This window comes from Balnearium lithotrophicum (assembly GCF_900182585.1).
In the GTDB taxonomy this organism is placed as follows: Bacteria; Aquificota; Aquificia; order Desulfurobacteriales; family Desulfurobacteriaceae; genus Balnearium; species Balnearium lithotrophicum.
This window is the reverse complement of record NZ_FXTM01000012.1, coordinates 1-56,680: the sequence shown is the minus strand read 5'-3', so window position 1 is coordinate 56,680 and position 56,680 is coordinate 1. Positions and strand designations below refer to the sequence as shown.

Below are 56,680 nucleotides of genomic sequence, written 5' to 3'. Positions count from 1 at the left end.
AGGATTTCGTCGGTAAGCCTGTCTTCAATGAGGTTCTGGAGAGCTCTCCTAATCGTCCTTGCCCCGTACTCCTTCCTGAACTCCTTATCAACAACGTACTCAACAAACCTGTTTGTAACGTGAACCTTTAGGTTCCTCTCTGAGAGCTCCCTGTTCAACCTTTCAACCTGTCTCCTGACAATCTCCTTAACGTCCTCTCTTGTAAGAGGATGGAAGACAACTATTCCGTCAAGCCTGTTTATAAACTCAGGCTTAAAGAACCTCTTAACCTCGTCAAGGACGTGGGACTTCATCCTCTCAAATGAACGCTCCTCCTCTTTACCGTCGCTTACCTCAAATCCCATTCCCCTCTGAGCTGAGATGAGGTGTTTAGCTCCTAAGTTACTCGTCATGATGATAATCGTATTTGTAAATGAGACTGTTCTTCCGAGTCCGTCCGTTAACCTTCCATCCTCCATAATTTGGAGGAGAATGTTTAGAACGTCTGGGTGAGCCTTCTCTATCTCATCTAAGAGAATTACGCTGTAGGGTCTTCTCCTGACTGCCTCCGTTAACTGTCCACCTTCCTCGTATCCTACGTATCCAGGAGGAGCTCCGATTAACCTCGATACTGTGTGTTTCTCCATGTACTCGGACATGTCAATTCTTACCATTGACTTCTCGTCTCCAAAGAGGTACTCTGCAAGGGCTTTTGCAAGCTCCGTCTTACCTACACCGGTTGGTCCTAAGAAGAGGAAGCTTCCAATGGGTCTGTTAACGTTAGACCTGATTCCAAGTCTTGAGCGTTTTATGGCCCTTGCTACTGCACTAACTGCCTCCTCCTGGCCGACAACCCTCTTGTGGAGCTCCGACTCCAACTTAAGTAGCTTCTCCGCCTCCTTCTCCTGCAGCTGCTGAACGGGAATTCCTGTCCAACTTGCAACTATCTCCTCTACCTTTGATTCATCAATAATCGTTTTCTGTGAGGCCCTTTCGTTTCTGCTCTTTCTCCTAACCTCCTCAAGTTCCGCCATGAGACGGAGCTCCATCTGCTTGTACTCGTGAGCTCTCTCGTACTCTGCCATTGTAAGGGCCTCTTCCTTCATAGCCCTTACCTTTTCAATTTCCTCCTCTATCTCCTTTTCTTTTGTGTTTTTTGCACTAATTTCAAGCTGGGCTTTTGCCCCTGCCTCATCAATTATGTCTATCGCCTTATCGGGAAGTTTCCTGTCGTTTATGTACCTGACAGAAAGTTTTACAGCCCTCTCTATTGCACCGTCAGTTATTATGACGTTGTGGAACTCCTCAAACTTTTTCCTCAAACCTTTGAGTATTTCTATCGTATCCTCTATGGATGGTTCCTCAACCATCACAGGCTGGAATCTCCTTTCAAGAGCTCCGTCCTTTTCGATGTGCTTTCTGTACTCATCTATAGTTGTAGCCCCAATTACCTGAATCTCTCCCCTTGAAAGTGAGGGTTTCAGGATGTTTGATGCATCCATTGAGCCCTCTGCAGCTCCGGCTCCAACCAACGTGTGAATTTCGTCGATAAAGAGGATAACGTTTCTGTTGTTCTCAAGCTCTTTAACAATTGCCTTTAACCTCTCCTCAAACTGACCACGGTACTTTGTCCCTGCAACCAATGAGGCCATATCAAGAGAAACAATCCTCTTATCCTTTAGCTTCTCCGGAACGTCTCCCTTTGCAATTTTGATTGCCAGGCCTTCAACAATTGCAGTTTTACCCACTCCGGGCTCTCCAATGAGAACGGGGTTGTTCTTCCTCCTTCTTGCAAGGATATGGGTGACTCTCTCTATCTCCCTCTCCCTTCCTATAACGGGGTCTAACTTCCCTTCCCTTGCAAGTTTCGTTAAATCCCTTCCGAACTTATCAAGGTTTGGTGTGTCAGACTTCCTTGAGGATTTCTTCTCGTTTGTAATTCCCCTTAAGAGGTTAGAAACCTCACGTCTCAGTGTGTAGTGGTCCAAACCGTAACTTCTAAGTATCCTGCCTGCAAGACCTAACTTTTCCTTTGCAAGAGCTATAAATAGGTGTTCGGGGCCAACGTAGGCATGGCCTAAAATCTTTGACTCCTCAAGGGCGTGTTCCAATACCCTTCTTGCCTCTGTTGAAAATGTTATTGTGTTTATATCAACGTCGTAGGTGGCAGGTTGAACCTGAGAAATTATGATTTCCTGAATTCTTGGCTTTGAGATGTTGTACTTTGATAGAATTTGATTTGTAATTTCATCATCCCTTAAAAGGGCAAGAAGAATATGTTCAGTTCCAAGTTTTTCACACCTTAGAGCAACGGCCTGTTCTTTAGCGTTGATTATAATTTTCCTTGCCTTTTGCGTAAATCTTTCAAACATAAACTCTCCTTAAATTTGGTTTAAGAAACTATTACTCCATCCTTTATAAAGTATATTCTATCTGCGTAAGTTTCCAGCTCCCTGTTGTGTGTAGCTATGAGGAACGTGGTGCCAAGTTCCCTGTTGAGCTCCTTCATGAGGGAGAGCACAGAGTGGGAGGCCTGAGAATCAAGGTTTCCGGTTGGCTCATCTGCAAGAACAACTTCAGGGTTGGTGACGAGAGCCCTTGCTACTGCTGCTCTCTGCTTCTCTCCTCCAGAAACCTCAAACGGTTTGTGAGATAATCTATGTCCAAGTCCTACAGATTTCAATACCTCCTCCGCTCTAATCCTTGCCTCCCTTTCAGAAACTCCTCCTATCAGTAGAGGAACCATCACGTTTTCGAGGAGGGAGAGCTCCCCTATCAAGTAGTGAAACTGGAATACAAAGCCTACTTTTCTGTTCCTAAATGTTGCAATCTCCCTTTCAGGGAGTGTAAAAATTTCCCTCTCCCTGTAGTAAACCTTTCCTTCCGTCGGTCTGTCAAGGGTTCCTAAGATGTGTAGGAGGGTGGACTTTCCCGAACCTGATGCCCCCATCAAAAGGGAAAACTCCCCCTCTTTTAGTGATATATTTACCCCTTTGAGGGCTACTACTTCATCGCTCTCCGTTTTGTAAACTTTTACTAAGTTTTCTGCCCTTAGAATTTCCAAAACGACCTCCAAGGAGAATTTATGGAGAAGAGAGTTCATAAGTTAACCTTCTACCATCCTAAGTTAGAAAGGATATCGGAGTGTTTCAATTCCTGCTACATAGTTGGAGGATTTGTTAGGGATAGGCTCCTAGGGATTAGGAAGGAATTTACGGACATTGACCTTGTAACCTCAGATGATTTAGAAAGAATTGTTAAGTGTATAGGCGAAAGGTTAAAGAGAAAGCCCTTCTCATTTGAAAGGGAAAAGAGGGTATTTTCGTTCGTTGGCGATTACTTCAGGATTGACGTCTCTAACCTCTGGGGGGGGAGCATTGAGGAGGATTTAAGGAAGAGGGACTTTACAATAAACGCAATAGGGGTTGACTTCAGGGAGCTCTTCCTTCCGTTTAACGATGATGTCCTCTTGATTGACCCGACCGGCGGATTTGAGGATTTACAGAAGGGGTTAATAAGGCCTGCCTACGAAACCTCAATTTCTGACGACCCTGTAAGAATTGTTAGAGGAGTAAGGTTTAGAGTTCAGCTCGATTTTAGTTACCACAGTTCCTTTATCGAGCAGTCAAAGGGAAAGGAGAGGGAGCTCTCAGAGTCCCCCGTTGAAAGGGTGAGGGAGGAGCTTTTAAAAATCCTAAGAAGCGAAAAGTTCTCAATGGCTTTAAGGGACTTTGACAGCTTGGAGGTTTTTTACGGAATATTTGGGGAACTTTCAGGAATTGAGAAAATTCCGCCCTCTGGGCTCCACCAGTACAATCTAAAGGAGCATACACTGAAAACTGTTGAGCTCTTGGAGGAATACGTTTTCAAAAAAGCAGGTGAAATTTTGGGTGAGCTTTCAAGCTCTTTAGGTTCAATCGAACTTATTCCAAACTTCTCTGATAGGGAGTGCCTAAAGTTAACTGCCCTCTACCACGATGTTGGTAAACCCTTAACTGTTAAGGAGATAAACGGAAGATTGACCTTTTACAACCACGATAAGGTAGGAGCCGAAATTACAAAGGGAGCTCTACTAAGGCTTGGATTTGGCAAGAAGGCAGGGAGGATGGGGTTTATCGTCGTGAGAAACCATCTTAGGCCTTTTTTCCTGTACGACCTTTACAGAAAGGGGAATCTGACGGAGAGGGCAATTTACAGGCTCTTCAGGGATACAAGGGAGTACTTCCTCCATACTCTTCTCCTTTCAGTTGCAGACTTTGGAGCTACATCTGAGGAAATGTTCAAGAAACTCCTCGAATACGAGAAGTTTGTAAAGTACTTAGTTCAATTCTACAGGGAGAGACTGATGAATTTAAAACCTCTCCTTTCAGGAAGGGAAATAATGGAGATAAAGGGATACGATAGACCCAACAGGTGCGTTGGAGTTATTAAGGAGAAACTTTTAGAGCTCCAGGCAGTTGGAAAGGTGAAAACGAAGGAGGAAGCGATTTCTGTAGTTTTAGGGATGAACTGTGAGGATAAAGTTTAAACCAGAAGATTTTAAAGTCGAGGAAATTTTGTCCGAAAAACCCTCTAATGAAGGTAGTTACAGGGCATACCTCCTTAAAAAGAGGGGACTTGAAACAGAGGAGGCACTCAGGAGAATTTCAAAATTAAGCAGAGTTCCATTAAGGGAAATTTCCTACGGTGGAAAAAAGGACAAGAATGCAGAAACACTCCAGTATATTTCAGTTCCTAAGAAATTTAGGCTTAGAGAAATCAAAGAGAAAAATCTCTCACTTTCTGAGGTCGGCTTCCTTAAAAAAAGCGTGAGAGAGGTTGTCTTAGGAAACAGGTTTGAAATCTTGGTAAGGGATACCTTTAAAATTGACGGAGAAAGGTTAAGAATCTTAAAGGATATCGGCATTCCCAACTACTACGGAGAGCAGAGGTTTACATCCTCAAGAAAAGGGAAGCTCTTCGTCCAGCTTTTAGACGAACTGGAGGAGGCACTGAAGTTTCTGTTTCAACCTGCGGGATTTGAAAACTCAAGGGAGAGGAGGGGAAAGAGGCTATTTTTGGAAAGGAACTATGAGGGAGCTCTGACCTACTTAAGAGGCTGGAGGAAAAGAGTAGCAGAGTTCTTGCTAAAGGGAGGAGATTTAAAGAAGGCCTTCCGTTTAATTCCAAAGAGCGAAATTGAGTTCCAAATCAACGTCCTTCAGAGTTTTATGTTCAACGAAAAACTAAGGGAAATCATTGAAGGGAGTAACGTTGAAACGTTCAAGTTAAAGTACAGAATGGGAGAGCTCCTTTATCCAAAGGAGAAGATAGAGGTTCCTGGAGAAATTCCATCCTACATTCCATTTTCAAAAGAGTACAGTGAAATTGTAGAGAGAATTCAACTAAACGAAAAATCTCTGAAAAATTACATTTCACTCTTTCACAGATTCAAGAGAAGAACAATGGTAAAGCCTAAAAACTTCCACTTTGAATTAAAGGGTGAAGGCCTCCTTCTAAAATTTGAACTTCCTAAAGGGAGTTATGCAACAAACATTCTAAGGTTTCTCTTCAATGCAGTATAATCTTTTGCCCTAACGAAAGATAGGAGGAAAAAATGGAAAAGTTCAAAATTCTCATAACTGAACATATAGCAGAGCCCGGGATAGAGCTCCTAAGAAAGCAGCCGGACGTTGAACTGACATACGACCCTGAGCTCTTTAGAAACTTTGAAAGGATTTTGGAGATAATCCCAGAGTACGATGCGCTTATTACAAGGAGCGGTACTCCTGTGACGGAGGAGCTCCTTGAGAGGAGGAAAAAGTTAAAGGTCGTAGGAAGGGCAGGCGTTGGTGTTGACAACATAGACCTTGAAGCAGCCTCAAGGAGAGGAATCTTAGTAGTAAACGCTCCTACGGGAAACACACTTGCAGCGACGGAACACACAATGGGAATGATGATTTCGGCTGCAAGGCTCATTCCCTACGCCCACAAATCCCTCAAAGAGGAGAGGAAGTGGGACAGAAAGAAGTTTATGGGTGTTGAGCTTGCAGGGAAAACGTTAGGAATAATCGGATTCGGAAGGATAGGCTCAAGGGTCGGTATAAGGGCAAAGGCCTTTGACATGAAGGTTATTGCATACGACCCCTACATAAAGAGGGAAAAGGCAGAGAGGTTGGGGGTTGAGCTTGTTGACGATTTAGAGGAGCTCCTCCGCCGCTCAGACATCATAACTGTTCACACTCCGCTGACAGATGAGACGAGAAACATGATTACGAAGAGGGAAATTGAGAAGATGAAGGATGGTGTAATCCTCCTCAACATTGCAAGGGGAGGAATAATTAATGAAAGGGACCTCTACGAAGCCCTTGTAAGCGGAAAGGTTAGGGCTGCAGCTGTCGATGTATTTACAAAGGAACCTGCAACGGACAACATCCTCTTAGATGCTCCAAACATTATTGTTACACCCCACATAGGTGCAAACACATTTGAATCACAGACAAACGTTGCCGTGATAATCGCTAATCAGGTTCTATCTGCTTTAAGGGGAGAGGAGGTTGAGTTTGCAGTTAATGCTCCATTTGAGGACACTGCTGCAGCAAAGGTTTTAAAGCCGTTTATGGAGCTTGCAGAAAAACTTGGAACGTTTGCCGTTCAGGTAGCCTGCTCAAGGGCAAAGGAGATTGTTCTTGAATTTAGGGGGGATTTAGGAGAGGACCTTAAACCCCTAACAACTGCATTTTTAAAGGGATTTCTACAAAAGGTTGTGGACATTCCGGTTAACTTGATAAATGCTCCATTTTTGGCAAAGGAGAAGGGGATTTCAGTTGTTGAGGTGAAGAGGGAGGAGGGAATAAACTTTAAAAAGCTCATAAAGGTTATCTGCAGAGGAAAAAGTGGAGAGGAGTTTACGGTTTCCGGAACCGTTATGGACGATACGTTCCCTAAGATAGTTGAAATAAACGGATTTCTCTTTGACCTCACTCCTGAAGGGAAACTTCTACTGATTAAGAACTTTGACGTTCCCGGAGTTATAGGAAAGTTGGGTTCAATTTTAGGAAAGTACAGCGTAAACATTGCAGGATTTCAGTTGGGTAGAACGGAGAAGGGGAAGGAGGCTAAGGGAGTAATTTTGGTTGACGATGACGTTCCTGAGGAAGCTCTAAATGAAATAAGGGAAATTCCGGAGATATTAGAGGTTAAACAGATTAATCTCTAAAGAGTGAGGGCTGGTAGGTTTTTCCTATGACCTCCAGCCCCTTTTCCGTTATTTTCCTTCCCCTTGGGGTCCTCACGATAAGTCCCATCTCAATTAGGTAGGGTTCGTGGACGTTTTCTATCGTATCTGTATCCTCGTTCAAAACGGAGGAGAGGGTACCTATTCCGACTGGGCCTCCATTGAACTTTTCAGCTATCGTTTCAAGGATTTTTCTGTCAAGTCTGTCAAGCCCCAATTCGTCTATGCCTAATTCCTCTAAAACCTTCCTAACTCCATCCTCATCTACAATCCTCCAGCCGTGAACCACAGAGTAGTCCCTGATTCTCTTTAGAATCTGGAGGAGAATCCTCGGTGTTCCCCTTCCACAACCTGAAACTAATTTGAGAGCTCCTCCAGTGAACGATATCCCCAACTTCTTAGAAGCAGAGCGGGCAATTTCCTCCATCTCCTCCTTAGAGTAGAGCTCCAGTCTGCAGATTATCCCAAACCTTGAACGGAGGGGAGGGGTTAGTAAGTTTAACCTCGTTGTTGCCCCAACAAGTGTAAACTTAGGGAGCTCTATAGTTACTGCTGTTGCTCTGCTCCCTGTAACGATGTCAACTTTAAAGTCCTCCATTGCAGAGTAGAGGGTCTCCTCTACTGCCCTGTTTAGCCTGTGAATCTCATCTATGAAGAGAACGTCCCCCTCGTTCAGCGTAGTGAGTAAACCTAAAAGGTCTCCCTTCCTCTCAATCGTTGGAGCAGAGACAACCTTGATTTCGGCGTTAAGCTCGTTTGCAATTATGTGAGAGAGGGTGGTTTTACCCGTTCCCGGAGGACCGTAGAAGAGAACGTGGTCTAAGGGCTCTCCTCTTATCTTTGCAGACTCAACTGCAACCTTTAAAACCCTCTTTGCACTCTCCTGTCCTAAAAACTCTTCAAAGCTCTTAGGTCTCTCTATCAACCTCTATTCCCTGAAAGGTGTTTAAGTGCCTCCTTAACTGCATCCTCAGTTCTCATTCCCCTTAAATTTATGCCCTTAAGTGAACTCAAGATTTCTCCCTTCTTATAACCTAAGGAGAGAAGAACCTCGTAGACCTCAACAGGTATTGAAACCTCTCCTTCAAACTTTCCAGAGAGCTCATTGATAATCCTCGCAGAAAGTTTCTTTCCAAGGCCCGGAACTGATGAGAGGAGCTCTACATCCCTTGTTTTGAAAATCTCATAGAGCTCCTCAGGAGAGAACGTGGACAGAACTGATAGTGCTATTTTGCTTCCAACCTTCGGTATTTTGAGGAGCTCCCTGAATATCTCCCTCTCCTCTAAGGTTTTAAATCCGTAGAGAATCGGGGTTCCTTCGGGTGGAAAAACCGGTTCAACAAAGAGGCCAACTTCCTCCCCTTCCTCCACCTCGTTTAAAGTATGAGTTGGAACGTGAACCTTAAAACCTATTCCACCGGTAAGTAGGGATATTGAGTCTAAGTACTTTTTAAAGACAACTCCCCTTAGAAAGTCAAACATCAGAAGAACCTTAACGAATTGGGATTTCCCTGAACTCTGAAGTTAAACCTCTTTCCCTTCAAGTTTCCCGTCTTTAACTTAACTGAAACTCTAAAGCTCAGATAGCTTTTATTCAAATTTCTTAGATTAACAGATATACCTCCATTAACGCTAACGTCTGCATCCTTCCCAGAGAGCTCTCCAAATACCTTAAGGTAGTTCTTTCCCGACACTCTGTAGTTTATATCCCCACTACCCAAGCTGAGAAATTTGTAGGAGATTAACCCCAAGTTGAGATTCTCCAAGTTAAGACCACTCAAATTGAAAGTTCCCCTTCCTCCTCTTAGAAATCCTTTTTCAAAGAGTAAGTTTCCACTACCGTTTAGAGCTCCTTTTACCTTAACGTCAGATTTTAAAGGGCACCTATCTAACTTTAGACCTTCTAAGTGGAAATTAACGTTTGTGAGCTTTCTGTTAAAACCAACCTCCAACTTACCTGAGCATAGGTTTCCAAGAACTTTAAAGTCTTTAAAACTCAAGCTCGGTTTAAAAACTATGTTTTCTATTTTAATTCCATTTAACCTAACCTCTTTGGCTGTAAATTCAGGAGGGAAGTGGTGGAATGTTAACTCCTTTGGATATATCCCCTCTTCCTGTAAAACTCCTAAAGCAATTCTCTCAAAGGGAAAGGTTAGGTAGAGTGAAATGAGGAAAAACAGGACAAAGAGGAGAGCTCCACCCAATTTCCTCATTTGACTCTCCTAAAGAAGAGAAAGGTAACCTTTCCTGAAACCAAGCCGTCCCCATCAAAGTCGGAAACGGAGATGCTATCGGACTTAAAGTAGTAGGAGCTCCTTTCAAGGGAGTTTATGAACCTCGTAACCTTATTAAGCTCAACCTGACTGAACTTAACCAAAACCTTGTCCCTTTCGTAGTCTTCGTACGTTTCCCCCGGTTGAATTTGAACCTTATCAATCCTTAAACCAACCATCCTGCTGACCGTTTTTAGGAATGATGGAACGTCAAGGTTTGCTCCCCTTCTCAACTTCTCCTCAATCGGCTTTAGCTCCCTCTTTAAACAGTAGAGCTCCTCAACCTGGGACTTAAGGTTCGAAGTCTTTTTAATCAGAAGTTCCTTTCTCCTCTCGTACGTTTCCTTTTGGCTAAGAATCGGAACTAAGACGATAAGAACGTAGAGAAAGACGATTAAAAGGGGAACTCCTACTGCAATAACTCCCTTTTCCCTGTCCGAAAGTGATGAGAAGTACTCAAAAAAAAGCTCCTTTAGTCTATCAAGTTCCACCTTTTACCTCTAAGAGAATGGTGAATGAAATTCCAGATTTTCCCTGCTTTTCCGTCGAAAGTGAAACCTTTGAAAAGCTCCTCTTTAGATTTTCAACGAACTTGCCCAACGAGGAATCGCTGTCGGCTTTTCCCTTAAGTTTAAAGGACATTGAGGATACTCCCCCCTCAAGGGAAAAAACGTTAATTCCGGAAACGACAGACTTTGAAATTCTGTCGATGTAAAAGAGAATGGAGGGAGTATCGATTCCTAAAAATTCTGAGATTTTCTCCAAGCTCTCAAGTTTCTGAGGAACCTGTATCTCCGGAGCGAGAACTCTCTCCCCTAAAATTTTTGATAACTCTCTGTTAAGACTCCTCTTTAGGTTTAAGTAATCCCTCTTGGCCGTTAAGAGGTTCAAAACCTCGGAGGCAGTTATCAGGGATAGTGAGAGGATAACGGAGACCGATGCAAACAACAGAGACCTCTTATTCTTCTGTAGAAACTCCGATGACAGGAGGGAAGCACTCTTAAAGTAGGCCTTACAGGGAAATTTCCTGAATTTGTAGAGTCCGTAGGCGTTTAAGTAGAGGGGAGTTTTATCTCCAAAGGGCTCCAATTCAGGAACTGTAAAGTTCGTTATCTCCTTTAGAGCTCCCCTGAACTCCTCAGAGAGAGCTCCACCTCCAGACAGGAAAACCTCTCCCTTTAAGAGTTCTCTTAAAAATGAAAGGTCGGATTTATAGTAGTCAAATCCTCCCCTTAAAATTTCACATCCCTTTATTACTCCATCTAAAACATTCACAACAGCAATCTTTCCCTTTCCTGCATCTATGAGAGTAAAGGTATCTGTAAAGTTTAGGAGAATGGCGTTAACCCCTCCCAAAATATCAACGGTAACCTGGGAGTGAGAGAGGAGCTCCTCGGGAATTCTGTTAAAGGCCTCCTTCTTTTCAACGAATATTAAAAATCTGCAGCCGTTTTCTACCCTTTCCGTTGAGCAGAATGCAACCGAAACTTTATCGGTATCCACAGAGAGCTCCAACGAGATGTCGTTCAGAATAATTTTCTTGAGCTTACTTCCCCTGCAAATTGGATATTCCGAAAACTTAACAAAAACCTCTGAGGATGAGAGGCCAAGGTTAAAAACGTTCCCCTTGGGAATTCCCTCCCCGAAATTTTCACCGTCAAACCACTTTATTAGAGAGCTCCCAAAGTCAACTCCTATCATTCAACAACCTTCCATTCAAGGATTTTTCCTCTACTTGTAAAAGCCCTTACAACCGAAGTAGAATCTCCGTACGATGAAGTTACATCAATCTCAAAGAAGTCGCACCTGTTTGTTATGAGAGGTAGAATTTCGTAGTAGAGCTCCTTGTCCATTCCTGCAATTTCCCTTAGGTCCTCCAACTTCTTTATCGGACGGGCTTCAATTATACTATCGGCAATATCCTCTGTCATTCTATCTGAAAGTGACATTAGGAGCTCCTTTGGAGCTGAGTTAACGTTTATCTTCCCACTACCGTAAACTGTTAGGTATTTTTTTAGTTTTTTAACAACGCTCTCAGAAAAACCCTTAACGTAGTAAATTTCCCCCAAACTCTTTAACGGGGCATTTGAGGGTTTGTATCCTAAGGATTCGTAGTAGTAACTCTCTGCACCATAGAGAGAGGGTGTACTATCCCTGTCTATCCAGTCCTTGAGGCAGTCTAAGAACTCTCCATTAACTCCTAAATTTTGGAACAACCTCTTAGCGACGTTGTAGTACCTCTTATCGGTTATCCTGTTTACGTTTAGCTTACCACATTCGTCGGAGATGTTAATCGAAACAAAGATTCCCCTGTAGTTGTAGGAGATTGGTTTAGCCCAGTCATCACCTACGCCGTCGTATCCGTTATTGTCCTCTCTTAAAAACTTGAGGGCAATCTTCACAGCCGAAACGGCAGCATGGTAGGAAACCGTGTAGTCCCTTAAGCTTTCCGTTTTTTTGAAGTTTGAACTTGAAAGGTAAAAGATTGAAATGAGAAAGGCCGAAACGGCCGCAACCATTGAGAGGACTATAAGGAGAACAATTCCTCTTCTACTCCTTCTCAAAGAACTCAACTATCGTTTCCTCGTTAGGAGAGACTATGACTCCCTTTTCCGTAATAATCCCAGTTATGTTTTCATGGGGGGTTACATCAAATGCAGGATTCTTTACCTTTGCTCCATAGGGAGCAATTCTACAGTCCCTGCAGTGACAGTAGAGAACCTCATCTGGATTTCTCTCCTCTATAGGAATCTCAACTCCACTGTCTATTGAGAGGTCAAATGTTGACGTTGGAGCTGCTACATAGAAAGGTATTCCGTGCTCCTTTGCAAGAACCGAAAGCGTGTAGGTACCAATCTTGTTTGCCGTATCGCCGTTTCTTGCAACTCTATCAGCTCCAACTATAACGCAGGTTATTTCACCTAAGGACATGAACCAACCTGCCATACTGTCTGTAATTAAGTAGTAGGGAATTCCCTCCTGCTGGAGCTCCCAAGCAGTTAACCTTGCCCCTTGGAGGTAAGGCCTCGTTTCATCAACAAAAACTGTAATTTCCTTGCCCAGTTCAACTGCTGCTCTTACAACTCCCAAAGCCGTTCCGTATCCTGCAGTTGCCAGAGCTCCAGTATTACAGTGAGTTAAAATTACCTCTCTTGAGGAAAGAAGCTCAGCTCCAAAGTAACCAATCTTTCTGTTCGTTTCAACGTCCTGCCTTTCAATACTTATAGCTTCCGTTTCAAGGGCTTGAACTATATCAGAAATATCCGAACCAGCGTTAATAATTTTCTTCATTCTCCTTAAAGCCCAAAAGAGATTGACGGCAGTAGGTCTCGTCGCAGCAAGCCTGTTTACTATTACTTCAAGTTTTGCCTTAAACTCAACGTAATTTTTTGCCTCTCCTGTTAGTTCCTTGGCTCCCAGAACTACACCGTAGGCGGCTACAACACCAATTGCAGGAGCTCCCCTCACTACCATATCCTCAATGGCCTTGGCCACACATTCGTAAGTCGTACACTCTATCCACTCCTCCTTTAATGGAAGCTTTCTCTGGTCTAAAAGGAGGAGAGATTTACCGGTCCACTTTAAAGGCCTTATGTCCTTTATCCTTTTCATCTAATCCTCCACCTTCTTAACAACTAAAACCGGACACTTAGCATCCCTTATAACTGCCTTTGCTGTGCTTCCCATCTCCAGGATTCTCTCTATAATTCCCTTTCCATGGTATCCGATTACAATAACGTTAACCTTTTCCTCCTCAGCAACCCTAACAATTTCACTCTTTGGGTCTCCAACTGTCATAATCGTCTTTACAGAAAATCCACATCCCTTAAGTTCCTTTTCAGTTTCTTTAAGCATCTCCTCGTGTTTCTTAAGAATGGCCTTCTCTATTTCGGGTATGTGAGCATAAATAGTGGCAACGTCCAGAGCAAAAGGGTCGTCAAACTGAGGAAGTGAAAACTCAAGGGGATGAATAACATGAAGGACAACAACCTCTTTTGCATTTGCCTCCTTTAGCTTCTTAACGTACTCCTTTGAAACCTCTGCAAGCTCTGAAAAATCGGTCGGGTATAAAATTTTTCTAAAGAGCATTACTCCTCCTCTTGTATTTTTGAAATCTTATCAACTGTTTCCCTTCTCTTTGCCTCCTGCCAGAGCTCCTCCATCTCATCAATGTTCATTTCTTTTAAGTTCTTTCCCAACTCCTTTGCCATTCTTTCCATAAATCTGAATCTCTCCTCAAACTTCCTGTTTGCCTTCCTTAGAGCTATCTCAGGATGAATTCCTAAGAACCTTGAAAGGTTAACAGCCATAAAGAGGAAGTCCCCTACTTCTTCCTCTAACTTTTCTCTGTTTCCTTTTTCCAACTCCCTTTCAATTTCGGAGAGCTCCTCTAATAACTTCTCCTTTATACCTTTAAAGCTCTTCCAGTCAAAGCCAACCTTTTCAGCCCTCTTCTGGAGTTTGTAAGCTTTCTCCAGTGCAGGAAGTGAATTAGGAATTCCATCCAAGATGCTTTCCCTTTTCTTTCCTTCCTTCTCCTTTAACTTCTCCCACTCCCTGTTAACGTCCTCTTCACTTCTTATATCGGTTCTGTCTCCAAAAACATGGGGATGTCTTCTTACGAGCTTTTTAGCAATCGAATCAATGACATCGTCTATACTAAAACTTCCCCTTTCCTTAGCAATCTGTGAGTGAAAAACAACCTGAAGAAGGAGGTCTCCCAACTCCTCCTTTAGTTCCTCATCGTTTCCCTTTTCAACTGCATCAACAACTTCGTAAGTTTCCTCAATGAGATAGGGAAGAAGGGATTTATGAGTCTGCTTCCTATCCCAAGGACACCCCTCTGGAGAGCGGAGTTTCTCCATTATGGAGATTAAGTCTTTAAACGAGTACTTCTCCTTCATCTAATTTAACCTCAGAACAAAGAATTACTTACAGATAACCCTGTCCCTTCCGCTTCTTTTTGCTTCGTACAGGTTCTCGTCAGCCCTCTTTATAAATTCCTCTATCGACATAGAGTCCCTATACTCGGTTACACCAACACTTACGGTAACCTTCAAACTCCTATTTTCCGACTTACAGAATACATGCTCCTTTATCTGCTCTCTAACCTTCTCTAACTTTTTACATGCATCATGAAGAGTACTAAAGGGCATAACAACAACAAACTCCTCTCCACCGTACCTTGCAACACAGTCATTTGCCCTAAAACTGTGGGATAAAATACTTGAGAGCTCCTTTAAAACACAGTCACCAATTAAATGGCCGTAGGTATCGTTAATTCGTTTGAAGAAATCAATATCAATGACAGCAAGGGAAATAGGAAATCCGTGCTCCTTAGATTTAGGTATCATTTCTTCTAGGTAACTAAACAGGTAATTTCTGTTGTACAGTTTTGTTAATGGGTCAGTTATGGCCTTTTTCAAAAGGAGCTCCTTCTCCTCCTCTAAAAGCTCAAAAGTTATTTTTCTCTCAAAACTTGCTGCTAAAGGATACTTAACGTGTTTTATTAAAAGCCTAAGGAACTCCCTTTCAAACTGACTTAGTTCCTTGTTTTTAAAAATGAAGATTAAACGTCCTATCTTCTTATCGGTTTCGAGAGCCTCCTCCCAGGAAAATCCTTCTCCCTTTTCTAATTCACTAAGGTTCAGTTCTTTCAAGGTCTTTTCATTTATAGAATCCTCAGTTATCTCTATCTTTAGGAATTTTCCATTTTTTAGTCTTTCGCTAACTACTACAATCCTTTCAACGGGAATTTCCTCCTTCAACGTTAGGAATAGGAACCTCAAGATATCGGCAAACTCCGATGATGAGAGAATCTTCTTAAACAGAGTTTTAAGCTTTTCGTCTAACTTCTGTAAAAGTCCTATATCTGAAACCTTTTCATCTAAAAGATACAGTCCACAGTCTAAATCTCTCAACCGTTTGACTACTCTATCAATCATATCCTTCTTTATGATACTTCCATGCTGAGGGGCTATTACTTCAGGGTTCTTCTCGGTAATTCTGTCTAAGGCGTAGTTCAGAATGTGTCTACTTGGCATGTAGTGTTTGTGAAAGAGCTCCACTCCCTTGTAGTACTCCTCATCATCAACAGCAAACAGGAAAAACTTGTCCGAAATGGCTCCAAATATATCGCTGGAAAACAAAACTTTTGTTTTTTTATCAAAAGTACAAAAAGCCCCTGGAAAGTGAGCATAGGGAGTGAAAATAAATTCAAGTTCTCTATCACCGGCTTTGAGTTTCCAATCTTGTTTGTCTATTAGGTAGAAAGGCGTTTTCCACATGTAGTGTTTCAAAAGAACCTTTGTACGCCAGTGAGTAACGATAAATCTCTGTTGGTTTTTAGGAAAAAGGGACTCAAGGGTATGATAACATCCTGTGATGTCTGGGTCCTGATGGTGCATTATTATGTACTTTATATTTCTGAGAGTTGTTAATTTAAAAATCTTTTCAAGAACCACAGGGAAAGTTATCATACTTCCGGGGTCAATTAGGATACTCTCCTCTCCGTTCCTTATTAAATAGACGTGGCACTGGAATGGGTCGTTTGGAACGTAATAACCAACCCAAAAAACATCCTCGGCAAGTTCAAAAGGCTGAGAAAGGTCAATATCCATGGAATACTCCAAACTTTGTTAATTCAGGAGCGAATTTTATAATACTTTGGATTAAAGAAACCAAAGAGGGAAAATTTCCCCTTCTCTTTTCTTACCTCAGCAATGGCACCCTTTTTAAGTGAGATTCTTGAAGGACTTAAACAGGTAAGATAGTTTAAAAAGAGCGACAGGTCAGGTTCGTGGCCTACAAGGATTAAATTTCCCCTGTACTTTCTTAGAACCCTTTCGTAGTCCTCAGGTTCGGCATCTGGAGAGAGAAGTTCTTCAACTTTTACTGGAGCTCCAACCTCCTTAGAAATAATCTCTGCCGTCTGGAGGGCTCTCCTACAAGGAGAGGAAATAACTTTAACCCTCCTTGGGAATATGAACGAAACGGCTCTTATGAAACTTTCAAACTCCTCAATGCCCTCTTCCGTTAAAGGCCTTCCACAGTCATCTCCTTTCCACTCCTCCCTCTTTACCGCCTTTGCGTGTCTTACAAGGAAAACTCTCTTACCCATCTCTCCAAGTACTCCTGTGAGTTGAAGTCTCTCTTTTCGTATCTAACGTAAGTTCCATCGCTCTGTAGGATTCTCGCCTTCGCCGTGTCCTTTAGCTGAATCTCCAGAATTTTCTTCAGCTTTTCCTTGCACTTCTTATCCTCTATCTGAACGAGGGCTTCAACCCTCCTGTGGAAGTTTCTCGGCATCCAGTCTGCACTGCTTATAAATACCCTATCTCCCCTCCTAAAGTAAAATATTCTCGCGTGCTCCAAGTACTTTCCTACAATACTTATGACCCTTATGTTTTCACTCACCCCCTTAATTCCAGGCCTCAAACAGCAGATTCCCCTGACTATCAGGTCAATCTTCACTCCTTTCCTTGATGCCCTGTAGAGCTCCGATATCACCTCAGGGTCAACCAACGAGTTCATCTTTGCAACAATCCTCCCCTCCTCACCCAACTCTGCCTCTTCCCTTATCAGTGAAACTATTTTTTCCTTTAGGTTTATAGGGGACATGTAGAGTTTTTTTAGTGATGGAGGGTGGAAGTACCCCGTTATGACGTTGAAGATTCTTGATACGTCCTCACCGACCGTATCATCTGCAGTGAGGAAGCTTACGTCCGAATAAATTTTCGCCGTTTCAACGTTGTAGTTTCCCGTTCCAAGGTGAACGTACCTCTTAATTCCATTTTCCTCCTTCCTGACAATCATGAGGAGCTTAGCGTGGGTTTTTAAACCTGGAACTCCGTAAACAACGTGAACTCCATCCTCCTCAAGCTTTTTAGCCCAGACTATGTTGCTCTCCTCGTCAAACCTTGCCTTGAGCTCAACGACTGCCGTAACCTCCTTTCCGTTCTGGGCAGCCCTGCTCAGAGCCTCAACTATCGGGGAGTTCCTCCCAACCCTGTAGAGTGTCTGCTTTATTGCAAGGACGTTCGGGTCCTCAGCGGCCTCTTCAACCAACTCCACCACCGGGTCAAAGGACTCGTAAGGGTGAAAGAGAACAGAATCTCTACTCTTTACTGCCGAAAACACTTCAACCTCAAACTGGGGAGGATAGTAGGGAACGTGTGGAGGAAACTTAAGGTCAGGCCTGTCAATCTCCCTGTAGAGTTTCCACAGGTCTGAAAGGTTCAGAGGAATTTTCATCGGGTATATATCTTCATCCAAGAGCTCCAACTCGTCCTTAAGGTAGGAAAGTGTTAGCTCCGTTCCTCCGCTTATTTCAAGTCTTACAGGTTTTCCAAATCTCCTCTTCCTGAGTCCCTTCTCAACCTCCTCTAAGAGGTCGTCTGCCTCGTCCTCCTGAATGACTATATCTGCGTCCCTTGTGACTCTGAACGTTGTTGCTTCCCTTATTCTCTGCTGTGGGAAGAGCTCCTGAACGTTGTTTATTATCAGGTCCTCCAAATAGACGTAGCTCCCCTCCTCCAACTTCACAAACCTCGGAAGGACTTTAGGAACGGGAATGATTCCAAACCTCAGCTCCCTTGAGAGCATTTCGACAATGATGTTGAATGAGAGCGATGGAAGGTGGGGAAAGGGGTGGGTAAGGTCTACGGCAAGAGGAGTAAGTATCGGAAATACAAATTCCTCAAAGTAACTGTCTGCCTTCCTCTTAAGCCTTTTGGGGAGCTCTCTGTACTTATAGATTCTGATTCCCTCACTCTTGAGCAGTCCTAAAAGGGTGTTGTAGTCCTTTTCTGTCTGTCTCAGGAGCTCCCTCGTCTTTCTTGAAATTTTCTTAAGCTGCTCCCTTGGGGTTAGGCCGTCAAAGGAAGGTTTGTTTATTCCGGCCTCAACCTGCTTTTTCAATCCGGCAACCCTTATCATGAAGAACTCATCAAGGTTTGTGAAGAAAATTGCGATGAACTTTAACCTCTCAAGGAGGGGGTTAGACTCATCCTCGGACTCCTCTAAAACTCTCTTGTTAAACTCAAGCCAGGAGAGCTCCCTGTTTATAAAGAGCTTTGGTTCAAACTTAACACTCTCCATCCAAGACCACCCTCTTGTAGACAAGACCTTCCCTGATTCCGTACTTTGAGATTATGAGCTCCTTACACTTAAATATATCCATGAGCTCTAAGGCAACTAACCCTGCAACTGTAACGGTTTGAGCTCTGCTAAGATTTATTCCGTACTCCTTGGAGATTTCCTCAGGTTTCATCTTCAGGAGCTTTTCGACAATACCTTTGAGAGCCTTCCTCTTTATTCTCCTCCTCTTTGAGATTTTCTTTAGAGCTCTGATGCTTCCACCTACCCCCACGAGAAACGGACTCTCACTAAATTCAAAGTCGTAAGGGTTAACGTAGTGTCTAACGAGCCACCTAATTCTCCTTTCGTCCCTAACGACTCCGTTAACAACTGAATCTCCAAAGGAGAGAGTTCCAAGGGGATAACTTTTACACCCTTTAGGCTCCCTATCAAGAATCTCGCAGACCTCTAAGCTTCCTCCCCCTATGTCAAAGAGAAGCCCCTCTTTTAACTTAACGTCAAGGAGAGCTCCAAGGGCAGAGTAGTAGGCCTCCTCCTCCCCTGATAGGACTTCAACTTTAAAAATTTTCCCCACTCTTCTCAGAACATCACTACAGTTCTCAACAGACCTCAGAACAAACGTTCCTACTGCAAATGTACAGTCGGGTTTGAACTCCTCAATTCTCCTCTTAAAGCTTTTCAGGGTTAGGATGAGCTCCTCTATTCCTTCCTCTGATAGCCTCCCGTTTTTAACGTGTTTCAGGAGTCTCAGATAGACAGATTCTGAAAAGACCTTTCTTATCTTCCTCTTTTTAACCTCGTAGATAAAGAGCTTAACCGTATTCGAACCGATATCAACAACAGCAACCTTTTTCAAAGAGCACCTCAAGAAGTCAGGAATTTTAGAGCTCCCTCCTGTAGTGGCTGAAGCAGAGGAGGAGGCGTTACAGGTGGAAATGCAACTGAGTTCATAGATGCGATTCTCTCGGCACTTTCACCCCCTTCAATTAGCTTTGAAATTAAATCAACGAGGGAGGAAACGATTTTGGAGCTCCCTACAACCTCCCCACCGATTAGCCTTCCGTTTTTGAGGAAGTAGAGGTTTAACCTTAGGCTTTTTGCTCCGATTGCAGAAGGGTAGCCGTCTGAGGATTCAACTGAAACTTTCTTGAAGATAAAGCCCTTTCTATTGAGGAGCTCCTCTGTATAACCTGAGAAGCCGTAGAATATTCCTCCAACCTCAGTAATTCCGGCAAGGACAATTCCCCTATCCTCAACTCTCGGCCCGGTAACGTTTAAACCTGCAATTCTTCCGTCCCTTGCAGAGACGGATGCAACCATTCCAGGGGTAAACTCACCGTCAATTGCACTTCTGTGGAAGGTGCAGTTTCCTGCAGAGAGAATGTTGTCAACAGAGGTTCTTAAGTAGGAGTCGGTTTTTATAAATCCCCTCTCCGTCTCTATACCGCAGTCAACGGCAAGTTTTGTATTTGGAAGAAATCCAACAAATACTAAAACTAAGTCTGCATCGACCTTTCCATCGGAAATAACAACCCTTTTAACCCTTCCGTTTCCCTCAAAGGATGAAACCTTCTCATTTTTTAAAATTTCAACACCTTGAGATTTGAGTTTTTCCTCCATTTCAGAGGTAATTTCTGAGGAGAATGCCCCGGAGGCTATCCTACTTGATGCCTCAATTACGGTGATTTTCTTCCCCAACTTCCTGCTTATCAGGTCTGCAAATCCTATGGAAATGAAACCTCCTCCGATGATGACTATCCTTTCGGCCTTTTCAACCTCCTCCTTTATTCTTGAAACCCCTTCTGTTGATGTGTCTATGTAGAAGACTCCCTCCAAATTTTCCTCTCCAAGGTTCAACCTCCTTGGAACCCAACCCGTTGATAGGATTAGCCTCTCGTACGATACGATTTTCCCCGATTCAAGGAAGAGCTGAGAACTGTTTGGGTTAATTGAAACAACCCTGTCTATCTTCAGTTCAGCTCCCAAGTCCCTGACCTTTTCAAGGGGATACCTGTTCTTTTCAACGGGAATTCTCCCTGAAACGACGTAGGGAATAGAACAGGGAATTTGAAGGTCTTCTCTGTCGTTTACCAGTAAGACCCTTTTTTCAGGATAAACACTCCTTATCGTTTTAACTGCATTGAAACCTGCAGGTCCTCCTCCAACTACCACAACATCGTAAAGCTCCATCTCTCCCTCCTCTAAATCAGTTTTCCTTCATGAACTCTAAACACTTCTCAACTTCCCACCTACTTCCTAAGATTACCGGAACCCTCTGGTGGAGCTCCTTCGGAACGACGTCCAAGATGTCCTCGCTTCCCGTTGATGAGAGACCTCCGGCCTGTTCAACCAAAAATGCCATTGGCTTTGCCTCATAGAGGAGCCTCAACTTTCCGTTGGTGTTTTTTCTATCAGCAGGATATATGAAGATTCCCCCCTTTAGGAGAGTCCTGTGGACATCGGCAACCATCGAACCAACGTACCTCTGTGTGTACTTGTTCTCCTTTAAAAAGTCTATGAACTTCCTCAGTCTCCCGCTCGTCCACTTGTCCCTGTTTGCCTCGTTTATCGAATATATCTTCCCCTTTTCAGGCATCCTTATTTCAGGGTGAGAAAGGAGAAAGTTTCCGGACTCCGGGTCGAGTGTAAATCCAACAACTCCATTTCCTAAGCTCATTACGAGCATAGTTGAAGGCCCGTAGATTACGTAGCCTGCAGCTACCTGCTCCCTTCCCCTCCTCATTACGCTGTCTCTGTGGATTGAGAAGATTGTTCCGATGCTGACGTTAACGTCTATGTTTGACGAGCCATCAAGGGGGTCAAATGCAACGGAGTATCCAGACTCTGAAACGATAAGGCAGTCCTCAACCTCCTCGGACGTCAGCTGGCATACCTTACCGCAGTTTTTGAGGTTTTCAAGGAGAATCTCATTTGCAAGTTCGTCCAACTTTTGAACTTCCTCTCCCTGAACGTTCGTCTTTCCTGCACTTCCCAAAACCCCCAAAAGGCCGGCCTTTCTCACCTTGCCGGCAATCTCCTTCGTTGCAGAGGCAATCTCGTTGAGAAGAAGAATGAGTTCATCATCAATTCCCTGCTGAAACAGATAGGCAGTAAAAGGAACGGCCATCTTTCCCTCCTTATTTATTTTCTACTTGACAACCGCATCTGTGATAACAGTGACACGGCTTACAGCAAGGACAGCAGGAAGTAAAAACTAAAGCACTTCCTAAAATCAGTAAAACTATTCTCAGCACAACTCCCTCCCTAAACGGTTGTTTTCTCCTTAGTTCTGAGCATTCCGCAGGCTGCAGATATGTCCTGTCCCTTAGAGTCCCTAATGAACGTTGCTATGTTGTAGTCCCAAAGTATCTTCTGGAATTTCTCTATCTCCTCCCTCGGAGTAGGTTCGAAGGGAGCTCCCGGATAGGGATTGAAGGGAATAAGGTTAACCTTAACGGGAAGCCCCCTAACCAACCTTGCGAGCCTGTGGGCATCCTCCTTAGTGTCGTTTACATTTTTCAGCATAACATACTCAACCATTATCCTTCTTGTGTTGTCTGCAGGATAGTCTCTGAGGGCCCTCAAAATGTCTTTTATTCCCCACTTCCTATTTATGGGAACGATTCTCTCCCTTACCTCGTCCGTTGTTGCATGGAGGGAGACTGCCAACTTTACTCTGTTTAACTCCCTTGCCATTCTCTCAATTCCTGGAACTACGCCAACCGTTGAAACCGTTATTTTCCTCTTTGAAAGGTCAAGCATATCCTTGTGAGTCATGATTTCAACTGCCTTTTTCACGTTGTCAAAATTTAAAAGGGGTTCCCCCATTCCCATAAAGACAACGTTCGATATTCTCCTATCCTCCCCGACGTCCCTTTGAACCTGAATGTACTGGTCAACAATCTCCCCGGCTGTTAGGTTTCTCGTAAATCCATCCTTTGCAGTTAGGCAGAACTTACACCCTGCAGGGCAACCTACCTGAGTTGAAACGCAAATGGTGTTCCAGTCCTTCTCAGGAATAAAGACAGACTCAATTCTATTTCCATCTTGAAGCTCAAAGAGGTACTTCCTCGTTCCGTCCTTTGACTCCTCAACCTTAACGAGTTTTAAAATATCTATGTTTGCCCTCTTGGAGAGCTCCTCCCTTGTCCTTTTACTGATGTTTGTCATTTCATTGAATGACGAAACCCTCTTTTTGTAAACCCACTGTGAAATTTGCTTTGCCCTGTAAGGTTCTAATCCCAATTCCTTTACAAATTCCTTAAGCTCTTCAAAGTTTAAGTCCTTTATGTTTACCATTAGAGCTCCCTACCTCTTTTTTTTAAATGTTCTCCATATTCCGTAAACTGTTGAACCGACAAAAACAACAGTTATAAAAAGGGAAAGGAGAAAACTCACTTTATTCATCAATTTTTTCAGCCTCATCAATCAACATTACTGGAATATCATCAACTATAGGATATGCAAGCTTGCACTTGTGACATACGAGTTTTTGCTCCTTTTCCCTGTATTCAAGGTCACCCTTACACTTAGGGCAAACTAAAATATTAAGAAGTTCCTCGGATATCACAGTATCCTCCATAAATTAGTATTCCAAGAATATATATTAAGCAGAATCAACAACTTGACAAAGAAAAAGTTAAATCTATATTAATCACCGTTAAGAGTGGGCCGCTAGCTCAGTTGGTAGAGCAACGGACTTTTAATCCGTAGGTCCCAGGTTCGAGTCCTGGGCGGCTCACCACTCAAAGCGTCCCCATCGTCTAGCCCGGCCTAGGACACCGGCCTTTCACGCCGGCGACGGGGGTTCGAATCCCCCTGGGGACGCCAACTATGGGGCCGTAGCTCAGCTGGGAGAGCGTCAGGCTGGCAGTCTGAAGGTCGTGGGTTCGAATCCCACCGGCTCCACCAAATACGGGCCCGTAGCTCAGTTGGTTAGAGCATCCGGCTCATAACCGGACGGTCGGAGGTTCGAGTCCTCCCGGGCCCACCACTTCTAAAACGGAGTAGAGATGCCCGTAGAGCTCCTCAAAAAACTCCTTTCAATCCCATCTGTCTACGGAAACGAAGGGCAAATCTGCGATTTCTGTGAAAACTTTTTAAAAGAAAGGAATTTAAACGTAATAAGGAAAAACAATACCCTTTTAGCCTTTAAGGATTTTGATAAAAATAAGAAAACTGTAGCTTTCGTTGGACACCTTGATACAGTTCCAGGGGAGAACGAATTCACTGGAAAGCTGATAGATGGAAAGCTCTACGGCCTCGGTTCAAGTGATATGAAGTCTGGAGATGCCGTAATACTGAAGCTTGCCGATGACTTTTCAAGGGAGAAAAGCAGGTTTAATCCTGTTTTTGTTTTGTACGAGAGGGAAGAGGGACCCTACGAAAACAACGGACTCAAACTCCTACTTAACGATGGGGAATCGAGGGAAATTTTGGAAAACGTTAACTTCGCTTTTGTCTTAGAGCCAACGGATAACGTTGTGCAGGTTGGTTGCTTAGGGGTGATACACAGCTGGTTCATATTTAGGGGAAAGAGAGCCCACTCTGCAAGACCGTGGGAAGGGAAAAACGCGATTCACAGGTCCTGGAAACTACTTAAATTCCTGAGTGAACTCGAGCCAAAACCCTACAAAGTTGAAAGTCTCACTTACTACGAGGTTTTGAATGCAACAATGACGGAGTACAAGGGAGGAAGAAACATCATTCCTGAGGAATTTAAAGTCAACATCAACTACAGGTTTTCGCCAACAAAGACGGTGAACGAGGCAAAGGAGGAGCTCCTCTCAATTTCAAAAAAGGTGGAGGCTGATAAGGTTGAATTCACAGACGTCTCCCCTGCAGCCCGCCCATGTTTAGACAACCCCATTTTAAGGGAATTCATAGATAGGTTTAAATTAAAAGTTGAACCGAAACAGGCCTGGACTGACGTCGCTCAGCTTTCAGAGTTTGGAATAGATGCCGTAAACTTTGGCCCCGGTCAGCCTCACCAAGCCCACCAGAAAAACGAATACGTTGAGGTAGAAAAGGTTAAGGAAAACTATAGAATCTTAAAAGAATTTCTAAGTTAAAGCAGGTTTACCAAGTCTCTAAAACTGAACGTGCTGTGCTTTCTAAACTCCTCCCTTTCGTAGGGAAAGTCCGTCCTGTAGTGACCTCCCCTACTCTCCTCCCTTCTCATGGCACTTACAGAGATTGCAAGTCCTAAGAGAGCTCCGTTTCTAACAATCCAATCTGAATTTGACATTGCTATTTTTGATAGTTTTTCTATTGCCTCCATCAGGGAGTTTGCACTTCTAAAAATCCCAACCTTCTCCCACATTGTTCTCTTAACATCATCCAAGGAGAACGACTCTTCCACTTTGTAGGGAACTCTCTCTATTTTAATTCTTACCTCTGAGAAATCCCTACTGAAATACCTCCAGTCCCTGTACATTCCATATGCAGCTCTATTTCCAAACACCAAACACTCAAGGAGGGAGTTGCTTGCTAGCCTATTTGCACCGTGAATTCCTGTACAGGAAGCCTCTCCAACAGCAAAAAGCCCATCTATACTTGTTCTTCCAAAGGTATCTACCTTTATACCTCCTATGTAGTAGTGTGCAACGGGAGTTATTGGAATGAGCTCCTTTTTCGGGTCCAATCCCCTTTCCCTTAGTCTCTTCACAATTGTGGGGAACCTCTCCTCAATGTCTATTCCCCTTTCCTCTATAGGCCTAAAGTCCAAAAATACCTCTCCTCCCGTTATCCTCTTTTGGCTCTCTATCGCCCTCGTTACGACGTCCCTTGGGGCAAGCTCCCATAGGTGGTGGTAGTCTCCCATAAATCTCCTTCCAAATTTATCAACTAAGATTGCCCCTTCTCCACGAACGGCCTCAGATATGAGGAAACACCCATTTCCATCGCAGAAGGCCGTTGGGTGGAACTGGACAAACTCCAAGTCCTGGAGCTCTGCTCCATACCTCAGAGCAGTCGAAATGCCGTCACCAGTGGATGTTGGAGGATTTGTATTTTTCAGGTAAAGGCCTGCAGCACCTCCAGTCGCAACTGCTACTACAGGAGCGTAGAGTGCACACAATTCCCCATCAATGGACGCCAGTACACCGTAACACCTGCCGTTCTTTACAAGGAGCTCCCTTAAAAGAGCTCCCTCTATCAAATCTCCATTGTAAGTGTTTAGGAGTACTCTCTCGACCTCCTCTCCAGTCTTATCCTTGTAGTAAACAATCCTTGAGACGGAGTGGGCAGCTTCCTTTGTAAACTTTAAAAATCCATCTTTATCCCTTTCAAAACGGGCTCCAAACCTTAGCAAATCGATAACCCTCTTAACTCCCTCCTCAACTAAAACCCTAACCATCTTCGGAACGACAAGGCCAGCCCCTGCCCTCATCGTATCGTTAAAGTGGAGGTCTGGAGAGTCCTCCTTAGAGAGGGCAACGGCTATACCACCCTGTGCAAGGTTTGTGGAACTCTCGTTAGCCCTTGACTTGGTAATTACACAGACCTTTAAACCCAACTCCCTTAAAACAATCCCACAGGTTAATCCGGCAGCTCCGCTTCCAACAATGACAGCATCGTACGTCTTTGAAGGTATATCTAAAACGTCAAACGTGGTTAATGACTTCAATTAAACCTCCGAATTAAAAGGAATAGCTGACGGTTATTCCGTAGCCCCAGACGTGGCCATCGGCCGACATAGAAACATTTCCGGGGTTTCCGTTAACGCCTGGATAGCTGTTATTTAAATTCTCACTCTCTCCACCTATTTCCCTCTTGTACTCGGCCACCACGTACTGGAGAACTGTATCAATCTTTAATCTTCCAAGGTTCAGCCCAGCTCCTAAGGAGTAAGTCTTTTTATCGGCATCCGGCCATAAAAGGTCGAACGTATGGTCTGGAATAGGGGAAGGGTCGTAGAAGTAACCTCCCCTTAAGGTAAGAATTTCGTTCCACTTGTACTCGATACCCAATCTAATCTGCCTCGTATCCTTCCAGTCCCTCGGAAAGTACTCCTCCCTTTTTCCAAGCAAAGGTCGGTCAAACTTTACCGTATAGTCCTTTACAGTGCTCCATCTTGTCCAGACAAAGTCTGTAGTTAGGGTTAACCTCTTGTTTGGACTGTACTTCAGCCCCAACTGGAGCTGTTCAGGGTGGTCAATCTTTGTTGAGGCCCCAACCTTATCAACTCCCTTTACCTCTACAGTTCCCTCAAAGTCCGTATCAGTTCTTGAACGGTAGGTTAAACCGACGGAAAAGTTATCGTAGGGTTTGTATAGGAGACCGAAGTTAAATGAAACGTTAAGGTCGTCGTGTAGGTTTCCTTTTATAACTCTTCCGTGGAGGGAGGGAATTGAAGGAGCGTAGATTCTCCTCTGTGTTCCTGCATCAGACCGCCCAAAGGAGACGCCAAAACCGGCAGACAGTCTATCGGTTAACTTTATAGCCATAGTCGGAGTTACAACACCCCTTACATAGTAAGACTCAAATCCGTTGTAGGAAGCAGAATTTCTTGAAGGTGAACTATCCCACTTGATGTGAAGACCGTAGGGAACGTAAGCAGCAATTCCAAAGTAAACGTTGTTCCAGAGGTGAGTTGCAAAACCAAAGTGGGGAACTAAAAGGTTATCTGAGGAGTCGGAAAAGGAAATTCCGTAAGGTTCAACTCTATTCCCATCGCCATCCACGGCCTCAAAGTTGTGAACTTTAAGTTTTGGATTTAAAACTTCAAAACCCAAGGATAAAGTAGGTCTTTCAATTTGGGTAAGCCCTGCAGGGTTGTAGTAGACTGCAAAAGGGTCGTCTGCATAAGCGGAAAAAGCACCTCCAAGGGCTGTTGCTTTTGCTCCTATTCCAAAGGTATCAACATTTCCGGCCTTTGAGGAAAGAGGAATTAGAGAAAGGAGTAAAAAGGGAAAAATTTTCCTCATACCGTCCTCCCCTTCCTTTGTGCTTCTTAATATTAGCAAATAGGGGAGGAGCTACTTAACAACCTTTATTTTGGGTTTTTCCTCCTTCTCCTCTTTCTCCTTAAGACCCTTCTTAAACTCGTGCTTTGCCTGGAAGAAGGCCTTTATGAGGTTTGTTATTTTATCCCAGCCAAAGATAACCCCTACAACAATTAGGAGAATAAGAATTTTTAAAAGCAAAATCACCTCTTAATTTCTGTTTCCTATAGAATACCAAATGGGGCAGACCGCCCCTCTATTAACCTCAGCCGAAGGGTGAGCAGTAGTTTGCAATATCTATCACTTCAACGTCCTCAGAACCACAGTAGGGACACTTAATCTCCATAAGCTGGAGTGGAGAGTATATGGCCTCTTCAAACTCTGCACCACACTTGTTACATTCAAAAATATAAATTTGCATCTAAACCCTCCTTTCTAAATTAATAAATCTTAATTTAGGAGCTTTTAAGAAAAATGGAAACCATTAAGGTATTAGAATCCTCTAAATTTAATGGTAAAAGTGGTCTTGTTGAATTTTTAATAAATGGGGATTTCCAAAGGTCAGAACTGGTCAATGTGAAGGAGGTGGGCTTACCATTTGAATATCCACTTCTCAACCCCATCCAGACCGTTTTCTACAGGTTTTACAAAGGGGGAAACGTCCTCGTTTCATCTCCTACAAGTTCTGGTAAAACCCTAATATCCTTACTGTTTCAGCTTAAAAACAGTTCCGGAAAGTTTATCTACACTGCACCAACCCGCTCACTAATATGGGAAAAGTTTAAGGAGTTTAAGCCATACTTTGAGAAAGTGGGAATCAGAACGGGAGATTTGGTCGAGGAACTCTCTGAGATAAACCAACCCTGTATTGTCTGTACGTACGAGAGCTTAATATCTGCAGCAAGGAACAGAGCTCACTGGTTTGAAGAGGCCGGAGCTTTGGTAATAGACGAAGTCCACATAATTAGAGACTCCTCAAGGGGAGCCGTTGTTGAGGAGATTGTAAGCTACGCCTTAGAGGAGGAAATTCCGACTCTTGCCCTCTCTGCAACAATTCCTGGAGCTCCAGAGCTTTCAGAATGGATAGAGGCAGAGCTCCTGATAGAGTCTGAATGGCGCCCCGTACCTTTAGAGAGGAGGATAATAAACTTTAGCAAGTTCATGAGGAGGGTTAAGCTTCCTAAAAGTACTCCTGAGGGGAAGGTCGTCTCCTTTTTAGAAACCCTGAAACCAAAAGGGAAAACTTTAATCTTCCTTCCAAGTAAGAATTTGGGTTGGGGAGCTCTACAGGTTGAAAATACAACCTACAGAAGAGAGATTCTAAACGAAACCCTTCCGTTTATCCCAAAAGAGCCAAAATCTGAGGAGAAGGTTGCTTTTCACAATGCAGACGTTCCACAGGAGGAGAGGGAGAAGATTGAAAGGTCCTTCAAGGACGGAGATTTAAACAGGCTCTATGCTACGCAGACTCTGGCCTACGGAGTAAACCTTCCTGCGGACAGCGTTGTGATACTTGTAAGGGGAAGGTTTGACATGTTTACAAGGGAGTACAGGTTCTTCCCCGACCCGTTAACCGTTCTCCAGATGGAGGGAAGGGCAGGAAGGTTTGGCCTTTCAGATAAAGGATACTCCTACATTGTCGTAACAGGAGCAAAGGAGAAATCCTTAGAGGAAGCCTTAAAGAGGGAAATGGAGATGCCATTTTCAACGGGGCTCTCCTCTGGAATTGGGGAAAGGGAAGGAGCAGCCTGTCCCAACAGGAGACGTTCCCTTTTGAGTTTAATGGTTTTGGGTCCTCTAATTAGGTATGGGAAGGAGTGGAAAAAATCGCTTTCAAAGATGTTCAGCATAAAGAGAAACCCGTTTCTCATTAAGGAGATTGAGGAGATTTTGGAGGAGCTCTCTGAAAGGGGATTTTTAGAAGGTGAAAGGCCGACAAAACTTACAGGTATCCTCGTTTCATCCTTTGTATCACCATTCTGCTATGAGGAGTTCATAAAGAGGCTGAGCTTATCATCGGAGTTAATTGAGGAAAACCCAACCTTGGGATACACGTTCTCCGTAAGGCCCTTAATCAGAAGGGAGTTCAATCCTAAAACCCTTGAGCTTTTTGTTGGAGAGGCATTTAGAGGGGAATCCCTTAGACTCTCAGAGAAGGTTAGTGAGAGTACGGGAATCGATGCTGAAGACAACTGGGAGGTTCTTTCCTTTTATTCCCTTGGAGAGCTCTTTCCCTTTAAGAACATTGCAAGGCCTCCGGGCGAACTCTCAACGCTTCCTACAGAGAGCTCCCTATTAGGACAGCTCCTGTGCCGGCTCAACATAGTTGATTTTGAAAGGGTTCACAGAGTAGTAATGACGATTAGGGCTGGAATTCCTTACGAGTTTTCACTCCTTGGAAGCATAAAGGGGCTTGGATACATGAGGGGAAACGCCCTTGCAAGGGCTGGAAAACTTCTAAACTACCACTCTGAAGTTCCACTCATAAATGGAATAAAGGAGAGAATAGGCGAAATCTTTGATGCCCTGAGGGAAGCACTTTCAGAAAGGTACGAAAGCAAAAATCAGATAGAGAGGGAAATTAAAACAATTGTAAACCTAATAGATGAGACTAAATTTCCCCTTGGCGATGAAAAGCTCCTTAAGTTTCTCTCCTCCATATTTATAGGTAGAAGGGAAGCTATAAAAATTTCCAAGGAGAGAGCTCTGGAGGTGCTGTTTGAAAATGTCAGGGGAAAAGAGAAGGCTGAAGGTTAAGATTGACGGAAAACCGATTGAGTTTGAGGTTGGAAAGGAGTTTGATAAAACACCAACAACGGGGCTGTTAAGGCTCATTGAGTACAGGTACCTCTTTCCTTCACGCTCAATAAAGTACGTTGAAAAGGATGGAGAGAAGCTCCACCCATCAAAGGTTGACCTCATTAAAAACCTTGAGGAGCTAAACATAGTTACAGAGCCCTCTCAAAATATGGTAAGGAAGCAGATTGAACTTGCCCTTTTGGCCCTTGATGGAATGGCTGTAGCAATAGACCAGATAGTTAAGGACTGGCACACAAAACCGGACCTCTCAAAACTGATGCTCCACAACCTTTTAGACTCTTTGGACTGGACGGTTAAGGTTGTTGATACAGGTTCAAAACTCCTTCCCATATACAACGGAATAGATGAGGAGATAGCAAAGTTGGAGGATGCGGTCTTCAAGTTGGACGACCTCATGTACGAGGGAAAAGAGGAGGAGGCGTTAGAGGTTTTAAAAACAGAAGTTAAAAGCGCCGTTGAGAAGTGGAAGGAGTTTTTGAAGGGAATGGTAAGATTCATTAAATCGGCACCCCAGGAGACTCATTAATGCTCTACTGTCTATTGGCATTTATCCTTGGACTTATGGTCGGAAGTTTTTTGAACGTTTGTATATACAGAATTCCTAAGGGAGAATCCATTGTTTGGCCTCCGTCACATTGCCCGGAGTGTGGAGGGAGAATTGAACCTTACGACAATATTCCTGTTTTAAGTTATTTAATCCTGAGGGGAAAGTGTAGAAACTGCGGAGAAAGGATAAGTTTAAGATACCCTTTGGTGGAACTCCTTACGGGCATTCTAACTTTAGGAGTTGTGTGTAAGTTCGGTCTCTCCTTTGACTCCCTCTACTTCCTCATCCTCGTTTACTACCTTATTATCGTTTCCTTCATAGACCTTGAAACTATGGAAGTACCGGTAAAGCTCAGCTACTTTGCACTCAATTTTGGACTTTTTCTCTCTTTCCTTTCAAAATCTCAGACGTTTAAAGAGGCCGTTTTTGGAGCCTCCTTTGGAGCCGGAGTTATCCTATTTATAATTGAGACCTACTACGTTTTAACCGGAAAGGAGGGAATGGGCTACGGGGATGCAAACATAATGGCAGTTGTGGGTGCTTTTTTAGGCTGGAAAAAGGTTTTATTAACGCTCTTTTCTGCATCGTTCATTGGAGCTCTTGTTGGAATCTTTCTGATTATTTTAAATAAAAGGAGCAAGGAACTCCCTGTACCGTTTGGTCCTTTTTTGGCAATTGGAGCTCTGATTTCACTCTTCTTCGGCGACGAAATAATCAACTTCTACCTGAGGGGGACGGGGCTATGAATTTAAAGTTAAAGAGAGTTGAACAAATACTTTCTACAGTTTCAGAGGTCTTTCTCATTTCAATAACGATAGCCCTCCTCCTAATATCAATAGTTCTATTTATTGAGTTTTTAGTAGCCTCTCCTCACCTACTCCGTTTTGAAGAGATAATACTGACGGGGCACTTCAAGGAGTCAACGGAGAGCCTCAAGGAGCTCATTTCTCCCCTTCTAATGTTTGTCATTGTTATTGAACTTACAATAATGCTCATAAAACACCAGCCGAGAATTGTCTTTGACGTTCTCTTGATTGCAATAGCGAGGGAAATCATCATTGCCGGTCACGACTTTAAAAATGTTCTTTTGGGAACAATCTCGCTGTTGATTTTGTTCTTTATAAGAAAATTCCTCACATTAAAGACAATTCCTCCAGGAACTTCGGTGATAATTGACCCTTACATAACGATTGAATCATTAAACGAGATGTTGGACGTTCACATTCCGTTTGAGGAGAACAAGTACCTCGTTGACCTTATAGAGAGGATATCAAAGGAGAGAGGAATTGTTATAAAGAGGAAGAAAACTATTGATATAGCCAATGTAAAGATAGAGATACTGGACGTCGATGAAAACGGAAAGCCAATCTTGGTAAGGGTGATGAAGACGGCATGATTAGACTGGGAATAGACCTATCTCTGCCTGAAGGAAGTATTGCAGTCTCTCAGGGAAATGAAATCCTTTCATCTGTCAGCTGGAACAGGCCGAAAATTCACGCTGAAGTTGTATTTAAACAGATTGATAACCTCCTGAACCTTATTGGCATTTCAAAGGATGAAGTTGAGGAAGTTGTTGTCTCGTCAGGTCCAGGTTCCTTCACTGGAGTGAGGCTCTCGGTTTCTGTAGGAAAGGCCTTTAAAGAGTGCGGAAAGAGGGTTTTCTCTGGGACAACTCTGAGGGCTCTCTCCTCGGGCTATGAAAAATTAGGGTTTACTCCCGTTCCACTAATTCCTGCGAGGAGGGGAAAGTACTATACAGAGATAAAGGGAGTTTCCCTCGATATAGATTTGGCGGAAATTCAGGAAAAACTTAGAGAGATAGAAAAGCCATTAATTGTCTTTAAGGGGGAAATTCCAAAAGAGCTTTCACTCTTTCCAAACGTTGAAGAGAGAACTCCCTTGGCCGTTAAGCTCCTTAGACTGGAAAGGGAGTTTCTATCACCTCTAAAGTTTCACTACGTCAGAGAACACGATGCAAAGCCTCAAACTTGAGGAACTTTCAGAAAAGCACATTCCCGATGTAGTAAAATTAGAGAAGGAGCTCTTTAACAGGCCTTACTCTGAAAGGACTTTAAGAAAGGAGTTGGAACTGCCGTTTTCCTTTGGGTTCGTTGCGGAGAAAAATGGTGAATTTGCAGGGTACTGCCTCTTCTGGATAGTTGGTGACTCTTGTGAAATTCACAGAATAGGAGTAAAAAGGGTACTTCAGGGAAAGGGAATAGGAAAACTCCTTCTAAAAAAAACACTCGAATTCTGCAGAGAGAAGGGGGTAAGTGAGATTTTCCTTGAGGTTTCAGAAAAAAACGAAAGGGCAATTTCACTCTACAGAACGTTTGGATTTAAGGATTTTAACAGGAGAGAAAAGTACTACGGGAACGAGGGAGCTCTACTTATGAAACTCAATATAGGAGGAAAGAATGCTTAGGGATGAGAACCTAAAGGCACTTGCAAGGGAGAAATTTCACCACTTTAAGACCCTTGAGAAGAAACACCAGGAACTTGACGACATCATCGATAAGATGGAGAAAAAGAGAGCTCTAACTCCACAGGAGGAAATAGAGTTAGAAAAACTCAAAAAAGAAAGGTTAAAGCTAAGGGATGAAATGCTTCTCCTTATGAAAAAGGCAAAGGAGGAAGCCGAAAATGAGAAGTGATGTTTTAAGGGAGTTTGAAAAGCTCCCTGCAAGGGCTCTCATGATGGCAACAGGACTTCAGAGGAAGGACATTGAGAAACCCCTTATTGGAATAATCTCAAGCTGGACCGACTTAGTTCCCGGCCATTCGGATATGTTTTCACTAGAAAGGTTCATCGAAAGGGGAGTTGCTGCTGCAGGAGGAACTCCCTTCATCGTTAGGGTTCCGGCTATATGTGACGGTATAGCAATGGGACACGAGGGGATGAGATTCTCCCTTCCTCTTAGGGAGCTCATTGCAGATGCCGTTGAGGATGTAGTTAATGCTCATCAGCTTGACGGAATTGTTCTCCTTACAGCATGCGACAAGATAACCCCAGGAATGCTCATGGGAGCTGCGAGGGTCAACATCCCTGCAATCGTTGTTACAGCCGGTCCTATGTTGGCAGGGAGAAGAGGAAGGGAGAGATTGGACCTCGTTACCCATACATTTGAGGCAATTGGAAGGTACAAGGCAGGGGAGATTTCACTTGAGGAGCTCCTTGAACTTGAAGGAGCAGCATGTCCATCATCTGGAGCTTGTCAGGGAATGTTTACTGCAAATACCATGGCCTGTTTAACAGAGGCCTTGGGAATGTCACTTCCCTACTGTGGAACGTCTCCTGCACCCCTCGCAGAGAAGAAGAGAATTGCAGAGGCTTCCGGAGAAAAGATTGTTGAACTTGTTAAAAGAGGGGTAAAGGCAAGGGACATACTCACTCCTGCAGCATTTAGAAATGCAATAAGGGTTGACTTAGCCTTGGGAGGTTCGACAAACACAGTCCTTCACCTTCCGGCAATTGCATACGAGGCAGGAGTTCCCTTTGAGATAAAGCTCTTTGACCAGCTCAGTAGGGAAACTCCAAAAATCTGTTCGATGAGGCCTGGTGGTAAGTACTTGATGGAGGACCTCCACTACGCCGGAGGGATTCCTGGAGTAATGAATAGGTTTTACGAGAAGATAGAGAGTAACCCAACTGTTTTAGGAACTGATATTAAGGAGATTGCAGCTGCTGCGAGAATCTGGGATGATGACGTAATAAGACCTGTTGACAACCCTTACAGCAAAGAGGGAGGAATTGCAATCCTCTACGGCAACTTAGCTCCCGATGGGGCGGTTATTAAACAGGGAGCTCTCTCTGAGAAAATGAGAGTATTTACCGGGACCGCAAGGGTATTTGACTGTGAAGAGGACGCTATGAAGGCCGTTATGGAAGGCCAGATAAAGGCCGGAGATGTGATAGTTATCAGGTATGAAGGTCCAAAGGGTGGACCGGGAATGAGGGAGATGCTTGCAGTTACTGCCGCAGTTATGGGAATGGGATTGGGAGAGTCCGTTGCTCTGATTACAGACGGAAGGTTCTCTGGAGGAACCCACGGACCCTGTATAGGACACATCTCTCCAGAAGCTGCTGAAGGCGGCCCGATAGGAGTAGTTAGAGACGGAGATAAAATTCACATAAACGTTCCAGAAAGGAAGTTGGAGCTCCTTATAAGTGAGGAGGAGCTACAAAGGAGGCTTTCAGAGTTTCAGCCTAAACAGAAGGAAATTAAGTCAAAGTTTTTGAGGAAGTACGCAAAGTTTGTTACGTCTGCTTCAAAGGGAGCAATTCAGGACGTTTAGATTTTGGGAGCTCTCCTTTTTGGGGAGCTCCTTTGATAAAATAAGGATTGTTCCTTGAAAACTGAATAAGAAAAGAGGGTAAAAACCTGTATAGCTGAAATTGTTGGTTTTCAGTATTTATTAGATTTTTATGGAAAACTTTATATTTTGTAGCCATTGGAAATCAATGGCTCAATTTTTGAACGTTGAAATGCCCTAAAAAGTGGGAGGGATTGCGACCTTTGTTAATTTCCAAATCTTTTTAATACTTTCCATGCTCATCTGTTGAAATGCCCTAAAAAGTGGAAGGGATTGCAACTGTACTACTCTGTAAAATGAAGTAAAAGGAGAAGGAGTGATTCCAGAGAGTTTGGAATTTGAGTGGGATGAAAATAAAAGCAAGAAGCTCAAAGAAAAGCGTGGTAAGAGTTTTGAGGATATTCTTCACTATATACAAAGGGGAAATGTCGTTTCTATTCAGAAGCGCTTTAATCAAAAACGCTATCCGGGACAGTTGATAATAGTTTTAAATATTGATGGTTATCCATGGGTGGTTCCATGTGAGCTCAGAGGAAATAAATTAAGATTGATAACTGCCTATCCAAGCAGAAAGTTCAAGAACCTTTTAAAAGGAAAGCTAGATGAAAAGTAAGGAAAGGTATGAATTAGATAATTATGAAAAGTGGATAGAGGATGAAATAGAGAAGGGAAATTTTGTTCCGATAGAAAACTTTGATGAGGTAAAGAGAGCTCTTGAAAGAGCTGCAAAGAAGAAACTCAAAGAATTAGAGGAAAAGAAGCTTAGTACTGTTACTATAGAGTTTTCATCTCCAGAGCTGAAAGAAAAAGCCATTCAACTTCTTAAAGAGCATTTTGGAAAAAATTTAAAAGTAATGGAAGCCTAAAGTTTAGATTTTGATAAAATCAAAATTGCTCCTTGAAAACAGAATAGGAAAAAAGGGTAAAAACCTGTATAGCTGAAATTATGTGCTTTCAGTATTTATTAGATTTTTATGAAAAACCTTGTATTTTGTAGCCCTTGAGAATCAATGACTCAATTTTTGAACTGTTGAAATGCCCTGAAAAGTGGAAGGGATTGTAACTATTCTGGAATAACCTAAATTTCAGAGGAGTTTTGTTTTAGGATAGGAAAGGAATAGCTAAGGTAGGGAGGATGTAAAACCTCCCGCTTTAAGTTAAAGAGTAGCCTTTGTTGAGAGCCTCTAAATTTGCCTCTGCAAATCGGGGATTTATTTGATAAATGGCTTTCTCTACTTCCTCTTTAGTAAATGGGAAATCATTAACAACTTTTAAGGTGTATCCAAGCATAAAAACGTTGAGGGACTTGGGATTTATCTTACCTTCAACTGCCAGTTGAGAGCCGTCAACTGCAAAAATGTTAAACTCCTCAAATTCAGGAAAATCTCCATCGCTGTTTGTAACTATCGTTCCCCCCGGCTTTAGGTACCTTAAAAACCTCAACGTTTCGGTCGGGTAGAGGCCTAAAAGAAGGTCAGCCCTTCCCTCTCCAACTAAGGGAGCTCTAAAGTTTCCTATTTTCAAATAAGAAACAACCGTTCCACCCTTTTGAGCCATACCGTGGGTTTCAGTTCCTATAAATGGAATTCCCCTGTTTAGTGAACAGAGGGAGAGAACTTTGACGAGGAATATCGTTCCCTGTCCTCCAACTCCTGAAAGAACTATCTGATATTTCATCTTTTATCCTCCACAAAGGCATCAAAGGGACATAGGTCTGACAGACACACTCCACACCCTACGCAGAAGTAGGGATTGACCTTAACCTTTCCTTCTTCGTTCCACTCAAAGGCCGGACATCCAAAGTCGTTTATACAGTGTCCGCAACCTGTACACCTATCCTGGTCAACCTTTGCAAACTTTCCGGGGAGTTTGGCCTTTTCCTTGTCAAAGGTGCAGAACTCGTTAACGACTACAACAACAGGACCGTTAACCTTTTTGTAAATCTCCTTAACCTCTTTAAAGAATTCCAATGTTGTTTTTATTGTCCCATCGTAGTTGAGAATGAGAGGCTTAACACCACAGCCCTCAACAATTTTTGGAATGCTTACATTACCTATTCTCTCTGGAGTCGGCTGAAGGCCCGTCATTGCAACGGTGCTGTTGTCAAGAATTACCAGAATGAACCTGTGCTTTTCTGCAACAGCGTTTATAAGTGGAGGAATTCCTGCGTGGAGAAAGGTTGAGTCTCCTATTGTTGCAACAATCGGCTCCTCAATTCCGGACTTTGAGAATCCACCCGAAAGTCCGACGGAAGCTCCCATACAGAGGACGGTATCAACAACGCCCTGATTCAGTCCCAACGTGTAGCAACCAATGTCGGAAGGATAAACGGCCTTTTTACCGAATACCCTCTTCATTGCGTAAAAGACCGTCCTGTGGGGACATCCGGGACATAGAGACGGAACCCTCTTGGGGAGCTCCCCTTCGTAGTCCTTTCCAACGTAGATGTTTTTGCCTAGAGCTCCAACGTTTCTAAGAGCCTCTGCAACCCTAAAGTGGGTTGCTTCATCTATTGAGTAGACATCCTTTGTCAGCTTTCCTCTAACGTTTCCCAAGTGTTTTACCTGTTCCTCAACTAACGGGTAGGTCTCCTCCAAAACTAAGACCTTTTCATACCCTTTTATAAACTCTTTCATCTTTTCTGAAGGTAGCGGAGTAGGCATATCGACCTTAACAACGTCAACGTTAAGTCCGTTATCCTCAATAACCTCCAATGCATAACCGTAAAGAGTACCTGAAGTGAGAATTAGGAGTTCCCTACCCTCCAACTTCTCAAACTGAGGTTTTAAAAACTCATCCCAGTTAAATTGGGAAATCTCCTCTAATTTCCTTAAAAGTTCGTATCCTTGATTCAATCTCGGTTCCCTTGGAACTGCAGCCCACCTCCCCACGTTTCTCTCAAACTTTCCCTTTCTTCCCTTAAATTCAAATTCTGGAATCTCTACAATCTGCCTTCCATGGGAAACCCTTAAAACAGGCCTTAAAAGAACTGGAATTTCAAACTTTTCAGATATATTTACCCCCAAAACTGCCAATCTAAAGGCATCCTGAGGGTCTGTTGGGTCTAAGGCCGGAATCCTTGCAAACTTTGCAAAGTACCTTGAGTCCTGCTCTGTCTGAGAGCTGTAGAACCCTGGGTCGTCTGCAACAACTATTAAAAATCCTCCTTTATTTCCTATGTAGGCAGCACTCATTAACGAATCTGAGGCAACGTTAAGACCCACCATCTTCATAACACAGGCAGTTCTCTTACCTGCAATTGCACCTGCATAAGCCGTTTCAAATGCCACCTTTTCGTTTGATGACCACTCAGCATAGGCAGGAAGCTTCTTTTCCTCAATTAATTTTTTATAGGTTTCCAAAACCTCAGAACTTGGCGTTCCTGGGTAAGCTGCTGCTAAATCTACACCTGCATACAAAAGTCCCCAGGCTATTGCCTCATTTCCAAGTAGAGTTTTCCTCATTTTCATCTCCCAAACTGAATAGTTACGATTATACCTATTCCTCAATGTTCCCAACAATTTGTGAAACGTGGGAATAGCCGTTCTCTGTCAGGTAGTTCTTAATTCCCTCTACGATTTCCTCAGTCACCTTTGGGTTGAAAAAGTTCGCCGTACCAACCTGAACTGCAGAGGCTCCAGCCAGTAAAAATTCGACAGCATCCTGCCAGCTTGAGATTCCCCCTATTCCAATAACGGGAATATTAACAACCCTTGAAACCTGATAGACCATTCTAACGGCGACGGGCTTTATAGCAGGTCCTGATAGTCCACCGAACTTGTTTTTAAGCTTCGGTTTCCTCCTGTAAATATCTATTGCCATTCCAAGGAGTGTATTTATTGCAGACAAAGCATCTGCACCTGCCGATTCAATGGCCTTTGCTATTTCAACAATGTCTGTAACGTTTGGGGAGAGCTTTACTATTACAGGCTTATCCGTTGCACCTTTTACCTTCTCTGTTAACCTTGCAGCCTCAACAGGGTCAACGCCAAAGGCAAGACCACCCTTTTTTACGTTTGGACAGGAGATGTTCAGTTCAAGAGCGTCAACCCCGTTCACTCCTTTGAGGGCTCTGGCAACTGCAACGTACTCCTCAACTGTTGAACCGTAGATGTTTGCTATTACACGGCACCTGTAGTTTTGGAGCTCCGGAACAATTCTCTCGACAAAGTAGTCAACTCCCGGATTTTGAAGACCTATTGCATTGAGCATTCCACAGGGAGTTTCCCAGATTCTTGGAGGTTCGTTTCCCTCCCTCGGCTTTATAGAAAGTCCCTTAACACACACCGCCCCAATTTTATTAAGGTCAACGTACTGAGAGTATTCAAGCCCAAACCCAAAGGTTCCTGAAGCCGTCCAGACAGGATTTTCAAACCTGACCCCAAATAAACTCACCTTTAACATTACCTCACCTTCCTCAAGTAAGCTATCGTTTCAACGTGGTACGTTTGAGGGAACATATCTATGAGTTTTGCTCTTTCCATACTTATCCCGTGCCTATAAAAGGTTGCTATATCCCTTGCAAGTGTTGAAGGATTGCACGAAACGTAAACAATCTTTTTAAGCCTTGTTAATTTTGAAATTTCCCTAATTATCCTCTCGTTTAAACCGCTCCTTGGAGGGTCTATTATTAAGAGGTCTGGATTGTACTCCTTAACTATTTCAAGCCCCTCCTCCGTCTCCCTACAAAAGAACGTTACATTTCTTAAACCGTTTATGTCCTTGTTGTAGAGTGCATCACTGACTGCTGAGAAGTTTGACTCTATTCCAAAAGCCCTGTGGACGTAACTCCCAACTGGGATGGTGAACGTACCAACACCGCAGTATAGGTCCCCTGCAAGCATGTACTGGTACTCCTTTGCAACTTGGGAAACCTTATCTATGAGGTTTTTAACCTGAAATCTGTTTACCTGAAAGAAGGAATCGGCGCTTATCCTAAACTTAAATCTCCCCACTGTTTCATAGGTAAAGTCCCTACCGAAAAACCTAATTCTTTCAGGGAAAACATCGCCCTGCCTGTAAATTCCGTAACCAACGAGATTTACACCTAAAATGCCTTTTAATTTACTGAGTGGAATTTCGAATCTCTTGAATCTCTTTGGAAAAATAATCTTTAATAAAACTTCATCTTTTCCGGAAGAGTAGACGTGAAACTCTAAAGGCTCTGTAGGAATTTCCCTTAAAAGTTTTTTTAGTCTTGGAAATATTCCTGAAATATCCTCCTTTAAAAGGGGACAGCTGTCTATATCAACTACTTGGTGGGAGTTTTTCTCAAAGAAACCAACCTTTCCTTTCTTAACCTTTATCTGAGCCCTGTTCCTGTAGTTCCAGGAAGAGGGAGACGGGATAACCTCATCTATGTTTGGTTTTTTTATTTTCCCAATTTTTTGAAGGTTCTCCTCTAAAATATCCCTTTTAAACTCAACCTGTTTCTCGTAGGGGATGTGTTGCCAGTCACACCCTCCACACTTCCCAAAGTAGGGACATTTAGGCTTAACCCTGTAAGGGCTCCTTTTCAAGATTTTTACTACTTCAGCCTCACTGTAACCACTCTTTCTGCTCCTCTCTTCAACCAAGACAACATCCTCGGGAGCTGTGAAGGGAACAAAGACTGCTCTGCCGTTTATCCTTCCAAGCCCCCTTCCACCGTAGACCAACTTTTCAATCTTTAATTTAAAGCTCTTTTCCAAGCTTCCCTCCTTTGAAAGCTATTGAATTATACGAATTTTTTTCGGATAATAAATTAAATCCGTTCACAGAGAGGGAGTTATGAGAATAAAAACAAAATTGGTGGTGTCTCTTGTAATAGAAGTTTTAATTATTCTAATTCTTACTGAGTTTGCTTACCACAAAATAGAGAAATATAAAGAGATAAATCAAAAAGCAGAAGTTATAGAAAGTGTAGAAAAGAGTTTACCTAAGGTAGAGGTTCTACTTGAACAGAACAAGAGAAGTGAAGCTGCAAAAATTTTGGAGGAGAAAGTTAACGAATTATCCAAATTTTCCTCTCCCGAAGTGGTTAATGCATACACAACAACCCTTTCTATCATTTCAAAATTGGTAAATGGAGCTCCAGCTTCACAAATTGAGAAGGATATAGCTTTAATAGAAAAAGAGCTTCTGAACATTGAAAAAAACATAGAGCAGAGTGCAGACTCTGTACTTTCGTTGGCAGCAACTGTAGTAAGAATTATTCCTCTCTTCAGCCTGTTTATTATAGGAATTGGAGCTCTAAGTACCTACAGAGCTATAGTTGCTCCCCTAAGTGAAATGATAGAAACGATGAAGAAAATAGAGAAGGGAGACTTAACCCAAAAACTTAATGTTAAAAAACAGGACGAACTAGGAGAACTCGCTTCAGAGTTCAATAGATTTCTCAACTGGATTAGAGAAACCTTTAAGGAACTTGAGGCTCTTTCATCTAAAGTTTCCAGTGATGCAAGCTTCTTAGTTGCCGAGCTTTTCAATACAGATTTGAGAAACAAGGAAATCCATGAAAAATTCGTAGAGCTTTCCATTTCATCGGAAGTTTTGGCCGAGTCTATCTCTGATGTTAACAGGCTTATTAATACCTCTTCCGAAGAGGTAAAGAGAGTTGACAAGGAAACTGAAAAAGGGAAGGAAATTGTTTCCCGTTCTGTCAACGATGTTCAGCTTTTAGCTGATAAGGTTATAAGATTGAAGGAGAGAATAGAGGAACTTCAGCAAAGTTCTGTCAAAATACAGGATGTTGTTGAAACTATAAAAGGAATTGCTGACCAAACCAATCTCCTTGCCCTTAACGCAGCTATAGAGGCAGCAAGGGCAGGTGAGGCAGGAAGAGGTTTTGCAGTTGTAGCTGAGGAAGTTAGAAAGTTAGCTTCAAGAACTGTTTCCTCTGCTGAAGAGATAGGTAATATAGTGGGCACGATAATATCCCTTATTGAGTCCTTCTCTAACGATTTGGAAGAAAGGGCTTCTGAGGCTATAAAAGTTAAGTCTGAAATGGCAAGAACAGAGGAAGTTCTCAAAGGAATAAGGGCATCTGTAGAGTCCTTAATTGAAGTTACAAACAAGGTGCTCTTTTCTATAAATCAACAGGTCGGGGCTCTCGATACTGTTAGGGAAAATATATCGACTATAAATACAGAAGTTTCGAGATTCCAAAACGTATTTAAAAAGCTTCAAGAAAAGATAATCAGAACAAGGTCATCTGTTAAAACAGTTCATGAAAATATTTCTTACTTTAATATTGGAGATTTGTCAGTTGTTATTGAAGGTATTGAACTGTTTTCTGACTGGCTTGCAAGGCTACCAAACGCTTTAGAAAATCCTGTCCTCTTGGATTTTGACCAGTCTCCCTTGAAGGACTGGATTGTAAAGAGGCTTAAATTTATCAAGAACATGAAACTCTCTGAGTCGATAAACAACCTTGAGGAGAACCTAACGTTAACCTTTAACACTGCTAAGGAGATATTTAACAAGATTAAGAGGAGGGAACTACAAGAAAAGGACTTTGAAAAATTCGAAAGCCTTATTGAAACTGTTATAGAGAATTTTGAGGAAATCATCGAAAAGATGAAGGAAGAATAAATGAGATTGGACGGAGTAACTTATAAAAAAATTAGTTGTTTAAATGAAGTAGAGATAACTCTACCTATTCTTCTAAGTTTTGATGTTTTAGAGATGTCGGATAATACTATAAAAGCTTTCAATTTTCTTCCTCCAGGAGTTGAGAAAATTCTTCTAAATAAAGAATTTTATATCTACAAGGATGAAAAAAGAACCAAGAGATTGCTGAGAGCAAGAATTAAAGAAATAATAAACAATATTGTTCATGTAATTACTCTTGATGATGAAGTATTAGATGAAAAAAGATTATTTGAAAGAATAGCTGTCTGTATACAGGAGAAATTTAAAGTTTTGGAATTAAATATAGACGCATTCATACTTGATATGAGTTTAGGTGGAGTTAAACTCTTTTTTGAAAAGAATGTAGATATCAAACCGAATCAAGTTTTAACTCTTCAGCATAGAAGTAAAATACTAACCCTTAGAGTTTTAAGAAGAGAAGAGGAAAAGAGTGGAGTTATATTAGGGTGTAAAATAGAAAGTTCAAGTTTTAATTTGTTGAACTACCTGGTTAAAAATTATGTAAAACAGGTAAAGGAGATTCTAATAGAAAAATCTAACTTTTCTGTATAATGTATCCCTTTGAACAGGAGTAAAACCTGCATCCTTTATGAGCCTTACTATTTCTGAAAGTGGCATTCTGAACTTGACACCTGCAGCTGCAACAACGTTCTCCTCTATCATCAGAGAGCCAAAATCGTTAGCTCCAAACTTTAGTGCCACTTGAGCAACTTTTCCTCCTTGAGTAACCCATGAAGCCTGAACATTTTCAACGTTGTCCAGATAAATTCTCGATACGGCTAAAACCCTTAAATATTTTTCTCCACTTGCTTTCTCCTTAACCACCCTTCCAAGCTCCGTATTGTCAGGTTGGTAACTCCAAGGAATAAATGCAGTAAATCCTCCAGTTTCATCCTGAAGCTCCCTTACAACCCTCAAGTGTTCAACAATATCTTCGTCAGTATCTAAACTTCCGAACATCATTGTTGCAGTCGTCCTCAGTCCTAACCTGTGGGCAGTTCTATGAACGTTTAACCATTCCCCTGTTTTTGCCTTGTTAGGGGCAATCCTCTCCCTCACTCTATCAACCAGAATTTCGGCTCCTCCTCCAGGAATTGAACCGAGTCCAGCCCTCTTTAACCTTTCTATTACTTCCTCTATGGAGAGGTTAGAAACTCTCGAGATATGAACAATCTCTGGAGCAGAAAATCCGTGGATGTGAATCTGTGGAAACTCCTCTTTTATAAAGGAGAGGAGTTCTTCATAGTAGTCAATTTTGAGGTCTGGGTGAAGCCCTCCCTGGAGTAAGATTGCAGTACCGCCTAACTCAACTGTTTCTCTAATCTTTTCCCTTAGGGTTTCTCTGTCTATAACGTAGGCATCGGGAGCTCCCTTTTCCCTGTAAAAGGCACAGAACCTACACTTACATATGCAGATGTTTGTGTAGTTAATATTTCTATCTATGACAAACGTAACTTCCCTTTCAGGGTGGATTCTATTTCTAACGTAATTTGCAAGATGTCCTAACGTTAATAGGTCAAAGTTCCTTAGAAGTTCCAACGCTTCTTTCTCGTTGATTCTTTCTCCACTTATCACTTTTTCGACTAAATCCATTTTCTCTCCTTTGAGGACTATAATTAGACTTGTTAGGAAAATCTACGAGGTAAATATTGGAGTGTCAAATTTGTAAGGGTACTGGTTGGGTTATTGAGGAGGTAAGGGGAAAGAGGTTTGCAAGAAGATGCCGCTGTCAGTTTAAGAAGTTTAGCAAAGAATTTCTTGCATCCTCCGGAATTCCCAGAAGGTACAGAAAGTGCAGGTTTAAAAACTATCAGCCTCAAAATCAGTACCAGTTTAGAGCTCTAAAAGTATGTAAGGAATTCTTCTTCCAGTTTCCCTTTGTAAGTAAGGGAATACTCCTCTACGGTCCTCCAGGAACCGGAAAGACTCACTTAGCAGTAGCAACCCTTCAAAACATAATTGAGTTTAAGGGGCTTAGGGGAATATTCTGTGACTTTAGGGGACTCCTTTTAGACCTAAAGAGCTCCTACGAAAGCAGAACCTCCTCCTCAGAAATACTCGACTCTGTTAGGAAAGTTCCACTCCTCATACTCGACGATGTAGGAGCCGAAAGGAATACGGATTGGGCAAAGGACATTCTATCTGAAATCGTCAATTACAGGTACACCCAGAGTTTGCCAACGGTAATTACAACAAATTTAAGGTTTGATACCTACTCCTCAGACTCGTTTCTTGCAAAGTTTGACGAGAGAACGGAGTCAAGACTTTATGATATGTGCCAAATAGTTAAGGTGGAAGGAGATGACAGGAGAAAGGCAGCCGGTTTTTAAAAAGGTAGGAATCGTTGCAAACCCCACAAAGCCCGAGAGTGGAGAGGGATTTAAAAGGGTTTCAAAGAAACTCCTTGAAAGTGGAGTAAAGGTATTTACAGACGAGGAGACGTGTCGGCTTGTGGGAATAAATTGGTGTTCAGAGTTTGAGAAGATAAAGGTTATAGACAGGCTCCTCCTTCCCGACAAGGTTGAGCTTATTCTGGTTTTGGGGGGGGATGGAACGTTTTTAACCGTTGCAAAGTTAGTTGACAAGAGACCAGTTCCAATTTTGGGAATAAACTTTGGGACACTTGGCTTTTTGGCTGAAATAACCATAGATGAAATTGAGGAGTGTATAGAGAGAGTTCTAAAGGGAGAGTTTGTAGTTGAAAACAGACCTGTCCTGAGAGTTAAGGTTTTAAGGAGGAACGGCCACGTTTCAATATACAGGTGTGTAAATGAGGTGGCAATAAAGAGGGATACTTTGGCAAGAATAATAGAGGTTGAAGTAACTGCTGGTAAGGACTACGTAACGACCTTTAGAGGTGATGGCGTTATAGTTGCAACCCCAACAGGTTCAACTGCCTATTCCCTCTCTGCAGGTGGACCGATAATTTACCCGACCTTGAATGCAATGCTCCTAACTCCCATCTGTCCCCACACACTTACGTTAAGGCCTTTAGTTTTAAGTGGTGAGACCTGTTTGAGTGCGAGGTTAAAAACCGAAAGTGAGAACGTTATGGTCATATTTGACGGTCAGGAGGGGATAGAGCTCCGCGTTGGAGACACGATAGAGATAACCCGCTCCCCCTACGACCTTTTGATACTGAGAGACCCTAACAAGTCCTACTATCAAACATTGAGGGAGAAGCTAAAATGGGGATAGTGGCAGGGTTTACGCTATTTTTAACGACCGTTGTTTTTCTGTTCAACATAAATCAGGGATTAAAAACCCCTGAAAGTGCACAGTACTATAAAGGTCACATTTACATTTCAAACATCGGCAACCTACCTCCTGATAAAAAGGACGGGGATGGATTTGTCGCACTTGCAGATTTAAACGGAAAGGTTGAGAAACTTAAGTTTGTTACAGGGCTTAACGCTCCCAAAGGGGTAACCTTCTGTAGCGGAAAGCTCTTTGTTACGGACATAGATAGGGTTGTCGTTGCAGACCCAGAGAGTGGAAGGTTTGAAAGGGAGGTAAAAATTCCTGGAGCAAAGTTCTTAAACGATTCTTGCTCTTTTAAGGGAAAGGTTTACGTCTCAGATACTCAAACAAATACCATTTATGAAATCGATGGTAAAACCTATTCTGTTAAGGAGTTTTTAAGGAGCTCCAAGTTGGAGGGTCCCAACGGGATAGCATTTACTCCAGATGGAAGGATGATTGTTGTAAGCTGGGGAGGAGGTAAGGTTTTAGAGGTTGACAAAAACAGAGAGATAAAGGTTTTAGCTTCGGGATTTGAGAACCTTGATGGGGTTGTTGTTACTGAAGATGGGACAATTCTCTTTTCAGACTTTTCTGCTGGAAAGATTTACAGTTTGAAGAATGGTAAAGTTAAGCTTGTAGCTTCGGGATTAATATCACCGGCAGATATAGGTTATTACAAGGGTAAACTTTTTGTTCCTGAATTCTACATGAACAGAGTAAGGGTTATGGAGATAGGGAAGTGAAAAAGGTAATACTTTTAACGGGAGAAGCTGGAGCAGGAAAATCAAGTGCAGTGAAACACTTAGAGGATTTGGGATTTTACTGCATCGATAACGTACCTCCTTCCCTTGTTCCTGAAATTATGAACCTAATAGAGCAGAGTCCTGAGGTTGAAAAAGCGGCTTTAGTTGTTGATGTTAGAAACCCTGAGTTTAGGAAGAGAGCGAAAGAGCTCTTTACATCGCTCAAGGAGAGGTATCCAAACGTTGAAATCTGGTACTTTACCGCCGATAACTCCATTCTGATAAACAGATTTAAGGAAACAAGGAGACCCCATCCATTTGAAAAGTACTACGAAGGAGAAAGTATTGAGAAGCTGATAGAGCTTGAAAAGAAACTTTATGGAGAGCTAAAGGAGTACTTTGATAAGGTAATTGACACGTCAAACCTCAACTACCACGACCTAAAGAAACTCATAAAAAAATTACTTCAAACGGGAAAACCTCAGCTGAAGATAAACTTTCTATCCTTTGGGTTTAAGTACGGTATTCCCCAGTCTGCCGATAACGTTTTTGATGTAAGGTTCCTCCCGAATCCCCACTTTATTCCTGAACTAAAACCAAAAACCGGAATGGACAGGGAGGTCGAGGAGTTTGTAATGAAGCATGAGGAGTCAAAGAGAATCTTTCAGATAATTTTAGAATTCGTCAAAACAACAATTCCCCTCTACGAGAACGAGGGAAAAGCCTACATAACCTATGCAGTTGGCTGTACAGGTGGTCAGCACAGGTCGGTTGTCTTTGCAGAGGCCCTTTCTAAAAGGGTGGCTGAGGAATTTCCTCAGTTTGAGATTTTTGTAGAGCACAGGGAACAGGGAATCAGGAGGAAAGTTTCCCCAGAACGGTAAGGTGGTCTGCATCGGGAAAAACCAAAAGTTCAGCTCTTTTTAAATTTTTAAACAGTGAGAGAGCTCCCTCCAATCCTGTTATTCTGTCCCTTTCTCCAACAAAGATTTTAACGGGCTGAGAGATTCCCCTTACGTAAGGAGTTAAGTCAAAATGACAGAAATCTATAAGTAGTTCCGTTGAAGTTTCTATCTCCAAGTTTGGTAGAGGGGACTTCTCATTTGAACAGAGCCCTCTAAACTCAGTAACGGTTTTCTTAAAGTTTCTCCTGAGTTTTCGGATAAACCTTTCAACTACGACCTTCGGTTGAGAAATTCCAGAAAACTTGAGGGTAGGTGAAAATAGGTGGATTTCCTCAATTTTCTCCGGAAATAGGTGGGAAATTAAAAGGGAAACGGTAGAACCTAAGGACCATCCAACCAAAACTGAATTTTGAGGGAGAATTTTCCCGATTTCCTCTGAGAGCTCAACTAATTTTCTTGATTTAAATGGAGACTCCCCGTGACCGGGGAGCTCCAAGTGTATTCCTTTTTCAAAGAGAGTTCCTTCCCAAACCCTCCTATCAAAGCTCCAGCCGTGAAGGGTGAATATCAAGATGCCTTCTTACCCTCCATTTTCTCTATTAGGTGAATCTCCTTGATTACCTCTATAGCTCTCCTTAACTGGTTGTCTATTCTCTTCTCCTGTTTCTTCCTTATTTCCTCGGTTTTTTCTGGGTGCTCCTCCATCTCCTTAAACTCACTTTTAAGGGTTTCAATGTCCTTCTTTGAAAGTTTAACCACGATATCTGGCTCTATTCCCTTTCCATCTATACACTTATGGTTGGGCATGTAGTACTTGGCAGTTGTAATCTTTACAGCGTAACCCATGTCTAAAGGATAGAGGGTCTGAACGGAACCCTTTCCGAATGTCTTTTCTCCGACTACTATGGCCCTGTTATTGTACCTGAGGGCTCCAGTTAGAATCTCGGCAGCACTTGCAGTTCCACCGTTAACCAACATAACAACGGGAATGTCTGTAGGAATAATTGGAGGATTTAGGGAGTAGTACTTCTTGATGCTTTCAGGAATTCTACCTTTTGTATAAACGATAAGTTTACCCTTTGGTAGGAAGTAGTCACTTATAGCAACGGCAGAGTCAAGAAGTCCTCCAGGATTGTTTCTTACGTCAACGATTATTCCCTGGAGCTCCTTATCCTTCCTTAAATGTTCCAAAGCCTTCTTAAACTCTTCAACAGAGTTCCTCTGGAACATCGTAAACCTTATATATCCAATGTCGCCGGGGAGCATTCTGTACTTAACGCTCTTTATCTTTATAACGGCCCTTGTTATCGTAAATGGTTTGGGTTCAGACCACCCTTTTCTCCATATCCAGATTGTTATCTTCGTTCCCGGCTTACCCCTCATAATTTTTACAGCCTCAGAGAGGCTCATATCGGGAGTAACATCTTTACCGTCAATCTTGACAATTATGTCCCCTGGCTTTATTCCAGCCCTGTAGGCAGGTGTATCCTCTATTGGAGCAATAATTAAGAGCTTTCCATCCTTCGTTTTTGTAATCTGTATTCCAAGACCTCCAAATTCACCTGAGGTCTCTATCTGAAACTCCTTAAGTTGGTCCGGAGTAAAAAGGGTGGAGTGGGGGTCTAATCTATTCAGCATCCCCTTTATTGCGCCCTCAAAGAGCTCCTTCGGCTTTTTCTCCTCGACGTACCTCTCCTTAACAAGCTGGTACACCTCCATAAAGAGCCTTATGTACTTTAGCTCACTTTCGTTGGAGTCAACGGCAGAGGATAGAGTTGTTTTTCCAACTAAAAACAGAAAAATAAAGATGAACCCAAAGAAGAGCGTTTTGAGATATCCCTTTTTCATCTCTTCCTCTCAAGGACTTTTTTAACCTTTTTCTCTATTCCCTTTTCATCAAGCCCAAAGTAGTGGAGGAGCTCCCATCCCTTTCCAGACCTTCCAAACACGTCCGGAGTTCCCAACCTCTCCATTGGAACGGGGTAGTTTTCAACCAAAACCTCTGCAACTGCTGAACCAAGCCCACCGATTATTGAGTGCTCCTCTGCAGTTACAACTGCCCCCGTTTTCTGAGCAGATTTTACAATAAGCTCAACGTCTATTGGCTTAACCGTTGGCATGTGAATAACCTCAACGGATATTCCCTCCCTTTCTAAGTTTTCAGCTGCAAGGAGGGCAAATGAGGTCATAACTCCATTTGATACTACCGTAACATCCTTTCCCTCAACTAAAACGTGTCCCTTTCCAATTTCAAATTCGTAGTTTTCATCAAAAATCCTTGGAAATTTCTCCCTCGAAAGCCTTACGTAAAAGGGACCATCTGTATAGGCTATCTTTCTTATTACCTGCCTCGTTTCAACGTCATCCGCAGGAACGATTACCCTCATATTGGGAATGTTTCTCATGTTTGCAACATCCTCTAAGGCCTGGTGACTTGCTCCATCCTCCCCAACTGTGATTCCACCGTGGGTGCAGACTATTTTAACGCTTAGGTTGGGATAGCAGATTGTCTGCCTTACAGCTTCCCAAGCCCTTCCCGTTCCAAAAATGGCAAACGTACTGACGAAGGGAATCTTTCCGGTTGTTGCAAGGCCTGCAGCCGTATTCATCATGTTCAGTTCCGCAATTCCCATATTGAAGAATCTCTCCGGAAATGCCTTTGCAAACTTTGCCGTTTTTGTTGAACCGGAAAGGTCTGCATCCAAAACTACAATTCTGTCATCCTCCCTTCCAAGTTCAACCAAAACCTCACCGTAGGTATCCCTCAAACTCACCTTTTCCATAGGTTTCCTCCTTAAACAATCTCACCCAACTCTTTTAGTGCCTCCTTAAGGAGCTCCGGCGGTAGAGCCTTTCCGTGCCACTCAGCCCTGTTCTCCATAAACGAAACGCCTTTACCCTTAACAGTTTTAGCGACAATCATTGTAGGCTTGAACTTAACGTTGTCAGCTTCGTCGAGGGCCCCAATTATCTCCCTGAAGTTGTGGCCGTCTATCTCAATTACGTGCCAGCCGAAGGCCCTCCACTTTTCCATGGCTGGGTAAATTGACATAACGTCATCAACGGGGCCGTCTATCTGCAGATTGTTGTTGTCAAGTATTACAACCAAGTTGTCCAAGTTATAGTGGGAAGCTGCCATTGAGGCTTCCCAAACGCTTCCCTCCTGGGCCTCTCCGTCACCAATCATACAGTAAACGGTACTGTCGCTCTTGTTTAACTTTAAACCTAAAGCCATTCCTACGGCAGCGCCTATTCCGTGTCCAAGTGAGCCTGTACTTATCTCAATTCCGGGAGTCTTCTTCATGTCCGGATGTCCTTGAAGGCTTCCATCAATTTTCCTAAACTCGTGGAGCTTTTCTAATGGAAAGTAGCTGGTCCTTGCAAGGACAGAGTAGAGTGCAGGGCAGACGTGTCCCTTGGATAAAACGAACCTGTCCCTATCCTCCCACTTGGGATTTTCAGGGTCGTGGCGCATCTTGTAGTAGTATAGTGTCACAATTATGTCTGCAGCGGACATTGCCCCACCGGGGTGACCCGATTGGGCCTCGGAGGTCATCTTCAAAATGTCCTTTCTAACCTCCCTCGCTATTGCCCTCAGTGTAACCTCATCTATATCCCTGTTTCTCTCCTTGAAAAAGGAGGGTTCAAACTTAACCATTTTAACCTCCAGTTAAAATCCTTCTTCTTCCTTAATTTCCTTTATTTCCCTCTCTACCTGTTCCCTCGCAGTTCCACCTGTTATGTTTCTGCTGTTTATTGAACCCTCAACGCTCATAAGTGATAGAACGTCCTCATCGAACCTATCCGAGAACTTTTTAAATTCTTCCAAGGATAAATTCTCTAACGTTTTTCCCCTATCCAAACAGTACGAAACCAGTTCTCCTACAATTCTGTGGGCTTCCCTGAAAGGAACCCCCTTCTTTGCAAGGTAGTCGGCAACGTCAGTTGCCAGAGAAAATCCCTTTCTGGCCTGCTCTCTCATTCTCTCCTTTTTAGGCTTCATTCCCTCAACAATCAAAGCATTCACCTTTAGAGAGAGTTTAACCGTATCTATTGCATCAAAAAGTGGTTCCTTGTCCTCCTGAAGGTCCCTATTATAGGTAAGGGGTAACCCCTTTAGAACTGTTAGTATTGCAACCAAATCTCCGTAAACTCTTCCAGTCTTTCCCCTCGTTAGCTCAGAAACGTCGGGGTTTTTCTTCTGGGGCATAATTGAACTTCCCGTGCAGAAGGCGTCGGGGAGCTCTATAAAACCAAACTCCTCCGTTGACCAGAGAACTAACTCCTCCGAAAGCCTTGAAAGGTGCATCATAACCATTGCACAGTTAAAAATTGTCTCTGCAACAAAGTCCCTATCACTAACAGCATCCATGCTGTTTCTTGTAACTCCACTAAAACCTAAGAGCTTTGCAGTAAACTCCCTGTCGAGAGGATAGCTCGTTCCTGCAAGTGCTGCAGAGCCCAAAGGGGAAACGTTTACCCTCTTCAGGGTGTCCTTGAACCTCTCCTCGTCCCTCTTGAACATCCAGTAGTATGCAAGCATGTGGTGTGAATAGAGAACGGGCTGGGCAATCTGTAGATGTGTGTATCCCGGCATTACAACGTCCAAGTTCTCCTCGGCCTGCTTTACAAATGCCCTTCTCAGGTTCTTGAGGAGCTCCAAAATCTCCTCAATCTCCTTCCTAACGTAGAGCCTCACATCCGTTGCAACCTGGTCATTCCTTGAGCGTCCTGTATGGAGCTTTCCTCCCACAGGGCCGACCTTTTCAGTTAACCTCTTCTCAATGTTCATATGGACGTCTTCAAGTTCCCTCTTCCACTCAAACTTTCCCCCTTCAATCTCCTTTAAAATTTCATTTAGACCGGAAATTATTTTCTCTGCCTCCTCCTTTTTTAAAATTCCCTGCTTCTCGAGCATCTTTACGTGGGCAACGCTTCCTGCTATGTCAAATGGAGCCAACCGTTTATCGTAAGAGACGGACTCTGTAAACGCCTCTACTAATTCGTTTGTACTCTCCTTGAATCTCCCACCCCAGAGCTTTTCCTTCGACAACATTCACCTCCTACTTGCTCAATTCTACCAGTAAAACTATAATTCCCTAAAGTTTTCAAGGAGGAAAATATGCTCGATAGAGAGGTAAAGGAAGCCCTTACCTTTGATGACGTTCTATTGGTTCCAAACTACTCTGAAGTTCTTCCAACTCAGGTTGACGTTAGGACGAGATTGACAAAGAGAATAACTCTCAACATTCCGATAATGAGTGCGGCCATGGACACCGTTACCGAGGCCGAACTTGCAATTGCAATAGCAAGGGAAGGGGGAATTGGAATTATTCATAAAAATATGTCAATTGAGGAGCAGGCAGAGGAGGTTGATAGAGTTAAAAGGTCTGAGAGCGGGATGATAGTAAAGCCGGTCACCGTAAGACCCGACCAGACAATATCGGAAGCAGAGAACCTGATGAGAAAGTACAAGATTTCTGGACTTCCGGTTGTTGATAACAGTGGTAAGCTCTTAGGAATAATAACAAACAGGGATATCAGGTTTGTCAGGGACTTTTCAAAGAAAATAGAAGAGGTAATGACAAGGGAAAACCTTATAACCGTTCCCGTTGGAACTACCCTTGAGGAGGCTAAGGAGATACTCCACAAGTACAAGATTGAAAAGCTTCCCGTCGTTGATGAAAATGGATATCTGAAGGGACTTATAACAATTAAGGACATTGAAAAGAGGGAGAAGTATCCAAACGCCTGCAAGGATGAATTGGGAAGGTTAAGGGTTGGAGCAGCAGTTGGCGTTGGTCCCGAGGCAGTAAGGAGGGCTGAAGCTCTAATAGAGGCCGGAGTTGACGTTATCGTTATAGACACTGCCCATGGACACTCGAAAGGAGTTCTTGAAACTGTAGAGAAGTTGAAGGGACTTTTCCCCAATATGGACATAATTGCTGGAAACGTTGCAACACCCGAAGCAACGGAGGCGCTCATCAAGGCCGGAGCGGATGCTGTAAAGGTTGGAATAGGACCCGGTTCAATCTGCACAACGAGAATTGTTGCAGGAGTTGGAGTTCCGCAGCTAACGGCAGTTGCGGAGTGTTCAAAGGTTGCAGACAAGTACGACGTTTCAATAATTGCTGATGGTGGTATAAAGTTTTCAGGAGACATTGCAAAGGCCATAGGTGCCGGTGCAAGAGTGGTAATGATTGGAAGCCTCTTTGCGGGAACTAAAGAGGCTCCCGGAGAGGTAATTCTCTACCAGGGAAGAAGCTACAAGGTTTACAGGGGAATGGGTTCCTTAGGTGCAATGAAGAAGGGAAGTAAGGATAGGTACTTCCAGTCTGAGGTTGAGGAGAAGAAGTTAGTTCCAGAGGGTATTGAGGGAATGGTTCCGTACAGGGGCCCACTTGCAGATACGATTCACCAGTTAGTTGGAGGTTTAAGGGCTGGAATGGGTTACTGTGGAGCTGTAAACATTGAGGAGATGAGAAGGAAGGCAAGATTTGTGAAGATAACATCTGCAGGACTAAAGGAATCCCACGTTCACGATGTGATAATAACCAAGGAAGCTCCAAACTACTGGATTGAGAGGTAGGCTCCTTTGGGAGCTTACCCTATACTAACGTTTATACTTCTAATCCCGTAAGTTGAGAGAGCTCTCAAAAACTCTTCGTTGAACTTCGATTTCCACCTGTTCAGTGCAATCTGGATGGTCGATGGCCTTTTGGGTTTGAAGAGGAGTTCCATACCTGCCTCCTTTGGTGTCCTGTTTCCCTTTCTCTGGTTACACTCTGAGCAGGATGTTACAAGGTTTTCCCACTCCCACTTTCCACCCCTGCTTTTGGGAACTAAATGGTCAACAGTTGCCTCGTTGTCCTTAACGGTCTTTCCGCAGTAAGCGCATGTAAAGTTGTCTCTTATGAAGAGAGCCCTCCTTGTTGGGGAGCTCTGCCAGTGCCTAAAAAGAACCGGTATCTTTATAACGAGGGGAGCGGGAAATTCACAGGATGGAGAGTGGAGTTTAATACGTTCGTAGTGCTCTAAAACTTCACACTTGTTGAGGAGCTCCAAAAGGAAGGCCTTTTTGTGGGAAAAAATTGTTACAGGGGTATAGGTTTTGTCGAGAACCAACGTAGGGTAAAGAATCATGGAATCCTCAAATTTGGTTCTATTTGATTATACGTCCTGTTGAGGAATTGGTCATCAATTTTCTCAATACTTACTTTATATAGAAAATGGATATACCTTATGATATTATTAAGTATAAATTGAGGGGAAGAGGTTATGGAAAAATTTATTTTTGATAACTTCGAAAAATTTAACTGGAAAGTCTCCCGTTTCCTAAACAGAAGTCAATTTGGAAATTACAAAACCTACATCGTAGTAATAAACATAGAAAACATAGAGGAAATACCTGAATCTAAAAAATTTGAAATTGATACGGTTATTGCTAACTCATTTCGTCCGACAGATACAATATTCAAGGCAGCTGGTGATTTGTACATAGCGGCTATTAATACAAACTCTGTAGTATCGGTAAGTATTATAGAGAACAGAATTAAAAGAAGACTGGAGAATTTAATGGAGGATAAACTTAAAGTTATTATAGGTTGGGCATTAGCTCCCTTTGAATCTCAAGATTTCTTAAGTCTCCTCAAGTTGGCTTACAATAAAATTCTTGAAAATAAGAGGAGTAAAGAAAATGTTAAAAACAGTAGTGAAATTTTTTATAATTCTTTTCCTTACGAACGTATTTCCAGTACCATCCAAAATTAAAGCTGCTACAATAGAATATCTAAACCTTAATCTCTGTAACCTTACTCCCCACGGAACAGTTGAAGATAAAAATGGAAGTGGTAAACCAGGATTAAAAGGAGACCTCCATCTCTCAAGAACCATTGGCTACTCTGGCTTCTACTCACTTGAAAACGTTCCCTTTATTCCTGATTTTAGGGTTGAATACAGAAAGTTACACTTTTCAGGTCATGGAGAAGCCTCAAAGGACTTTACATTCAAGGACACTTCCTTTTCAAAAGGCGACCCTGTATCCTCTAAGTTGGACATAGATGATTTTAATTTAACCTTTTACTACCAACCTTTGAATTACTTTAATAACAACGGTTTAAAACTTGAAATAGGTCCAAACGTTAACCTTTTTCACTCAGAGGTAAAAGTAGCGAATAAGAAGTATTCAAATGGTTACACGTCGGAATCTACAGGCGCACTAATAGTTTCAGGCTACGTTGGACTTGAGTTTAACCCGATATACTATTTGACATATTACGTAAAGTTAAGAGGATTAAGCTGTTGAAGTTCAGAAAGAAGGTGGACACCCTAAAATAAGATTTGAACTCCAACAAAAGGAGGTGTCCACCAATGAAACAATTAAAGAAATTCAAAGGTGCATCCCTGCACATATCAAATACACCCTTCAAAAAAACAATCAAAAGAGGAACGAAAATAAAAACCAAACTCGACCTAACAAAAGACCCAAACGTGAGAAAAAGACTTAAATGGATTCAACATTACGAAAAACACCAAAATGCAAGACTAACCTGCAGATACTTCGGAATAAGTCCAACCACCTTCTACAAGTGGAAAAATAGATACAAAAAGTACGGTTTAGAAGGCCTCAAAGACAGAAACAAAAGACCTCACAGAGTAAGACAACCTCAGATAGAACCAGAACTTGAACTTCTCATAATCACAGTGAGGGAAAAATTCCCTACCTGGAGCAAAGAAAAAATATCAGTCTTTATAGAAAAATACCTCAACATAAAAGTCTCTCCTTCAACCATCTACAGAGTTTTAAAGAGAAACAATCTAATAGAAAGAACCAGAAAACTCACATGGAACTTTAAGAAAAGAAAACAAATAGGGAAAAAGAACCGCACCAGAAGAGGACTTAGAGCCGATAAACCCGGAACAGTCCTCATAGACGTCAAATACCTCTACTGGTGCGGAAAAACC

At 42.8% G+C, this 56,680-nt stretch carries 58 protein-coding genes and 4 tRNA genes (1 of these 62 cut by a window edge); 28 read left to right on the top strand and 34 right to left on the bottom strand.

Annotation, left to right across the window (positions count from 1 at the left end; all coding sequences use genetic code 11):
• Window positions 1-2,351 carry the 5' portion of an ATP-dependent Clp protease ATP-binding subunit gene (locus FN732_RS05465; protein ID WP_142935558.1) on the bottom strand. 112 nt of this gene lie to the left of the window's left edge, so 2,351 of the gene's 2,463 nt are visible here — the first part of the coding sequence; the start codon lies at window positions 2,349-2,351; the stop codon falls past the left edge of the window.
• 20 nt (window positions 2,352-2,371) lie between these two features.
• On the bottom strand, window positions 2,372-3,082 hold the full coding sequence (locus FN732_RS05460; protein WP_246051342.1) for an ABC transporter ATP-binding protein: 711 nt from the start codon (window positions 3,080-3,082) through the stop codon (window positions 2,372-2,374).
• On the opposite strand from FN732_RS05460, the gene FN732_RS05455 reads away from it, so the two are divergent.
• From FN732_RS05455 to serA, 3 genes are read left to right on the top strand one after another with little or no spacing between them, the layout of a single operon-like run.
• Complete coding sequence (locus FN732_RS05455) at window positions 3,065-4,507, top strand: HD domain-containing protein (RefSeq protein WP_142935557.1); 1,443 nt, start codon at window positions 3,065-3,067, stop codon at window positions 4,505-4,507. The genes FN732_RS05460 and FN732_RS05455 overlap by 18 nt on opposite strands.
• Window positions 4,491-5,543 (top strand): tRNA pseudouridine(13) synthase TruD, encoded by a 1,053-nt coding sequence (gene truD / locus FN732_RS05450; protein ID WP_142935556.1) that lies wholly within the window; start codon window positions 4,491-4,493, stop codon window positions 5,541-5,543. Before FN732_RS05455 ends, truD begins: the two co-directional genes overlap by 17 nt.
• A gap of 32 nt (window positions 5,544-5,575) precedes the next feature.
• Window positions 5,576-7,177 (top strand): phosphoglycerate dehydrogenase, encoded by a 1,602-nt coding sequence (gene serA / locus FN732_RS05445; protein ID WP_142935555.1) that lies wholly within the window; start codon window positions 5,576-5,578, stop codon window positions 7,175-7,177.
• On the opposite strand, the gene ruvB is transcribed toward serA, so the two are convergent.
• The 17 genes from ruvB to FN732_RS05360 form a co-directional block, all read right to left on the bottom strand.
• Entirely contained in the window at window positions 7,167-8,120 is a 954-nt protein-coding gene (gene ruvB / locus FN732_RS05440) for a Holliday junction branch migration DNA helicase RuvB (RefSeq protein ID WP_142935554.1), read from the bottom strand. The two genes, serA and ruvB, sit on opposite strands and share 11 nt — an antisense overlap.
• Window positions 8,117-8,677: a Holliday junction branch migration protein RuvA gene (gene ruvA, locus FN732_RS05435; RefSeq protein ID WP_142935553.1), complete on the bottom strand. Its 561-nt coding sequence runs from the start codon at window positions 8,675-8,677 to the stop codon at window positions 8,117-8,119. The genes ruvB and ruvA overlap by 4 nt, the downstream gene beginning before the upstream one ends.
• The gene (locus FN732_RS05430) at window positions 8,677-9,408 is read right to left on the bottom strand and encodes a hypothetical protein (RefSeq protein ID WP_142935552.1); all 732 of its coding nucleotides are present in this window, start codon (window positions 9,406-9,408) and stop codon (window positions 8,677-8,679) included. The genes ruvA and FN732_RS05430 overlap by 1 nt, the downstream gene beginning before the upstream one ends.
• Complete coding sequence (gene gspM, locus FN732_RS05425; RefSeq protein ID WP_142935551.1) at window positions 9,405-9,959, bottom strand: type II secretion system protein GspM; 555 nt, start codon at window positions 9,957-9,959, stop codon at window positions 9,405-9,407. Before gspM ends, FN732_RS05430 begins: the two co-directional genes overlap by 4 nt.
• The gene (locus tag FN732_RS05420; RefSeq protein WP_142935550.1) at window positions 9,949-11,169 is read right to left on the bottom strand and encodes a hypothetical protein; all 1,221 of its coding nucleotides are present in this window, start codon (window positions 11,167-11,169) and stop codon (window positions 9,949-9,951) included. The genes gspM and FN732_RS05420 overlap by 11 nt, the downstream gene beginning before the upstream one ends.
• A complete protein-coding gene (gene gspK, locus FN732_RS05415) occupies window positions 11,166-12,041 on the bottom strand; it encodes a type II secretion system minor pseudopilin GspK (protein ID WP_246051341.1) in 876 nt (291 codons plus the stop codon). Before gspK ends, FN732_RS05420 begins: the two co-directional genes overlap by 4 nt.
• The gene (gene mtnA / locus FN732_RS05410) at window positions 12,019-13,080 is read right to left on the bottom strand and encodes an S-methyl-5-thioribose-1-phosphate isomerase (RefSeq protein ID WP_142935549.1); all 1,062 of its coding nucleotides are present in this window, start codon (window positions 13,078-13,080) and stop codon (window positions 12,019-12,021) included. The genes gspK and mtnA overlap by 23 nt, the downstream gene beginning before the upstream one ends.
• Window positions 13,081-13,557, bottom strand: coding sequence for a universal stress protein (locus tag FN732_RS05405; RefSeq protein WP_142935548.1), 477 nt, complete (start codon window positions 13,555-13,557; stop codon window positions 13,081-13,083).
• On the bottom strand, window positions 13,557-14,372 hold the full coding sequence (mazG, locus tag FN732_RS05400) for a nucleoside triphosphate pyrophosphohydrolase (RefSeq protein WP_142935547.1): 816 nt from the start codon (window positions 14,370-14,372) through the stop codon (window positions 13,557-13,559). The genes FN732_RS05405 and mazG overlap by 1 nt, the downstream gene beginning before the upstream one ends.
• A 24-nt stretch (window positions 14,373-14,396) precedes the next feature.
• Window positions 14,397-16,088 carry an oxygen-binding di-iron domain-containing protein gene (locus FN732_RS05395; RefSeq protein WP_142935546.1) on the bottom strand — a complete coding sequence of 564 codons (1,692 nt, stop codon included), beginning with the start codon at window positions 16,086-16,088 and terminating at the stop codon, window positions 14,397-14,399.
• A 23-nt stretch (window positions 16,089-16,111) separates the two neighbouring features.
• Window positions 16,112-16,588: a SixA phosphatase family protein gene (locus FN732_RS05390; RefSeq protein ID WP_142935545.1), complete on the bottom strand. Its 477-nt coding sequence runs from the start codon at window positions 16,586-16,588 to the stop codon at window positions 16,112-16,114.
• Complete coding sequence (ppk1, locus tag FN732_RS05385; RefSeq protein WP_142935544.1) at window positions 16,564-18,567, bottom strand: polyphosphate kinase 1; 2,004 nt, start codon at window positions 18,565-18,567, stop codon at window positions 16,564-16,566. Before ppk1 ends, FN732_RS05390 begins: the two co-directional genes overlap by 25 nt.
• Window positions 18,554-19,423 carry a Ppx/GppA phosphatase family protein gene (locus tag FN732_RS05380; protein ID WP_142935543.1) on the bottom strand — a complete coding sequence of 290 codons (870 nt, stop codon included), beginning with the start codon at window positions 19,421-19,423 and terminating at the stop codon, window positions 18,554-18,556. The genes ppk1 and FN732_RS05380 overlap by 14 nt, the downstream gene beginning before the upstream one ends.
• A gap of 8 nt (window positions 19,424-19,431) precedes the next feature.
• Window positions 19,432-20,757 (bottom strand): FAD-dependent oxidoreductase, encoded by a 1,326-nt coding sequence (locus tag FN732_RS05375; protein ID WP_142935542.1) that lies wholly within the window; start codon window positions 20,755-20,757, stop codon window positions 19,432-19,434.
• Between the two features lie 16 nt (window positions 20,758-20,773).
• Complete coding sequence (gene fbp, locus FN732_RS05370) at window positions 20,774-21,694, bottom strand: class 1 fructose-bisphosphatase (protein WP_142935541.1); 921 nt, start codon at window positions 21,692-21,694, stop codon at window positions 20,774-20,776.
• Between the two features lie 137 nt (window positions 21,695-21,831).
• A complete protein-coding gene (gene rlmN, locus FN732_RS05365; RefSeq protein ID WP_142935540.1) occupies window positions 21,832-22,866 on the bottom strand; it encodes a dual-specificity RNA methyltransferase RlmN in 1,035 nt (344 codons plus the stop codon).
• Between the two features lie 100 nt (window positions 22,867-22,966).
• On the bottom strand, window positions 22,967-23,137 hold the full coding sequence (locus tag FN732_RS05360; RefSeq protein WP_185954255.1) for a Trm112 family protein: 171 nt from the start codon (window positions 23,135-23,137) through the stop codon (window positions 22,967-22,969).
• A gap of 98 nt (window positions 23,138-23,235) precedes the next feature.
• Here FN732_RS05360 and FN732_RS05355 point away from each other — a divergent pair.
• The 5 genes from FN732_RS05355 to dapE all read left to right on the top strand — a co-directional run bounded on the left by FN732_RS05355 (window position 23,236) and on the right by dapE (window position 24,638).
• A tRNA-Lys gene (locus FN732_RS05355) sits at window positions 23,236-23,311 on the top strand.
• A gap of 8 nt (window positions 23,312-23,319) precedes the next feature.
• A tRNA-Glu gene (locus tag FN732_RS05350) sits at window positions 23,320-23,397 on the top strand.
• A gap of 5 nt (window positions 23,398-23,402) precedes the next feature.
• A tRNA-Ala gene (locus tag FN732_RS05345) sits at window positions 23,403-23,478 on the top strand.
• Window positions 23,479-23,483: 5 nt separating this feature from the next.
• Window positions 23,484-23,560: transfer RNA gene (locus tag FN732_RS05340), tRNA-Ile, on the top strand.
• 19 nt (window positions 23,561-23,579) lie between these two features.
• Entirely contained in the window at window positions 23,580-24,638 is a 1,059-nt protein-coding gene (gene dapE, locus FN732_RS05335) for a succinyl-diaminopimelate desuccinylase (protein ID WP_142935538.1), read from the top strand.
• Here the strand turns inward: dapE and nadB are convergent.
• From nadB to FN732_RS05315, 4 genes are all read right to left on the bottom strand, one after another.
• Window positions 24,635-26,194, bottom strand: a complete 1,560-nt coding sequence (nadB, locus tag FN732_RS05330; RefSeq protein WP_142935537.1) for an L-aspartate oxidase — start codon at window positions 26,192-26,194, stop codon at window positions 24,635-24,637. The genes dapE and nadB overlap by 4 nt on opposite strands.
• 13 nt (window positions 26,195-26,207) lie before the next feature.
• Entirely contained in the window at window positions 26,208-27,494 is a 1,287-nt protein-coding gene (locus FN732_RS05325) for an OmpP1/FadL family transporter (RefSeq protein ID WP_142935536.1), read from the bottom strand.
• Between the two features lie 51 nt (window positions 27,495-27,545).
• Complete coding sequence (locus tag FN732_RS05320; RefSeq protein ID WP_142935535.1) at window positions 27,546-27,713, bottom strand: twin-arginine translocase TatA/TatE family subunit; 168 nt, start codon at window positions 27,711-27,713, stop codon at window positions 27,546-27,548.
• A gap of 64 nt (window positions 27,714-27,777) precedes the next feature.
• On the bottom strand, window positions 27,778-27,933 hold the full coding sequence (locus FN732_RS05315) for an FmdB family zinc ribbon protein (protein WP_142935534.1): 156 nt from the start codon (window positions 27,931-27,933) through the stop codon (window positions 27,778-27,780).
• A gap of 53 nt (window positions 27,934-27,986) precedes the next feature.
• On the opposite strand from FN732_RS05315, the gene FN732_RS05310 reads away from it, so the two are divergent.
• The 10 genes from FN732_RS05310 (at window position 27,987) to FN732_RS05265 (ending at window position 36,059) form a co-directional block, all read left to right on the top strand.
• Window positions 27,987-30,269, top strand: a complete 2,283-nt coding sequence (locus tag FN732_RS05310; RefSeq protein WP_142935533.1) for a DEAD/DEAH box helicase — start codon at window positions 27,987-27,989, stop codon at window positions 30,267-30,269.
• Window positions 30,238-30,858: a hypothetical protein gene (locus tag FN732_RS05305; protein ID WP_142935532.1), complete on the top strand. Its 621-nt coding sequence runs from the start codon at window positions 30,238-30,240 to the stop codon at window positions 30,856-30,858. Before FN732_RS05310 ends, FN732_RS05305 begins: the two co-directional genes overlap by 32 nt.
• The gene (locus FN732_RS05300) at window positions 30,858-31,625 is read left to right on the top strand and encodes a prepilin peptidase (RefSeq protein WP_142935531.1); all 768 of its coding nucleotides are present in this window, start codon (window positions 30,858-30,860) and stop codon (window positions 31,623-31,625) included. Before FN732_RS05305 ends, FN732_RS05300 begins: the two co-directional genes overlap by 1 nt.
• The gene (locus FN732_RS05295; protein WP_142935530.1) at window positions 31,622-32,275 is read left to right on the top strand and encodes a hypothetical protein; all 654 of its coding nucleotides are present in this window, start codon (window positions 31,622-31,624) and stop codon (window positions 32,273-32,275) included. Before FN732_RS05300 ends, FN732_RS05295 begins: the two co-directional genes overlap by 4 nt.
• The gene (gene tsaB, locus FN732_RS05290; protein ID WP_142935529.1) at window positions 32,272-32,871 is read left to right on the top strand and encodes a tRNA (adenosine(37)-N6)-threonylcarbamoyltransferase complex dimerization subunit type 1 TsaB; all 600 of its coding nucleotides are present in this window, start codon (window positions 32,272-32,274) and stop codon (window positions 32,869-32,871) included. The genes FN732_RS05295 and tsaB overlap by 4 nt, the downstream gene beginning before the upstream one ends.
• Complete coding sequence (rimI, locus tag FN732_RS05285; protein WP_142935526.1) at window positions 32,852-33,304, top strand: ribosomal protein S18-alanine N-acetyltransferase; 453 nt, start codon at window positions 32,852-32,854, stop codon at window positions 33,302-33,304. The genes tsaB and rimI overlap by 20 nt, the downstream gene beginning before the upstream one ends.
• Window positions 33,297-33,533, top strand: coding sequence for a DUF465 domain-containing protein (locus FN732_RS05280; protein WP_142935524.1), 237 nt, complete (start codon window positions 33,297-33,299; stop codon window positions 33,531-33,533). The genes rimI and FN732_RS05280 overlap by 8 nt, the downstream gene beginning before the upstream one ends.
• On the top strand, window positions 33,523-35,175 hold the full coding sequence (gene ilvD, locus FN732_RS05275; RefSeq protein ID WP_142935522.1) for a dihydroxy-acid dehydratase: 1,653 nt from the start codon (window positions 33,523-33,525) through the stop codon (window positions 35,173-35,175). The genes FN732_RS05280 and ilvD overlap by 11 nt, the downstream gene beginning before the upstream one ends.
• Before the next feature lie 334 nt (window positions 35,176-35,509).
• Entirely contained in the window at window positions 35,510-35,806 is a 297-nt protein-coding gene (locus tag FN732_RS05270; protein WP_142935520.1) for a BrnT family toxin, read from the top strand.
• Window positions 35,796-36,059 (top strand): hypothetical protein, encoded by a 264-nt coding sequence (locus FN732_RS05265; RefSeq protein WP_142935518.1) that lies wholly within the window; start codon window positions 35,796-35,798, stop codon window positions 36,057-36,059. The genes FN732_RS05270 and FN732_RS05265 overlap by 11 nt, the downstream gene beginning before the upstream one ends.
• A gap of 286 nt (window positions 36,060-36,345) precedes the next feature.
• Here FN732_RS05265 and FN732_RS05260 read toward each other — a convergent pair whose 3' ends face one another.
• Genes FN732_RS05260 through FN732_RS05245 form a run of 4 tightly spaced genes read right to left on the bottom strand, consistent with a single transcriptional unit; the run spans window position 36,346 to window position 40,883 of the window.
• Complete coding sequence (locus FN732_RS05260) at window positions 36,346-36,870, bottom strand: 2-oxoacid:acceptor oxidoreductase family protein (protein WP_142935516.1); 525 nt, start codon at window positions 36,868-36,870, stop codon at window positions 36,346-36,348.
• A complete protein-coding gene (locus FN732_RS05255) occupies window positions 36,867-38,657 on the bottom strand; it encodes a thiamine pyrophosphate-dependent enzyme (RefSeq protein ID WP_142935514.1) in 1,791 nt (596 codons plus the stop codon). The genes FN732_RS05260 and FN732_RS05255 overlap by 4 nt, the downstream gene beginning before the upstream one ends.
• A 34-nt stretch (window positions 38,658-38,691) precedes the next feature.
• Entirely contained in the window at window positions 38,692-39,597 is a 906-nt protein-coding gene (locus FN732_RS05250) for a dihydroorotate dehydrogenase (protein ID WP_142935512.1), read from the bottom strand.
• On the bottom strand, window positions 39,597-40,883 hold the full coding sequence (locus tag FN732_RS05245; RefSeq protein WP_142935510.1) for a class I SAM-dependent RNA methyltransferase: 1,287 nt from the start codon (window positions 40,881-40,883) through the stop codon (window positions 39,597-39,599). The genes FN732_RS05250 and FN732_RS05245 overlap by 1 nt, the downstream gene beginning before the upstream one ends.
• A 79-nt stretch (window positions 40,884-40,962) precedes the next feature.
• Here FN732_RS05245 and FN732_RS05240 point away from each other — a divergent pair, with 79 nt between their 5' ends.
• Window positions 40,963-42,765 (top strand): methyl-accepting chemotaxis protein, encoded by a 1,803-nt coding sequence (locus FN732_RS05240; RefSeq protein ID WP_142935508.1) that lies wholly within the window; start codon window positions 40,963-40,965, stop codon window positions 42,763-42,765.
• Window positions 42,766-43,377, top strand: coding sequence for a PilZ domain-containing protein (locus tag FN732_RS05235; protein ID WP_142935506.1), 612 nt, complete (start codon window positions 42,766-42,768; stop codon window positions 43,375-43,377). It begins immediately after the preceding gene.
• On the opposite strand, the gene mqnC is transcribed toward FN732_RS05235, so the two are convergent.
• The gene (gene mqnC, locus FN732_RS05230; RefSeq protein ID WP_142935503.1) at window positions 43,348-44,418 is read right to left on the bottom strand and encodes a cyclic dehypoxanthinyl futalosine synthase; all 1,071 of its coding nucleotides are present in this window, start codon (window positions 44,416-44,418) and stop codon (window positions 43,348-43,350) included. The genes FN732_RS05235 and mqnC overlap by 30 nt on opposite strands.
• A gap of 56 nt (window positions 44,419-44,474) precedes the next feature.
• On the opposite strand from mqnC, the gene FN732_RS05225 reads away from it, so the two are divergent.
• Genes FN732_RS05225 through rapZ form a run of 4 tightly spaced genes read left to right on the top strand, consistent with a single transcriptional unit; the run spans window position 44,475 to window position 47,695 of the window.
• Window positions 44,475-45,155 carry an ATP-binding protein gene (locus FN732_RS05225; RefSeq protein WP_142935501.1) on the top strand — a complete coding sequence of 227 codons (681 nt, stop codon included), beginning with the start codon at window positions 44,475-44,477 and terminating at the stop codon, window positions 45,153-45,155.
• A complete protein-coding gene (locus FN732_RS05220) occupies window positions 45,127-46,023 on the top strand; it encodes an NAD(+)/NADH kinase (protein ID WP_142935499.1) in 897 nt (298 codons plus the stop codon). The genes FN732_RS05225 and FN732_RS05220 overlap by 29 nt, the downstream gene beginning before the upstream one ends.
• The gene (locus tag FN732_RS05215; protein WP_142935497.1) at window positions 46,014-46,811 is read left to right on the top strand and encodes a Vgb family protein; all 798 of its coding nucleotides are present in this window, start codon (window positions 46,014-46,016) and stop codon (window positions 46,809-46,811) included. The genes FN732_RS05220 and FN732_RS05215 overlap by 10 nt, the downstream gene beginning before the upstream one ends.
• The gene (rapZ, locus tag FN732_RS05210) at window positions 46,808-47,695 is read left to right on the top strand and encodes an RNase adapter RapZ (protein ID WP_142935495.1); all 888 of its coding nucleotides are present in this window, start codon (window positions 46,808-46,810) and stop codon (window positions 47,693-47,695) included. The genes FN732_RS05215 and rapZ overlap by 4 nt, the downstream gene beginning before the upstream one ends.
• On the opposite strand, the gene FN732_RS05205 is transcribed toward rapZ, so the two are convergent.
• The 5 genes from FN732_RS05205 to argH are packed head-to-tail and all read right to left on the bottom strand — an operon-like array spanning window position 47,667 to window position 52,769.
• Complete coding sequence (locus FN732_RS05205) at window positions 47,667-48,287, bottom strand: alpha/beta fold hydrolase (RefSeq protein WP_142935492.1); 621 nt, start codon at window positions 48,285-48,287, stop codon at window positions 47,667-47,669. The two genes, rapZ and FN732_RS05205, sit on opposite strands and share 29 nt — an antisense overlap.
• Complete coding sequence (locus FN732_RS05200) at window positions 48,284-49,564, bottom strand: S41 family peptidase (protein WP_142935490.1); 1,281 nt, start codon at window positions 49,562-49,564, stop codon at window positions 48,284-48,286. The genes FN732_RS05205 and FN732_RS05200 overlap by 4 nt, the downstream gene beginning before the upstream one ends.
• Window positions 49,561-50,499, bottom strand: coding sequence for a transketolase family protein (locus tag FN732_RS05195; protein WP_142935488.1), 939 nt, complete (start codon window positions 50,497-50,499; stop codon window positions 49,561-49,563). Before FN732_RS05195 ends, FN732_RS05200 begins: the two co-directional genes overlap by 4 nt.
• A gap of 11 nt (window positions 50,500-50,510) precedes the next feature.
• Window positions 50,511-51,374: a transketolase gene (locus FN732_RS05190; RefSeq protein ID WP_142935486.1), complete on the bottom strand. Its 864-nt coding sequence runs from the start codon at window positions 51,372-51,374 to the stop codon at window positions 50,511-50,513.
• Window positions 51,375-51,386: 12 nt separating this feature from the next.
• Window positions 51,387-52,769, bottom strand: coding sequence for an argininosuccinate lyase (argH, locus tag FN732_RS05185; RefSeq protein ID WP_185954254.1), 1,383 nt, complete (start codon window positions 52,767-52,769; stop codon window positions 51,387-51,389).
• Between the two features lie 69 nt (window positions 52,770-52,838).
• Here argH and guaB point away from each other — a divergent pair, with 69 nt between their 5' ends.
• Complete coding sequence (gene guaB / locus FN732_RS05180) at window positions 52,839-54,305, top strand: IMP dehydrogenase (RefSeq protein WP_142935481.1); 1,467 nt, start codon at window positions 52,839-52,841, stop codon at window positions 54,303-54,305.
• Window positions 54,306-54,319: 14 nt separating this feature from the next.
• Here the strand turns inward: guaB and FN732_RS05175 are convergent, their stop codons facing one another.
• Complete coding sequence (locus FN732_RS05175) at window positions 54,320-54,859, bottom strand: HNH endonuclease (protein WP_142935478.1); 540 nt, start codon at window positions 54,857-54,859, stop codon at window positions 54,320-54,322.
• A gap of 135 nt (window positions 54,860-54,994) precedes the next feature.
• Here FN732_RS05175 and FN732_RS05170 point away from each other — a divergent pair, with 135 nt between their 5' ends.
• From FN732_RS05170 to FN732_RS05160, 3 genes are all read left to right on the top strand, one after another.
• A complete protein-coding gene (locus FN732_RS05170) occupies window positions 54,995-55,486 on the top strand; it encodes a hypothetical protein (RefSeq protein WP_142935476.1) in 492 nt (163 codons plus the stop codon).
• Window positions 55,428-56,021, top strand: coding sequence for a hypothetical protein (locus FN732_RS05165; RefSeq protein ID WP_185954253.1), 594 nt, complete (start codon window positions 55,428-55,430; stop codon window positions 56,019-56,021). The genes FN732_RS05170 and FN732_RS05165 overlap by 59 nt, the downstream gene beginning before the upstream one ends.
• A 65-nt stretch (window positions 56,022-56,086) precedes the next feature.
• Window positions 56,087-56,680 (top strand): helix-turn-helix domain-containing protein (locus tag FN732_RS05160; protein ID WP_142935472.1); only part of this gene is annotated, 594 nt, incomplete at its 3' end.

Bases quoted from the DNA above. Each gene is read 5' to 3' on its own strand.
- FN732_RS05190 (WP_142935486.1), bottom strand. From the start codon at position 51,374: ATGGTTAAGTTTGAACCCTCCTTTTTCAAGGAGAGAAACAGGGATATA.
- FN732_RS05305 (WP_142935532.1), top strand. From the start codon at position 30,238: ATGTCAGGGGAAAAGAGAAGGCTGAAGGTTAAGATTGACGGAAAACCG.
- FN732_RS05240 (WP_142935508.1), top strand. From the start codon at position 40,963: ATGAGAATAAAAACAAAATTGGTGGTGTCTCTTGTAATAGAAGTTTTA.
- FN732_RS05460 (WP_246051342.1), bottom strand. From the start codon at position 3,082: ATGAACTCTCTTCTCCATAAATTCTCCTTGGAGGTCGTTTTGGAAATT.
- FN732_RS05195 (WP_142935488.1), bottom strand. From the start codon at position 50,499: ATGGAAAAGGTGAGTTTGAGGGATACCTACGGTGAGGTTTTGGTTGAA.
- FN732_RS05405 (WP_142935548.1), bottom strand. From the start codon at position 13,557: ATGCTCTTTAGAAAAATTTTATACCCGACCGATTTTTCAGAGCTTGCA.
- ruvA (WP_142935553.1), bottom strand. From the start codon at position 8,677: ATGTTTGACTTTCTAAGGGGAGTTGTCTTTAAAAAGTACTTAGACTCA.
- FN732_RS05375 (WP_142935542.1), bottom strand. From the start codon at position 20,757: ATGGAGCTTTACGATGTTGTGGTAGTTGGAGGAGGACCTGCAGGTTTC.
- FN732_RS05430 (WP_142935552.1), bottom strand. From the start codon at position 9,408: ATGAGGAAATTGGGTGGAGCTCTCCTCTTTGTCCTGTTTTTCCTCATT.
- rimI (WP_142935526.1), top strand. From the start codon at position 32,852: ATGCAAAGCCTCAAACTTGAGGAACTTTCAGAAAAGCACATTCCCGAT.
- FN732_RS05250 (WP_142935512.1), bottom strand. From the start codon at position 39,597: ATGTTAAAGGTGAGTTTATTTGGGGTCAGGTTTGAAAATCCTGTCTGG.
- mtnA (WP_142935549.1), bottom strand. From the start codon at position 13,080: ATGAAAAGGATAAAGGACATAAGGCCTTTAAAGTGGACCGGTAAATCT.
- ilvD (WP_142935522.1), top strand. From the start codon at position 33,523: ATGAGAAGTGATGTTTTAAGGGAGTTTGAAAAGCTCCCTGCAAGGGCT.
- FN732_RS05325 (WP_142935536.1), bottom strand. From the start codon at position 27,494: ATGAGGAAAATTTTTCCCTTTTTACTCCTTTCTCTAATTCCTCTTTCC.
- fbp (WP_142935541.1), bottom strand. From the start codon at position 21,694: ATGGCCGTTCCTTTTACTGCCTATCTGTTTCAGCAGGGAATTGATGAT.
- rlmN (WP_142935540.1), bottom strand. From the start codon at position 22,866: ATGGTAAACATAAAGGACTTAAACTTTGAAGAGCTTAAGGAATTTGTA.
- FN732_RS05220 (WP_142935499.1), top strand. From the start codon at position 45,127: ATGACAGGAGAAAGGCAGCCGGTTTTTAAAAAGGTAGGAATCGTTGCA.
- FN732_RS05170 (WP_142935476.1), top strand. From the start codon at position 54,995: ATGGAAAAATTTATTTTTGATAACTTCGAAAAATTTAACTGGAAAGTC.
- tsaB (WP_142935529.1), top strand. From the start codon at position 32,272: ATGATTAGACTGGGAATAGACCTATCTCTGCCTGAAGGAAGTATTGCA.
- FN732_RS05215 (WP_142935497.1), top strand. From the start codon at position 46,014: ATGGGGATAGTGGCAGGGTTTACGCTATTTTTAACGACCGTTGTTTTT.
- FN732_RS05390 (WP_142935545.1), bottom strand. From the start codon at position 16,588: ATGGGTAAGAGAGTTTTCCTTGTAAGACACGCAAAGGCGGTAAAGAGG.
- FN732_RS05260 (WP_142935516.1), bottom strand. From the start codon at position 36,870: ATGAAATATCAGATAGTTCTTTCAGGAGTTGGAGGACAGGGAACGATA.
- mazG (WP_142935547.1), bottom strand. From the start codon at position 14,372: ATGAAGGAGAAGTACTCGTTTAAAGACTTAATCTCCATAATGGAGAAA.
- FN732_RS05280 (WP_142935524.1), top strand. From the start codon at position 33,297: ATGCTTAGGGATGAGAACCTAAAGGCACTTGCAAGGGAGAAATTTCAC.
- mqnC (WP_142935503.1), bottom strand. From the start codon at position 44,418: ATGGATTTAGTCGAAAAAGTGATAAGTGGAGAAAGAATCAACGAGAAA.
- guaB (WP_142935481.1), top strand. From the start codon at position 52,839: ATGCTCGATAGAGAGGTAAAGGAAGCCCTTACCTTTGATGACGTTCTA.
- FN732_RS05420 (WP_142935550.1), bottom strand. From the start codon at position 11,169: ATGATAGGAGTTGACTTTGGGAGCTCTCTAATAAAGTGGTTTGACGGT.
- FN732_RS05255 (WP_142935514.1), bottom strand. From the start codon at position 38,657: ATGAGGAAAACTCTACTTGGAAATGAGGCAATAGCCTGGGGACTTTTG.
- FN732_RS05455 (WP_142935557.1), top strand. From the start codon at position 3,065: ATGGAGAAGAGAGTTCATAAGTTAACCTTCTACCATCCTAAGTTAGAA.
- FN732_RS05265 (WP_142935518.1), top strand. From the start codon at position 35,796: ATGAAAAGTAAGGAAAGGTATGAATTAGATAATTATGAAAAGTGGATA.
- FN732_RS05310 (WP_142935533.1), top strand. From the start codon at position 27,987: ATGGAAACCATTAAGGTATTAGAATCCTCTAAATTTAATGGTAAAAGT.
- FN732_RS05235 (WP_142935506.1), top strand. From the start codon at position 42,766: ATGAGATTGGACGGAGTAACTTATAAAAAAATTAGTTGTTTAAATGAA.
- FN732_RS05295 (WP_142935530.1), top strand. From the start codon at position 31,622: ATGAATTTAAAGTTAAAGAGAGTTGAACAAATACTTTCTACAGTTTCA.
- FN732_RS05200 (WP_142935490.1), bottom strand. From the start codon at position 49,564: ATGAAAAAGGGATATCTCAAAACGCTCTTCTTTGGGTTCATCTTTATT.
- dapE (WP_142935538.1), top strand. From the start codon at position 23,580: ATGCCCGTAGAGCTCCTCAAAAAACTCCTTTCAATCCCATCTGTCTAC.
- FN732_RS05395 (WP_142935546.1), bottom strand. From the start codon at position 16,088: ATGGATATTGACCTTTCTCAGCCTTTTGAACTTGCCGAGGATGTTTTT.
- serA (WP_142935555.1), top strand. From the start codon at position 5,576: ATGGAAAAGTTCAAAATTCTCATAACTGAACATATAGCAGAGCCCGGG.
- FN732_RS05315 (WP_142935534.1), bottom strand. From the start codon at position 27,933: ATGCAAATTTATATTTTTGAATGTAACAAGTGTGGTGCAGAGTTTGAA.
- ppk1 (WP_142935544.1), bottom strand. From the start codon at position 18,567: ATGGAGAGTGTTAAGTTTGAACCAAAGCTCTTTATAAACAGGGAGCTC.
- FN732_RS05175 (WP_142935478.1), bottom strand. From the start codon at position 54,859: ATGATTCTTTACCCTACGTTGGTTCTCGACAAAACCTATACCCCTGTA.
- FN732_RS05300 (WP_142935531.1), top strand. From the start codon at position 30,858: ATGCTCTACTGTCTATTGGCATTTATCCTTGGACTTATGGTCGGAAGT.